Here is a 57,671-nt window from a genome sequence, read left to right on the forward strand (position 1 = left end):
CGGTGAAGACCCGGGCGGCGAGCAGCGTCACCGACCAGCCGAGCGCGGAGAGCAGCCCCGCGAACGCACCGTTCAGTTCATAGCAGAAGCCCCCTCTCCGTGCCCGCACGACCTTGTCGACGAGCCACTCCTCCTCGAGCACGATGTCCTCACCGAGATGGATGCTGAGGTTCTCGAACGGCACCCGGGTGAGGTGCCGTATCTGCAGCTCGCGCAGGGCTTCGGCATCGGCTCGTGCCGGCCGGGTGGCTCCGATCCGCTGGAGGTACGCGTCGGTCCGTGCGGTATCCATCCCCCAGTTATGACCCATCCGGCCTCCCCGCGCCATCGGCCCTCGGACCTCCGTCCGCGGACCGAGGAAGCGGTCGGACGCCGCCGGGCTCCGCGGACTCGTCCCAACGCCGCGCCGAGCCGGGACGCCGGGCCCGTCACGGCGATCGATCCGTCGGTATCGGTGCGCAGTACGGCCGCCCCGTGCTGCCGCAGCATGGCGAGGGTACGGGGCGACGGGTGACCGTACGGGTTGTCCGCCCCACAGGAGATCACCGCCAGGCGGGGGCGCACCCGGCTCAGCAACCGCGGGTCCTGGTAGGCGGAGCCGTGGTGGGCGACCTTGAGCACGTCGACGGGCGGCAGATCGGGGACCGCCGCCAACAGGCTCTGCTGTGCGGGCGGTTCGAGGTCACCGAGCAGCAGCAGGGTGAGTCCGGCCGTACGGACCAGCAGCGTGACGCTGGCGTCGTTCGCTCCTTCGGGGGCCGGGGCCGGGGCCTGAGCCGAGTCCGGGGCCGGAATCGAGGATCCGGGAAGAACTCCGGCGGGACGGGGCAACGGCCACAGAACCTGCCAGCGCAGCGGCCCCAGCTGCCGGTCGCCGGGTGCCGTACGGACCGTACGGACGCCCGCGGCCCGCGCCACGCGGCGGACGAACGCGGCCTGGTCGGGCGGATCCTCGAGCAGGGTGGTCTCGATCGCGCCCACCGAGCGGCCCCGGAGCACGCCGGGCAACCCGGCGACATGGTCGGCGTGAAAGTGCGTCAGCACGATCAGCGGGATCCTGGTGACGCCCAGGGTCCGCAGGCAGCGGTCGGCGAGCACGGGGTCGGGGCCGGCGTCCACCACGACGGCTGTGCCGTTGCCCGCCGGGAGGACGAGCGCATCGCCCTGCCCCACATCGCAGACCGCGAACCGCCAGCCGGGCGGCGGCCAGCCCGTCACCAGACGTGGCAACGGTGCCGGGCGAGTGATCGCCAGGACCAGCAACAGCGCGAACAGCCCGCACAGCCAGGGGTGGCGCATCAGCCGGGGCAGGGCCCACACCACGGTGCCGGTGACGGCAACGAGCAGCAGGCCCCCGGCCAAGCCCTCCGGCCAGTCCACCTCGGCTCCCGGGAGGGCCGCGCCGGCGCGGGCGACGCCCGCGACCCATTCCACGGGCCAGCCACCCAGCCACGCGATCCCGGCAGCGACGGGCTGCGCGACCGGGGCGGTCGCGAGCGCGGCGAATCCGAGCACCGTGGCCGGGGCCACCGCCGGCTCCGCCAGCAGATTGCACGGAATCGCGACCAGGCTGACGCGCGCGGCCAGCAGGACGACGACGGGAGCGCACACGGCCTGCGCGGCGGCGGCCGCGGCCAGGACTTCCGCGGCCCTGGCGGGCACCCGGCGGCGCTGGAGCGCCGAACTCCAGCGCGGGGCGATGGTGAGCAGCGCGGCTGTGGCCAGCACGGAGAGGAGGAAACCGTAGGACAGGGCGAGCCAGGGGTCGTACAGGACCAGCAGGAGAGCAGCGGCGCAGAGGGCGGGCAGCAGTGACCTGCGACGGCCGGTGGCGATCGCGAGCAGCGTGACCAGTCCGCAGGCGGCGGCCCGCAGCACACTCGGTTCGGGACGGCAGACGATGACGAAGCCGACGGTGAGCAGCCCCCCGAGCAGCGCGGTGGTGCGCAACGGAAGGCCCAGCCGGGGCGCGACGCCGCGACGCTCGGCCCGGACGGCCAGATGCGGTGGCCCGATGAGCAACGCGAGGACGATGGTGAGGTTGGCACCTGACACCGCGGTGAGGTGCACAAGATCCGTGGCGTGGAAGGCCTCGTCGAGGTCGGGCGGCATCCGGGAGGTGTCCCCGACCACCAGCGCCGGCAGCAGGGCTCGGGCGTCGGGCGACAGCCGGTCGGTGGCCTCTCTGAGGCCGGCCCGCAACTCCCCGGCCGCGCGTTGCAGGGCGGTGGGCGGCGCGATGACCCGCGGTGGTCCGCCACCGGAGACCCGGAGCACCACCGCGACGGGCCTGCCGCCGGACTCCGACGGCACCGTCGGCCGGGCCCGGACCAGCAGCCGGGTCGACGGCAGCAACCGGAGCCAGGGGGTCGGCTGCCCCTCCCGTCGGGCGACCGCGGGCGATGAAGGCGGCCGTCCGCGCTGCTGGACGATGACGAGCACCGGCGTCCGGGTCGCGGTGACCGCACCATGCGGCCCGGTCACCCGCTCGGCCTCCGCCTCCAGGACCACGGCCGCCGGGGCGTGCCCAGCGCCGACCACCCGGGGCCGGGTCAGGCGCGGGTCACCGGTCACCCGCACCTCGACGGTCACCGGCACCTGTCGCACCGCCGACTCCGGCAGCGGCCCGCGCCGCAGATCGGCTGCGTGCAGGGTGGCCGAGACCGCTGCCGCGGCCGCACAGAGCAGAGCAGCGGCGGCCATGAGCCCCACCCCGCGCACGAGACCTCCGACCGGCCGTGTGTCACGGCCCCCGACGGGGTGCGGAGTTCTGTCGGCGCGGACTGGGCCGGGAGGTCCGGCACCCCGGATGGTGCGGAGAATTCCGGCGCCGGTGGTCCTGCGCAGCACCAGCAGTATCACCGCCGCCACCAGGCACAGAGCCGCCCCGGTCATCGCCCAGGTCATGGGGGCATGGAGCGCCCAGGCCGCGGCAGCCCAGGCGGCGAGAGCCGGAGCCACGAGACGCAGGTCGAGGGGGCCTTCCCGGGCGAGGTCGGGGGTTTCCGGACGGTCGGGCGCGTTCGCGGGTGCCCCGGTGCTCGTCACGGCTGCACCAGTGGCCGGAGATCGGCGAATCTGCGATCACCGATGCCGTTGACCTCACGCAGTTGGTCGACGGACTGGAAGCCGCCGTTCTGCTCGCGGAACTGGAGGATGTGCTGCGCGAGGACCGGCCCCACTCCGGGCAGGGCATCGAGCTGGTCGGCCGTCGCCGTGCTCAGGCTGACGGGCCCCGCCGGAGGTGACCCGCCGGGCCCCGTGACCGGGCTCTCCCCGCCCGGACCCCCCGCACCCGCACCCGCTCCTGGCGGAGCCGGGCCGCCGACCACGATCAACTCGCCGTCGTTGAGCACGCGCGCCCGGTTCAGCGCCCCCGTATCGGTGCCCGGCCGTACTCCGCCCGCGGCCTCCAGCGCGTCCGCAACGCGCGAGCCGGCCGACAGGCGCTGGATGCCCGGCCTGCGGACCTTGCCCGTGACGTCCACCATGATGCGGCGCTCCGGTCCCTTCGGCGGCGCGGGCCCCGGTGCGCCGCTCGGCAGCGCACCGCTCCGCACCGAGGAGGAGGGGCCGGTCGCCGGTTCGGCGGCCGGCGCCCGGACCGTCTGCGGCTTCCCGGTCCAGTAGTGGTACGCGGCCACTCCCCCGGCAACGGCCAGGAGCACGGCCAGCGCCGCGAGCGCCCGCGGGCTGACCTCGCATCTCAACTGAACCCAGAGCGGCAGTCGTTCGCGGATGGCCGACCACCAGGGACGGTCCCGTCCCACGGCAGCTGCCCCACCCCGCGGACCGGAAGTGTTGAAGAGCTCCTCATGCGTGGCCTGTTGCGCTCCCGGCACCTGCGCCCGCGCTCCCGGCCGCGGTGTCCTCCGTGCCCCGACCTCCGCTTCCGGCACTCTGGTCCATCCCCTCCCTGTCTCCGATGCCTCCGAGGCATCCGAGGCCGTAGCTGACTTCACCGGCTCCGAGGCTTCCGAGGCCTCGGCGTCCGTCTCCGCCGCTGCCGCGGGCGGCGGTGACAACCGAGCCGGACGGCCGGACGCTCGACCGTCCAGCGTCTGTGCCGCAACGCCCCTCCCGGACATCCGCATGGCCGACTCCCGGACCGCACGCCTCAGCGGCCCCTCGACCGGCGACTCCGCACTCTCGGGACCACCCGTAAACCGGCCCCCGACCGACGACTTGTCCCTCAGCGAATCCACGACTGTCGACCGCCCGGTCAACGGCCTCCCTCCCGCAGCCCCGCCCTCCGGGGCCTCCGGCGCCCTCGGCCCGGCGGCGGGCGACCGCCTTCGGCCCGGCGGCAACCGGTCACGACCCGGTGGCCCCGCCGCGTGGCCCGACCGGGGTTCGGCAGCTGCCCTGGACGCATGGTCCGGACTGGATGGCTGGTCTGGACTGGACGGCTGATCCGGACTGGGTGGCTGACCCGGACCGGGTGGCTGACCCGGACCGGGTGGCTGACCCGGACCGGGTGGCTGACCCGGACCGGGTGGCTGACCCGGACTGTGTGGCTCGGCCTCATGCCCCGGCGGCGGCGGATCGCCGTGGTCCGGCAGCAGTCCCTGACCGGCGGCGCAGCCCTGCGCCCCGGATCCCTCGGACACCGGCCACCCCTCGGGGGCAGCTACCGCCCACCCGGTCTGAGCCGGTGCGGAGAAGAGCGCGGCTGCGCGCTCCCGTAACGCTGTCGCGTCGGCGACGGCGGCTTCCCGGCGCGTTTCGCGTCTCCGGCGAGCGGGCCGCAGGGGTGCGTCAACCGGCCCGCCGCCGACGTGAACAGTACGGCCACGATGGTTCATCGGACGGGCTCGACGGCGCCCGTGCCGCCGCCGGGATCGACGGTCGGAGCCACGCTCACGACCCGGACCCGTGGTTACGTTGCGTGATGAGAGGTGCATGCACCCGACGGTAGGCGCACGCCACGCATCGCACCGAAAAGCCCGAGAATCCGTGGACAACCAGCGAGTTGTGGAAAACTCCGCCACTCTTGCGAGCGATCTGAGTGCCGCGAGCCCCAACTCCACAGCACCACATGCTCAACTGTCAGTAGTCGCCCCGACGGGAACTGCAGCAGGGCTCAACCACCCACCCACATCCAGGAGCTCCCCATGCCCACTTCCTCACCGGCCCCCGACTCCAGGCCAACGCCCAGGCAGGGACCTGAGGATCCATGGCCATCCCACCGCCCACGACGAACGCCCCCGGCCTCGCCCCCGACCGTGCCCCGGAGCCCGGCCAGCCATCACCCGCCCCCGCTCACCCCCTGGGTGACAGCACCGCACCCAGCAAACCCGGCCCCGTGTGCGCCCCGATCACCGCGCCGACCTCGCTGACATGCAGCTCCGCCAGCCCCGGCACGCGCTGCCGCAGCCGCTCCGCCAGTTCCTCCGCCCGCGCCGACGCGTCGAGGTGATGCACGGCGATGTCCACCGGGCCGGCCCCGGCCCGCTCGACCACCAACTCCTCCAGCCGCGCGATCGCCTTCGAGGCCGTACGGACCTTCTCCAGCAGTTCGATGCGCCCGCCGTCCAGGTGCAGCAACGGCTTCACGGCGAGTGCCGAGCCCAGCAGCGCCTGCGCCGTGCCGATCCTGCCGCCGCGCCGCAGATAGTCGAGGGTGTCGACGTAGAAGTACGCGGACGTGGCCTCGGCGCGCTTCTCCGCCGCCGCCACCGCCTCGTCCAGCGTCCCGCCCGTCCCGACCGTCTCCGCCGCCGCCAGCGCGCAGAAGCCCAGCGCCATGGCCACCATGCCGGTGTCCACCACCCGGACCGGAACCGGAGCCTCCGAGGCCGCCAGCACCGCTGCGTCGTACGTCCCGGAGATCTCCGACGACAGGTGCAGCGAAACGATTCCGTCCGCGCCCGCTTCCGCGGCAGCCCGGTATGCATCGGCGAAGGTCGCGGGGCTGGGCCGGGACGTCGTCACCGAGGTGCGCCGCTGCAGCGCCTCGGCGACCGACCGGGCGGACACCTCGGTGCCCTCCTCCAGCGCCCGGTCACCGAGCACCACCGTCAGCGGCACCGCGGTGATGCCGTGCCGCTCCATCGCCTGCTGGGGCAGGTAGGCCGTTGAATCCGTGATGATCGCGACATGGCGGGACATGGATGGGAGGTTATCCGGGGGTGAGCCCTGCCGACAGCACGGGCCCGTCCTGTCGCCGTCCACGCGTCTCGCCGTCCGCAGGTCAGGTGGTGCTCTCCGGAGGTCAGGTGGTGCTCTCCGGCCTGCGGGCCTTCGTCCAGGGGTGGCCGGTCCGCAGTCGCGAATCCCGTGCGGTGATGGCCCTCGGCTCCGGCCCCGGGCGCGGGCCGGCGGCGCCGGCGTCGCCCGCCGCCCGACCACCGGCATCCGCGCGCTCGGACCCCTGGCCCCCGGCACCGCCCGCCTCCGGTCCACCGGAAGCACCCGACGCTCCGGACGCCACAACCCCGGACTCCGCAGGCCCGGACGTCGCAGCCCCGGACCTTGCAGCCCCGGACCTTGCAGCCCCGGACGTCGCAGCCCCGGACGTCGCAGCCCCCGGCTTCGCACCGCCGGACTCCCGAGCCCCGGGGGCGGTCCGCTGCGGCTCAGCGGAATCCGCCCCGGCGCCCGCGTACGCGCTCTCCGGTTCGCCGAAGCCCGCGCCCTCCGTCGTCGTCCAGTGCCGCAGCGCCCCGGACTCGACCTCGATCTCGCGCCCCAGGTCGTCCAGGTCCTCGCCCGCGAAGCGCCGCGCCCGGTCCCGCGCCGCCCACCGCAGCGAGTCCGCGTGCCGCACCACGCGCTCGGTGCGGTCCCGCAGCTCGGGCAGCCGCTCCATGACCTTGCTCCGGTCCGGTTCCCGCTCCAGCCGCCGGAGGTCGTCGTCCAGCTGATGCCCGTGTGCGCTCAGCCGCTTGAAGAGCGCCGCCGCCTCGGACAGCGACGCGTCCTCCGGCGAACCGGCCGCCAGCGCCTCCCGGGTGACCCGCAGCGAGGTGCGCAGGGACAGCCGCAGATCCGCGAGCTCCCCCACGGCACCCGGCTGCGTGTACTTCTTCGCCTTGAGTGTGGTGTCCTCGACGGCGCGGCGGGCCTGCTCCACGGTCCGGTCCACACTCCGCTTGGCGGCCCCCACCGCCTTCACCGCGGCATAGACGCCCAGCGCGACGAATGCCACGAAGAGCAGCGCCAGGACGAGGATCGCGGCTTCCATGGAAGCTCCTTCACGCAGACGGGCCTACCCCGGTCGTATCTCCACCGTAAACGGCCCGGGCCGGTCGGGGGTTCCTGCACGGCCCCCCAACCGGCCCGTAGAGGTTCACCCTCGGCCGAAAGGATCACCCCGGCCGGAGGCACACCGACCGGATCGTCCCGGACCCACGTCCCAGCAGCCTCCGGACACCCGTCCCAGCAGCCTCCGGGACCCGCGTCCCGACAGCCTCACGGACGGGCGTCCGCCGGCAGCGTCCCGGCCTCACGCCGGGACGATGTTCACCAGCTTCGGCACCCGGACGATGACCTTGCGGATGCCCGCGCCGCCGAGTGCGGACTGCACACCCGCGTCCGCCAGCGCCAGCTTCTCCAGCTCCTCGTCGGAGATCGACGGCGACACCTCCAGGCGTGCCTTGACCTTGCCCTTGATCTGCACGACGCAGGTCACGGTCTCGTCGACCACGTACGCCGGGTCCGCGACCGGGAAGGACTCGTGGACGACCGTGGCCCGGTGGCCCAGCCGGCGCCACAGCTCCTCCGCGATGTGCGGGGCCAGCGGGGCGGTCAGCAGCACCAGCCGCTCCGCGACCGACCGGGAGAGGGGGCCGCCCACCTTCGTCAGGTGGTTGTTCAGCTCGGTGACCTTGGCGATGGCGGTGTTGAAGCGCAGGTTCTCCATGTCCTGCGTGACCCCGTCGATCGCCTTGTGCAGGGCACGCAGCGTGGCCTCGTCCGGCTCCGCGTCGGTGACGGTGACCTCGCCGGTCTCCTCGTCCACGACGTTCCGCCACAGCCGCTGCAGCAGCCGGTACTGGCCGACCACGGCCCGGGTGTCCCAGGGCCGGGAGACGTCCAGCGGGCCCATCGCCATCTCGTACAGGCGCAGGGTGTCGGCACCGTACTCGACGCAGATCTCGTCCGGCGTGACGGCGTTCTTCAGGGACTTGCCCATCTTGCCCAGCAGCCGGGAGACCTGCTCGCCCTGGTAGTAGTAGCCGCCGTCGCGCTCCTCGACCTCCGCCGCGGGCACCGCGATGCCGCGGCTGTCCCGGTAGACGTAGGCCTGGATCATGCCCTGGTTGAACAGCTTGTGGAACGGCTCGAACGAGGAGATGTGCCCCAGGTCGAACAGCACCTTGTGCCAGAACCGCGCGTACAGCAGGTGCAGCACCGCGTGCTCGGCGCCGCCCACGTACAGGTCGACACCGCCCGCGGTCTGCCCCTCCCGCGGCCCCATCCAGTACTGCTCGACCTCGGGGTCGACGACCTGTGCGGCGTTGTGCGGGTCCAGGTAGCGCAGTTCGTACCAGCACGAGCCGGCCCAGTTGGGCATGGTGTTGGTCTCACGGCGGTACGTCTTCGGGCCGTCGCCCAGGTCCAGTTCGACGTTGACCCAGTCCTCGTTGCGGGACAGCGGGGTCTCCGGCGAGGTGTCCGCGTCGTCCGGGTCGAACGTCCGCGGGGAGTAGTCGTCGACCTCCGGCAGCTCGACCGGCAGCATCGACTCGGGCAGCGCGTGCGCCACACCGTCCGCGTCGTAGACGATGGGGAACGGCTCGCCCCAGTAGCGCTGGCGGCTGAACAGCCAGTCGCGCAGGCGGAAGTTGACCGTCCCCTCACCGATGCCGCGCTCGGCCAGCCACTCGGTGATCCGCGCCTTGGCGTCGACCACGCCCAGGCCGTCCAGCGAGACGGCGCCGGCGGCGGAGTTCACGATCTTCGCGTCGTAGGAGGCGAAGGCGTCGTCCCAGTCGGCGGGGTCGGTGCCGCGGTCGTCGCTCGGCTCGACGACACAGCGCATCGGCAGCTCGAAGGCGCGGGCGAACGCGAAGTCCCGGCTGTCGTGCGCCGGAACCGCCATGATCGCGCCGGTGCCGTAGCCCATCAGCACGTAGTCGGCGATGAACACCGGCACGCGCTCGCCGCTGGCCGGGTTCGTGGCGTACGCGCCGGTGAAGACGCCGGTCTTGTCCTTGGCCTCGGCCTGGCGCTCCACGTCCGACTTGGCCGCGGCCTGCTTGCGGTACTCGGCGACGGCCTCCGCCGGGGTGGCGTGCCCGCCGGTCCACACCTGGTGCGTGCCCTCCGGCCAGGCGGCCGGAACGATCGCGTCGACCAGGTCGTGCTCCGGCGCCAGCACCATGTAGGTGGCGCCGAACAGGGTGTCCTGACGGGTGGTGAAGACGGTGATCGCGTGGTCGTCTCCGACCGGGAAGTCGATCCGGGCACCCTCGGAACGGCCGATCCAGTTGCGCTGCTGCAGCTTGATCGCGTCGGGCCAGTCCAGCGCGTCCAGATCGTCCAGCAGCCGGTCCGCGTAGGCCGTGATGCGCATGTTCCACTGCCGCAGCTTGGCCTTGAACACGGGGAAGTTGCCGCGCTCGGAACGTCCGTCCGCGGTCACCTCCTCGTTGGCCAGGACGGTTCCCAGGCCGGGGCACCAGTTGACGGGCGCGTCGGACGCGTACGCCAGCCGGTACCCACCCAGTACGTCAGCGCGCTCCGCGGCGTTCAGCTCGGCCCACGGGCGGCCGTCCGGCGTCTGCCGCCGGCCGGAGGCGAACTGCTCGGCCAGGGTCTCGATCGGCCGGGCGCGCTTCGCCTCGTCGTCGTACCAGGAGTTGAAGATCTGCAGGAAGATCCACTGGGTCCAGCGGTAGTAGTCCGGGTCGATCGTGGCGAACGAGCGGCGCCGGTCGTGGCCCAGGCCCAGCCGGCGCAGCTGGGCCTTCATGTTCTCGATGTTGGCCTCGGTGCTCACCCTGGGGTGGGTGCCGGTCTGCACGGCGTACTGCTCGGCGGGCAGGCCGAAGGCGTCGAAGCCGAGGGTGTGCAGGACGTTGTGGCCGGTCATCCGGTTGAAGCGGGCGTAGACATCGGTGGCGATGTAGCCCAGGGGGTGGCCGACGTGCAGGCCCGCACCCGACGGGTACGGGAACATGTCCATGATGAACTTCTTCGGACGGTCGGCCGCCGCGGCGGACCCGGCCAGGTCACCGCTGGGGTTGGGCGTCGCGTAGGTGCCCTCGGCGTCCCAGAAGTCCTGCCAGCGTGCCTCGATGTCGGCGGCCATGGCCGCCGTGTAGCGGTGCGTCGCGGCCGTACCGGCCGCAGAATTCGTCTCGCTCATCGTCCTCAAAGCTCCATCGGTCGTCTCTGCTCGCGGATTCGCACCCTGTTGTTCCTGAAACAAAAAGGCCCCTCGCACAGGAGGGGACGCCGCGCCGATTCCGACCGGATTGTCCTCCGGCCGGGACTGATCAGCGCGGCCCGCCAAGCAGAAGGCGTACGGCACGCATGGCCTCAGAGTACCGCAGCGTCCGTGCAGGCCGCACGGAGCATCCGGCCCGCTCGCGCACAGCTACACCCGGAAGTAATCGGCGCAATTGACAATCGAGCAAATAACCAAACAGTCGGATGATCTTTGTTTTGGCGCTTAGCATGCGGGTCCGGGACCCCTCCCTCCGCACCACTGGAGTCGCCCGCATGCAACCTCATCGCACGATGCGAACCCCGTCCTCACGGACGAAGTCGTCAAGGACACCGTCGTCCCGGGCGCAGTCTCCACGGCCGTCACCGATCACCCCGAAGTCCCTGCCGCAGCCGGCGCTGTACGCCGTGCAGGTCGCGGTCGCCGGGGGCATCCTGGCGATCACCCTGCTCGCCGGCGAGGCGCTGCAGATGGCCATCGACTTCGCCAGCGGGGTCCTCACGCTGGTCTCGCTCAGCGCTGCCGTGATCTGGGGCCTGGTGGCCGCCGACCGCGTACTGCTGGAGGTCCGGCAACGGCTGCTCTCGCAGGCCATCCACCGCGGCCTCGCGGTCGCCTCGCTGGGCTTCCTGCTGATGCACATCACCGTCAAGGTCGCCGAGGCGCACGCCTCGCTGCTGGCCGCGCTGGTGCCGTTCAGCCTGGGCGTGCAGGGCTCCGGCGGGCTGATCGGCCTCGGCTCGCTCGCCGCGCACTGCATGGTGATCGCCGGCGCCACCGGCGCCGCCCGCAGCCGCCTGGCCTCCAACGGCCCCGCGGCGGCCCGCTGGCGCGCGCTGCACTCGCTGGCCTACCCGGCCTGGTTCGCCGCGCTGCTGCACGGATTGAACGCCGGGCGTCCGGCAGCCGTATGGGTGACCACGATGTATGCGCTCGCCCTCGCCGCCGTGGGTGCGGCGGTGTCCGTGCGGCTGCTCCCGCAGCCGCAGCGCCGCCGCATCGCGCGGCTGCTGATGTCGCTGACCAAGCCCGGACCGTCCGGACGCGCCGACCGTGACCAGGAGCCCATGGGGCCCCGGGACACCTCGGTGTCGCCGCTGCCGGGCGGCGGCGCCATGTCCGGCGCCGACCGGATGCCGGGCGCGGCACGCATGCCGGGCGGGCGGGCCGACACCTTCGCCGAGCAGCCTCCGCTGCGGCTCGACTCGACGCGTCCCACACCTGTCGCGGGCGGCCGGGGAGCCGGTATATCCGCGGCGTACCGGGCCGTGTCGTCCCCACCGCCGTCCCCCTTCGGAGCGCCCGCCGCACCGCAGGAGGCCCGGACGGAGATGCTGCCGCCGATGCCCTCGTACGAGGCGCCGACCGACATCCTTCCGCCGGTCCCCTCGGGCGATCCGCAGACCGGCGGCGTCCCGCCCGTTCCGCAGTACGACACCGGCACCCTTCCCCCCGTTCCGCAGTACGGCACAGGGAACCTTCCCCCGGTGCCGCAGTACGACACGGGAAACCTTCCCCCGGTGCCGCAGTACGACACGGGAAACCTTCCCCCGGTGCCGCAATACGACACCGGAAACATTCCGCCGGTACCGCAGTACGACACCGGCGGCATTCCACAGGTCCCCCAGTACGACACGGGAAACCTCCCTCCGGTGCCGCAATACGACACCGGAAACATTCCGCCGGTGCCCCAGTACGACACCGGCGGCATTCCACAGGTCCCCCAGTACGACACGGGGAATCTCCCCCCGGTGCCGCCGTACCAGGCACAGACCGGGAACGTCCCGCCGCTGCCGCAGTACGACACCGGGAACCTCCCGCCCGTACCCCAGTACGACACCGGAGGCATCCCTTCCGTACCGTCCTATGCGGCACCCACCGAGACGTTCCAGACCGTGTCGCCGTACGTCCCGGAGCAGCCCACCGGGTCCTCGGGCCGCTGGCCCGCCCCGTCCCCGCCGCCGCCCGGCGAGACCTTCGGGCGCCGCGCGGAGCCGGACCCGGCCGCCGGACAGTCCTATTCGCCCCCGCCGGGTGAACCCTGGCATCAACCCGCAGGAGAGCGGCCATGAACGCACCACTCCCCGACGTACCCGAAGTCCGGGTGGTCGGACTGCCGCAACTGACCGCGGGATTCGACCTGGTCCACCGGCTCGACCTCGGCATGCACCTGAAGGTGCACGGTGCCCTGGAGCCGATGGTCGGCGAGCGGCTGGCGGATCTGGCCGAGGCCGTGTCACTGAACGGCAGGGGCGGTGCGGGCTTCCCGTTCGCCAAGAAGCTGCGGGCCGTTGCCAAGAGCGCGATCCGACGGGGCGTCCGTCCCGTGGTCGTGGTCAACGGCAGCGAGGGGGAACCGGCCTGCCGCAAGGACACCGTGCTGCTCTGCCGCGCACCGCATCTCATCCTCGACGGCGCTCTGCTGGCCGCCGAGGCACTCGGAGCCCGGGTCCTGGCCATCGCCGTGACCCGGGACTCCACCGAGGCCTCCATGCGGGAGGCCATTGCCGAGCGCGGGCTGACCGACCGGCGCGGCAAGGGACTGCGGGTCCGCACGGTGCGGACCCCCGAGCGGATGGTCTCCGGTGAGGCCTCCTCGGTGATCAGCGCGGTCAACGGCGGCCCCTCGCTGCCTGCGGGCCGCAAGGTGCGCGCCGCGGACTCCGGTGTGGGCGGCGCCCCGACGCTGCTGTCCAACGCGGAAACGTTCGCCCAACTCGCCATGGCGGCACGGCTGGGACCGCAGCGGTACGCCAACATCGGCCTGTCCGACGAACCGGGCACCGTGATGCTGACGGTCTCCGGCTCGGTGGCGCGGCCGACCGTCCTGGAGGTGCCGGTCGGCACCCCGATGCGCTACGTCCTGGAGCTGTGCGGCGCGCCGCCGATGCCGCAGGCCGTGCTGACCGGTGGCTACCACGGCGACTGGATCGACGGCCTGACCGCGGTGGGCGCCATCATCTCCCGCAAGGCGCTGCGCACGGCCGGCGGTGCCCTGGGAGCGGGCGCGATCCTGCCGATCGGCCCCGAGACCTGCGCGCTCGGCGAGTCCCTGCGCATCGCCAACTGGCTGGCGGCCGAGACGGCCGGACAGTGCGGGCCCTGCAAGCTGGGTCTGCCGGCCGCCGCCGCGGGCCTCTCGGACGTGCTGGGCGGCGGCGGGCCGACCGCGCTGGAGGCCTTGAAGCAGGTCACCCAGGCGGTCAAGGGCCGGGGCGCGTGCAAGCACCCCGACGGCTCGGTCCGCTTCTTCCAGTCCACGCTGAACGCCTTCACCGACGACCTCGCCGCCCATGTGCTCAGCGGTGGCTGCGGGCGCCCCACCCAGGGTGTGCTGCCCCTGCCGAACCCGGGCTACGAGGACGAGGGCGTGCCCAGCGGCGAGAAGCTCGCGGTGGACTGGGTGCTGTGCGAGGGCCACGGCCTGTGCGCCGGGGTGGTGCCGGAGATGATCCGCATGGGTCCCGACGGCTACCCGGTGATCGCCGACATGACGGTTCCGATGCACCTGCGGGCCAACGCCCAGCGCGCCGTACGGCGGTGCCCGGAGCTCGCGCTCCGGCTGGAGCAGGCGCCCGCCCAGCAGGCGCCTCCCAGCCGCAAGGCGCTGCCCCGGGGCTGACCGCCACGGACGGCAACGGCGGGGCCGGGATCCGGGGGTACGCCCCCGGATCCCGGCCCCGGTCCGTTCCCCGCCTCGGGGGCTCCCGGTGCCCGAACAGGAGCTCCCGGCGCCCGGACACACGAAAGCGGGCCGTCCGATCGGACGGCCCGCTCTCTCTTCTGTGGAGCTAAGGAGAATTGAACTCCTGACCTCCTGCATGCCATGCAGGCGCTCTACCAACTGAGCTATAGCCCCTTGCGCTGCTCCGCCCGGTTCCCCCGGCGGCTCCGCCAACATTACACGGACCACCCGGTCTTCCGCCAAATCGATGACCAGTCATCTCGTCCGCCGCCGGCTCGCCGCGCCGTTCCGCCCGCCGGAGCGACGGCGGAGTGCGGGCGCGGGGCACCGTACGGGGTCCTGGCCCGGCCCGTACAGGGTCCTGGCCCGGCCCGTCCGGCGCTCCGGCCGGCCGTCCGGCGGCACCGGCGCGTTCCGGAGCGGTGCGCCCCGGAGTGCGGCAGGTCACAGCCGTCGCCGCACTGCCGGGACGCACGGCCCGGCCGGGGCGGTCGCGGTGAACTCCCCCGGCGGGGACGCCCGATGGCCCGTGCGGGCCGGCTCCGGACATCCGACGAGCGGGGCGGGCCGCTTCCGGGTGGCCGCCGTCGACGAGGGCCCTGCGCGGAGATCACCGGCTGAAGGCCGGTGGACGCGTTCGGCAGGTGCCGCCGCGGCCCGGGGAGACATCCGGCGGCCGAGCGGGCTCTGTGGCCCGCGTGATGGGGGCAGGGCTCCCGTGGGCGCGATACCCCCACCCCGGGGCCCGCCGGGCCGCCAGTGCGGCAGGAGCCCCGGGTGAAGGCCGTGGGAGCACCGCACCGCGGCCCGCGGTGGCCGGAGAGCGAAGCCCGGAGACCGGGGTGCGCGGCCCCGCGGCGGCCCGTGAGAGGGCTCAGGCGGTCGCGAAGGAGTAGAAGCGCTTGAGCGTGCAGTGCTCGTCGAGGAGCCGTCCGTAGATCGGCTCGCCCTCCAGCTCGCGGTAGGTCTCGATCGGGTCGCCTTTTATGATCAGCGCCCGCGCGCACTCCTCGCACCAGTACTGGTACTCGGAGTTGATCGGCTCCATGTCGCGCACGATCGGCGTTCCGCTACCGCACCAGTCGCACTTCCGCCTGTGTGCACCCATCAGTCAGCTCCAGCAGTGGCCGCAGGCTGTGCACACGTAGGAAATCCCTCCGTTGTCCCCGAGCACCTGCGCCACATGGGCGGAGCCGCACGCTGGACACTTGAGGAGGGCCGGACAGTACGTCGCCTGGTTCTCGTCGGGGGGACAGGTGAGACGGAGCGCGTATTCCGACTGCCGGTTGTCATCGAATGCCGCGGCAATGTCGAGAAGATCGTCGGCCTCCTCGAAACTGCTCGTCGGCATGCGCACTCCCTCCCCTTCCGGCCGTCCGATTCTGCCATGTGACAGCCCGGAGGTCAGCGGACCTTCCGGACCGGACGGGTCCGTTCGAGGTTCATTCCGCGGATCGCGACAGAGAAAGCCGCGCGGATCGCGATCAGAGAGGCTGCCCCGTTCGCGACAGAGAGACAGGACGCGGTCACCGGCCACAACGCGACGATCCCGCCTCCCCTGAGGGAGACGGGATCGGACGAAGCGTGGAGCTAAGGAGAATTGAACTCCTGACCTCCTGCATGCCATGCAGGCGCTCTACCAACTGAGCTATAGCCCCGCTGTTCTCATCGCTCCGGTGTTTTCACCGCTGCGCTGTGAACGAGAAGAAGCTTAACCGGTGACCTGGCCAGATGCGAAATCCGCCCCCGGCCTCCCGCCGGGGCGGCCCCGTGGCCGCGCCCGGAACGGGCGGCGGGCCGGTCAGTCGTCGTCGCCGAGGACCGGCTCGGGCAGCGTCCCGGCGTTGTGCTCCAACAGGCGCCAGCCGCGGGCTCCCTCGCCCAGCACGGACCAGCTGCAGTTGGAGAGGCCGCCCAGCGCCTCCCAGCTGTGCGGCTCCAGCCCGAGGAAGCGCCCGATGGTGGTGCGGATGGTGCCGCCGTGGCTGACGACGACGAGGGTGCCGCCGTCGGGCAGCTTGTCCACGGCGCGCTCCACCACCGGTGCCGCGCGCTCGGCGACCTCGGTCTCCAGCTCACCGCCGCCGCGCCGCACCGGCTCGCCGCGCTTCCAGGCGGCGTACTGCTCGCCGTACCGCTCGACGATCTCCTCGTGCGTGAGGCCCTGCCAGCTGCCCGCGTAGGTCTCGCGCAGGCCCGGGTCGTGCTCGACGTCGAGCTGGGTGATCGAGGCCAGCTCGCCGGCCGTGACCGCGGCCCGCCGCAGGTCGGACGCGATGATCGCGTCCGGCTGGAGGGCCGCCAGCAGCCGCGCGGAGCGGCGCGCCTGGGCGTGCCCCTCCTCGGTCAGCTCGATGTCGGTCGTTCCCTGGAAGCGTCGCTCCAGGTTCCAGGCCGTCTGGCCGTGCCGCCACAGGACGACCCTGCGGCCGCGGCCGCTTCCCGCGCCGTTCAGCTCAGCTCTCCGTCCAGCTCCTGCTCCGCGGCCTGGCGCTTCGCGTGCTCGTCGGCCTTGCCACGGGTCGCGACGGCGTCCTCGGGCAGGTCGAGCTCGGGGCAGTCCTTCCAGAGCCGCTCCAGCGCGTAGAAGACCCGCTCCTCGCTGTGCTGGACGTGGACGACGACATCCACGTAGTCCAGCAGCACCCAGCGTGCCTCCCGGTCGCCCTCGCGGCGCACCGGCTTGGTCTGGAGCTGCCGGTTCAGGCGCTCCTCGATCTCGTCGACGATGGCCTTGACCTGGCGGTCGCTGGGGGCCGAGGCCAGCAGGAAGGCATCGGTGATCGCCAGGACGTCGCTGACGTCGTACGCGATGATGTCGTGCGCGAGCTTGTCGGCAGCCGCCTGGGCGGCGACGTTGATCAGCTCGATGGAGCGGTCCGTGGCGGTCACAAGCCAAGCTTTCGATCGGGAAACGGGTACCCGTCCAGGGTCTCACGCCCCGCCCCCGGTCCCCGACCGGATTTGTTCCGTTCGGGGGCCGTGCGCCGGGCCGGTCAGCCGGCCCGGTAGTCCTGTCCGAGGACGACGGTGATGTCCGCGTTGGACGCGCCCCGGCCCTTGGCCACCGCGCCGGCCGGCAGGCCGAGCGTCTTGGCGACCTCCTTGGCCTTCCCGGCCTGTGCGGTGTCCGCGTAGGTGACCCGGGAGGCGGTCTGCGCCGCGCCCGCCGCGCCGCCGTCGACGAAGGTGTAGCCGCTGTTGACCAGGGTGACCTGGGCGCTGGAGACGGCCTTGCGGTCGCCGGTGGCGTTCCGGACGCTGATCCGCGGGGCGTCGTTCGGGTCGGCGTTCTTGACCGTGCCGCCCAGGACGTCCTTGACCACGCTGTCGGTGGCCTGCTCACTGAGCGTGCCGTCCGGGCGCACCGGCAGCAACGCCGTCCGGTACGCGCCGTTCTTCGCCTGCTCGGCGAGCTGCGCCAGGGAGGCACCCAGCTGGCCCTCGGTCAGGGACGGGTCCGGGATCTGGGCGAGGGAGCGCACGGTCGCGGTCGCGGCGTCCGGGTCGCTCGACATCTTCTTCAGCACGGCCTGCATGACCTGGCCGAAGCGGCGCAGCTGCCGGGTCTGCTGCTCGCCGGGCGCGAGGTGGGTGGCGTAGCCGACGGCTGCCTGGCCGGAGAGGGTCCGGGCCTTCCCGCGCTCGACCAGCGGGTCGTCGCCCCGCTTCGGCGCGGGCACGGTCGCGTCGGCGTCGACGGTGATCCCGCCGACCGATTCGACGAGGTTCTCCAGGTACGGCGTGTCCAGCCGCCAGCTGCCCTGGATGCTTGCGCCGAGGAGGGTGTCGAGGGCGGACCGGGTCGGTCCGGTGCCCTCGTCCGCGACGGACTTGCCCAGGGTGGTGCTGCCGCCGTCCTCGGTGCCGACCGCCAGGGAGTTCGGCAGCAGGACCGTGGTGCCCTTCCCGGTGGTCTCGTTGTCCACCAGCAGCGCGGTGGCGCCGGGCCCGCCCTTGGTGTCGCGCAGGTGCACGACGATCACGTCCCGCTTCTGGGCGCCGCCCGCCGCGGCGGCGCCGCCACCGGGTGCGGAGAGGCCGGGCACCTTGCCCGCGAACCAGAGGTACCCGGCTCCGCCCAGGAGGGCCAGGACGAGGACCACGACGAGCATGACCACCCGGTTGCGGCCCTTGCGCTTGCGCTCGTCACGCCGCTCGGTGCGGGTCTCGGCGAACTTCAGCCAGTCGATGACGTCGTCGGAATCCTCGTCCGGCTCCTCGATGAACGAGAACTGCTCGGTGCGGTACTCCGGCCCCTCGTCACCCGGCCGGCCGCCCTCCGGCATGCCGTCGTGCCGACCCTCGTCGTGCCGGCCCTCGTCGTACTGGGCCTCGTCGCGCGGGCCCGGCTGCCGCGGGACCTGCGGCTGCGACCGCGTCGGCTGGAGCGGGGGCGCCTGCGGTTCCGCGGCCTCCTGCCGCGGGGCCTCGGGCTCCGCGGGGGCGTAGGTCTGCGCGTAGCCGTCGTAGGACTGCTGCTGCGGGATCCACTGCCGGCCGTCGGTCTGCTGCGGGGGCTGCTGCACGGCCTGCGCCTGGGCGTAGGGGTCGTAGTACGGGCGGCCGTATTCGTCGTACTGCGGCTGCTGGTGCTGCTGCGGCTGCTGGGCGCCGTACGGGTCGTAGTACTGCTGGGCGTACGGGTCGTAAGGCTGCTGCTGTTGCGCCTGCTGCGCGTACGGGTCGTAGTACTGCTGCTGGTACGGGTCCTGGCCGCCCTCGGCCCCACCCTCGGCGTGGCTCCGCCCGGAGTGTGCGTCGTTCACCAGTGCCCCTTCCAGAGACGGACTAGCCGGCGTCCCGGTACAGCCCGCGCTTGTTGATGTACCGCACCACCCCGTCCGGCACCAAGTACCAGACCGGCTGCCGGGCCGCCACCCTCGCGCGGCAGTCCGTGGACGAGATGGCGAGCGCCGGGACCTCGATCAGCGAGACCCCGCCGTCCGGGAGCCCCGGGTCCGAGAGCACGTGGCCCGGCCGGGTCACACCGATGAAGTGCGCCAGCGAGAACAGCTCGTCAGCGTCCCGCCAGGTGAGGATCTGGGAGAGCGCGTCGGCGCCGGTGATGAAGAAGAGATCGCTGTCGGCGTTCTCCGTGTGCAGCTCGCGCAGGGTGTCGATGGTGTAGGTCTTGCCGGCCCGGTCGATGTCGATCCGGCTGACCGAGAACTGCGGGTTGGACGCGGTGGCGATCACCGTCATCAGGTAGCGGTCCTCGGCGGGGGAGACCGCCCGGTGGCTCTTCTGCCACGGCTGCCCGGTCGGCACGAACACCACTTCGTCGAGGTGGAACTGCGAAGCCACCTCGCTGGCGGCGACCAGGTGACCGTGGTGGATCGGGTCGAACGTCCCGCCCATCACGCCGAGTCGCCGCTTCACCGGACCGGTCACCGATCCTTCGTGCTCTCCCATGCGTGCAGAGCCTACTGTCCCGGTCCGGGAGCCGTCAGAGCCGTCCCCGGCTCAGCGGTCGCGGTTGAATCGCGTGGTGATCCACAGCAGGAGCAGCAGGACGAACAGCGCACCGCCACCCGTGAGGTAGGGGTTGAGGCTTTCGTGCTCGCTGCTGTGCTCGGCGCCCTCGGCGGCGAGGGTGACCAGGGCGTGGGCGGTGCTGGGGAGACTCATCGTCGGCAGGCCTATCCAGGTTGTCGTCGGGCAAGACGCTTGGCGGCAACATCGTAAGCGGGCCCAGCGGGCAACCCTACGCCGACTCCTCGCGTCCTACTGGTCCCGTCCGCCGTATCCCCTCAGCAGGAACCAGGCGAGCAGGGCCGCGCCCACCACGGAGACGACGATCAGGGTGCGCAGCAGCGCTCCCGGACCCGTCTGGTCCGCGGCCACCGCGAGCTGGGCAGTGAAGTCCGACATGTCTCCACCGTAGCCGCGACCCGGTCGCACGCCGCGGGCGGGGCGGGGCCGGACACCTCCGGCCGGACGGGATTTTCGAAACACGCCCTAGGCTGGGCCGTGGGGGACGGGCCGATGAAGGGCCGACAAGGGGGCTTCGATGACCGAGAACACCGAGCACGCACCGGGCCGTCACCGGCGGCGCTTCCCCGGGATCTCCTCCCGGGCGTACGAGCATCCCGCCGACCGCTCGGCGCTGGTGGCGCTGCGCAAGCTGAGCGGGTTCGACACCGTTTTCAAGACGCTCAGCGGGCTGCTGCCGGAGCGCAGCCTGCGGCTGCTGTTCCTGTCCGACTCGGTCCGGGTCGGCGAGCGGCAGTTCGCGCATCTGCACGCGATGCTGCTGGACGCCTGCTACATCCTGGACCTGGAGAAGGTCCCGCCGATGTACGTGACCCAGGATCCGCAGCCCACCGCCATGTGCATCGGCCTGGACGAGCCGGTCATCGTGGTCAGCACCGGCCTGGTCGAGCTCCTCGACGAGGAGGAGATGCGGGCGGTGATCGGCCACGAGGTGGGCCACGCGCTGTCCGGCCACGCCGTCTACCGGACGATCCTGCTCTTCCTCACCACCATCGCCGTGAAGGTGGCCTGGATCCCGCTGGGCAACGTCGCGGTGATGGGCCTGGTGGCGGCGCTGCGCGAGTGGTTCCGGAAGTCGGAGCTCTCGGCGGACCGGGCCGGCCTGCTGGTGGGCCAGGACCTCCAGGCGTCGATGCGCGGGCTGATGAAGATCGCGGGCGGGAACCATCTGCACGAGATGAACGTGGACGCGTTCCTGGAGCAGGCGGAGGAGTACGAGGCGGGCGGTGACCTGCGGGACTCCGTGCTGAAGATCCTGAACCTGCTGCCGCGCAGCCACCCGTTCACCACCGTGCGGGCGGCCGAGCTGAAGCGCTGGGCGGAGAGCCGGGACCACCAGCGGATCATGGACGGCCACTACCCGCGGCGCGACGAGGACCAGGACACCTCGGTCGGCGACTCCTTCAAGGAACACGCGAACCACTACGCCGAATCGGTGCGCACCAGCAAGGACCCGCTGATGGGCCTGGTCCGGGACCTCGCGGACGGCGCGGGCGACCTGGGCGGCAAGCTGCGGGACGCGTTCACCGGGGGCTCCGGCGGGCGGCCGGACGGCAAGCCCGGCCCCGACGGCACTCCGGGGGCCTCGTAGAGGCTGCCGGACGGCCGCGCTCCGGCCCCGTCACCGTCGGGAGGCCCGGCCTGCGTACGGGCATGCCCGGCCACCCGGCGCGGCTACGGCGTCGACACGGCCGCTCCAGCTCGGCTACGGCTTCGGCAGGGCGTCGGGCGCCAGCACGCCGCAGAGCGAGGCATGGGGCCGTCCCGCGTCGTACGGGTTCGTGCCGGCGGGGGCGTCGTTCCCGGCGCTCTGCCCGGCCAGCAGCGGCCGCAGCCGGTTCGCGGGGTCGGCGGCACACGTCAGGGGCCCTGCCTGGAGGCTGGTCTGGACGACCTCCAGGTGCTGGCTGCGCAGGTCCTCGCGGTCGAAGCGGAGGCGCACCTCGCGCCGCGCGGTGAACAGCGAGGCGTCGGCGGCCTGCTTGCCCTCCCGGGCGGACCGCAGGGCGTAGACGAAGGTGTGGTCGCCGGTGACCTCCAGCCGGTCCTGGCCGGTCTCGGTGACGGTGAGGCTGCCCTGGACACGCACCCCGGGGTCGGCCAGCGCCGCCGTGGCGGGGTCGAAGCGGACGAGCCAGCCGGTGGCGGCGTGCCGGCCGTCGTCGACCGGACGGTCCATGCTGCGGTCGAACTGGTCGAGCTGGCCGGGGTCGAGCAGCACGCGGACGGACCGCGTCGCCCCGCCGGTCAGCACGGCGGGGTCGATGGCGGACCGGACGATGTACTCCTTGGCCGTGTCCAGGGCGGCCATGACCTGCTGCTCGGAGAAGTGCTCGGTGCCCCGGGCAGCCGGCATGGTGACGCCCGCGGCCCCTGTGCGGTACTCCGCGGCGGGGCTGTGCCCGAGGAGCTCGGCCGGTGTCCCGCCCGGCACGGCGCCCTGCGGGGCGAGCGGGACCACGGAGATCCGCAGCGGCTCCACGGTCCGCGCCGAGGGGCTCTGGTAGGGGTGGCGTATCCCCATGTAGATGGCCGTGGCGAAGGCCAGCGCGATCACCACGACCAGGATCAGCGCCTGCCGGGACCCCCCGGCCCGGGACCAGGCGCGGCGGCTGCGTACGGCCGGTGAGTGGTCGTCCAGCCGCTCCCGGGCCGAGAACTCCTCCAGCCGGGCAGCACGGACGAACGACTCGTCGAAGACGACGGATCGGTACTCGTCCTCTCCACCTCCCGGAACGCCCTCGGGTGTCCCCTCAGGTGGCTCTCCAGGCCCGGCCATACCAACAGAGTAGGTCGGAAGGCGGTCGGGTAAACGCGCTGGTACGCGACAACTTCTGACGGGGGTTCACGGGTGCGTCAGTGGGCGCGCGGGACGGCCGAGGCGGTCGGCGCGGCGGTGCCCGCGGTGGCCGACGGCAGCCCTCCCGGCTGTTCCGGGAGCTGCCCCACCGAGGGGCCTTCCACCTCGCTCGTGGCGGGCGGCGGAGCCGGCTCCTGCCGGCTGCCCGCAGCTCCACGGTAAACCGCGGCGAAGGCCAGCGCGACCATGCCCATGCCCATCAGCACGGCCAGCAGCCAGGCCACGGGGCGGTGCCAGCGGGCCGGGCTGCGGTAGGGGCGCAGCGAGCCGCCGTAGCGGCCGTACGGCCCGTAGAGGTCGTCCTCCGGGTCACGCGGCAGGCCGTCGATGCCGTCCCGGTAGAAGTCCGGGTCGCCGTCGGGGCCGAAGTCGTCGTAGAAGTCCTCGTCGGCTCCTCCGGAGCCCGCGCGGGCGCGGGCGGCCTCGGCCTCGGCACGGGCCTGCGCGGCGGCGAGCATGCGCTCGGCGGCGGTGGGCTCGTGGATCCTGGCGGAGCGGACGAAGTCCTCGTCGAAGACCACGGAGGCGAACGCGTCGTCCGCCGCTCCGTGGCTGTGGCTGTCGGGCTCCTCGCCGTCCGGGAACGGCCTGCCCCCCACGTCGTCCGGCACCCGTCCAGAGTACGGCCGGCCCGCCCGTTTGGGCAGGGCGGAGCGGAAATCCGCAGCGGCCGGAACCGGCCTTCCGGGGGCGCGTCCCCCAGGCGCGGCACGGGTCGGACCGGTGTCCGGGGGACGGCGGCCGCCGTCCCCCGGACGGGTGCTCCGCGTCAGCGGGTGTGGCCGTCGCCGGTGACCACGTACTTGGTCGAGGTGAGCTCCGGCAACCCCATCGGGCCCCTGGCGTGCAGCTTCTGGGTGGAGATGCCGATCTCGGCACCGAAGCCGAACTGGCTGCCGTCGGTGAAGCGGGTGGAGGCGTTGACGGCCACCGTCGTCGAATCCACCAGTTGGGTGAACCGGCGGGCCGCGGCCTGGGACGTGGTGACGATCGCCTCGGTGTGGCCCGAGCTCCACAGCCGGATGTGGGCGACGGCCGCGTCCAGCGAGTCGACGACCGCGGCGGCGATGTCGTACGAGAGGTACTCGGTCTCCCAGTCCTCCATGGTCGCCGGGACCACGGTGGCCTTCGTCCCGGCCTGCTCGGCGAGCTCCACCACCCGCTCGTCGGCGTGCACGGTCACCCCGGCCTCGGCCAGCGCGTCCAGCGCACGCGGCAGGAACTCCGCGGCGATGTCCCGGTGGACGAGGAGGGTCTCGGCGGCGTTGCAGACGCTGGGCCGCTGCGCCTTGGAGTTGACCAGGATGTCGACCGCCATGTCGAGGTCGGTCTCCGCGTCGACGTAGACGTGGCAGTTGCCGGTGCCGGTCTCGATGACCGGCACCGTGGACTCCTCGACGACGGTGCGGATCAGGGAGGCGCCGCCGCGCGGGATCAGCACGTCGACCATGCCGCGGGCACGCATCAGCTCACGCACCGAGTCACGGCTCTCGCCGGGGACCAGCTGGACGGCGTCCGCGGGCAGCCCGGCGCCGCCGACGGCGTCGCGCAACACCCTGACCAGGGCCTGGTTCGAGGCGTACGCGGAGGAGGAGCCGCGGAGCAGGACCGCGTTGCCCGACTTCAGGCAGAGCGCCGCGGCGTCGACGGTGACGTTGGGGCGGGCCTCGTAGATGATCCCGACGACCCCGAGCGGCACCCGGACCTGGCGGAGGTCGATGCCGTTGGGGAGCGTGGAGCCGCGGACGACCTCGCCGACCGGGTCCGGGAGGGCCACCACGTGGCGGACGTCGCCGGCGATGGCCCGGACCCGCTCCGGGGTCAGGGTGAGCCGGTCGACGATGGCCTCACTGGTGCCGGCGGCGCGGGCCCGCTCGACGTCCTCGGCGTTGGCCTCGACGATCTCCTTCGTCCGCACCTCGAGGGCGTCGGCCATCGCCAGCAGCGCGTCGTCCTTGACCGAGCGTGGCAGCGGGGCCAGGTCGGCGGCGGCGGCGCGGGCCCGGTAGGCGGCGAGGACCACCGGGGACTTCGGGGTGGGATCGGCCAGGGGCGAGGGAAAGTCGCTGCTCATGCCGTCAGGGTACGGCCCGTTCCGTCCGGCGCCGCCACGGTTTCCGGCACCTGAGACAGCGCGTGACGGAGACTGCCCGTTCCTGACCGGAGGCGGTCCGCCGTGCACCGGACGGCGGCCCGGGGGCGCCCGGCTCCCCATGTCCCGGACCGGACCGCGGAGTTCGGCACCCCCAGGGGCCGGTGGGTCCGGGCGGCGGCAGCGCGCGGAGCGGGCCGGCGGGTCAGAACGGGTGCACCCCGACCGGCGCTGCCGGCGGCGGACCGTACCCCTCGGCCACCCGCTGGTGGTAGGTGTCGCGGTCGATGACCTCCAGGCCGACGATCTCCCACGGGGGCAGCTTGGCCGTCGACCGGTGCTCGCCCCAGAGGCGGAGCGCCACGGCCGCCGCGTCGTGCAGGTCCCGCGCCTCCTCCCAGTACCGGATCTCGGCGTGGTCGTTGGCGTAGCGGCTGGTCAGCAGGAACGGATGATCGTGGGCGAGCTTCTCCAGCGCCCGCCGGACGTCGCTCAGCGGCGCCTCGGCGCCCGAGACGCTGAGCGTGACGTGCCACAGCCGGGACGCGTCCCGGCCCTCGCACTCCGGGGTCCGCCCCGTCTCGGGGCCGCCCGCGGATCCCGGCCCGGCCGGCCGCTGCCCGGTACCGACGCTGGTCAGCGTCCGCTCCTCCCCCGCGGTCCGGCGGGTGGGGGTGCCGGCGCTCCCGGCCGCGGCTCGGACCGTGCCCCCGTCCCGGGGCAGCGCCCCTGGGCGCCCTCGTCTCACCGGTTCCCTCCTGACGTGCGTTCTCGCTCCTCCCCGCAGCCCCGACGGGCTGGGGGGTGCCCCCACGCGCGCGGGCGGAGCCGTGCGCGCTGTCGTCCCCGGGCACCGGTCACCGGCGGCGCCCCCGCATCAAAGTTGACCAGCCCGCGGGGTGGCTGGGGGCGGTTTTCCGGAAGGTCTCCGTGGAAAGGCTGGACTTTTGGCGTATCCGCGACACGGGGCGACAGACCGTGTCCGGTCAGTGGCCGAGCACCACGAGGTCGTCCCGGTGCACGACCTCCCGCTCGTACGCCGGGCCGAGCTCACGGGCGAGATCCCGGGTGGAGCGGCCCAGCAGCCGGGGGATCTCCTTGGCGTCGAAGCTGACCAGGCCGCGGGCGACCGCCCGCCCCCCGGCGTCCCGCAGCTCGACCGGGTCACCCGCGCTGAACTCGCCCTCGACGGCGGCGATTCCGGCGGGGAGCAGCGAGGCGTTGCCGTCGACCACGGCCCGTACCGCGCCCTCGTCCAGGGTGAGCGCGCCCCGCGGCGTCGAGGCGTGGGCCAGCCACAGCAGCCGGTCGGCGGAGCGGCGCCCGGTCCGGTGGAAGTACGTGCCGGTGGGCCGCCCGGCGACGGCGTCGGCGGCTTCCGAGGCGGAGGTGAGGACCACCGGGATGCCCGCGGCGGCGGCGATCCGGGCCGCCTCGACCTTGGTGACCATGCCGCCGGTGCCGACGCCGGCCTTGCCCGCGCTGCCGATCGAGACGCCCTCGATGTCCGCGGGCCCGGTGACCTCGCCGATCCGGGAGGTGCCGGGCGCGCTGGGGTCGCCGTCGTAGAGGCCGTCCACGTCCGAGAGGAGGACCAGCAGATCGGCGCGGACCAGGTGGGCGACGAGGGCCGCGAGCCGGTCGTTGTCGCCGAAGCGGATCTCGTCGGTGGCGACGGTGTCGTTCTCGTTGACCACCGGCAGCGCGCCCATCGCCAGGAGCTGGTCCAGCGTCCGGTAGGCGTTGCGGTAGTGGGCGCGGCGGCTGGTGTCGTCGGAGGTGAGCAGCACCTGGCCGACGCGGACGCCGTAGCGCGCGAAGGAGGCGGTGTAGCGGGCGACCAGCAGCCCCTGGCCGACGCTGGCGGCCGCCTGCTGCCGGGCCAGGTCGCGGGGGCGGCGCCGGAGGCCCAGCGGGGCGAGCCCGGCGGCGATGGCGCCGGAGGAGACCAGCACGATCTCCTTCTCGCCGCCGCTGCGCGCCTTGGCCAGCACGTCCACGAGTGCGTCGACCCGGTCCGCGTCGAGGCCGCCCGCCGCGGTGGTCAGGGAGGAGGAGCCCACCTTGACCACGACCCTGCGGGCCTTCGCGATCTCGTCCCGCACCGCTGCTGACCCTGCTGCCCGTGACACTGTGTTCCCCTGTCCCCCTGATCGACCGACGTTCCGCTGGCAATCTACGTCAGCCGGGCGGGCCGGTGCCCGGCCGTTCCGACCGGTGGGCGCCCGACTCCGGGCCCGCGCGGGCTGCGGGTGGCCGCCGGGGTGGCGGATGACACACTGCGCCACTTGGTTCACCGGCTTTGAGCCCATTCGCGGTGATAGCGGTCACGGCAGATTGTCATCGAGGCAGCGCGCATCATACGGTCAGTGGTCGACCTGAGCTGCTGCCGCCATGCTGCGGCACCGGCTCCCCCGGCGGGACCGCCCCCACGGCCCGCCCCTCTGTTCTGTCCGACCGCTTCCCTCGCCAGGAGCCCTGCCCGTGCCCTCTGCCGGACTCGCCCCCCGACGCGTCGTGCAGCTCACCGCACTGTCGGCGATGTTCGCGGCCTTCGCGGCCCAACTCGCCGGTGCGCTGCTGCCCAACGTGCCGACCTTCGCCGCCGCATCCGCGGCAGGCCTCGCACTCGACCTCTATCTGCAGCGCAAGCAGCCCGGTCTGCTCTCGCTGCTGGGCAAGATCCGGTTCGACGTCACCATCCGCCAGTTGCTGCGCGACATGCTGATCCTGGTGGGTCTGCTGCGCATCGAAGGCATCAACCCGCTGCACGAGCAGTCGCCGCTCACCATCGCGCTGCTCCTCTTCTACGGGCTGCACTTCGCCTGCCAGGCCGTCGCGGTCCTGGTGCGGCGCCGCCGCACGGTGCCCATCGTGACGCGGAACATCGACACCTCGGCGCTCGGCCTGACGGCCGCCCCGCCGCGGATCCTGTCCCGCCGCCCGGGCCACCGGCTGCTGAACTTCTCCGTCCCGGCCACCGCCGGTCTGCTGGTGACCGCCATCACCCGCGACGCGACCTGGGGCGGCATCGGCCTGGGCATCGCCCTCGCCCTCTCCCTGGGCGGCACCGTCTACCTCGGGACCTGGCTGCTGCCCGGCAAGCGCGCCGCGAACGACCAGAAGGTTCTGGAGTGGCTGAACGCCTGGCTGGCCGAGTACCAGCCGACGGTCGGCATGTACTTCTCCGGCGGCACCACCTCCGCCTACCAGGCCAACATGTGGCTCTCGACGCTGGCCGCACTGGACGGCAAGCCGCTCATCGTGCTCCGCGAGCGCTTCATGGTGCAGAAGATCGACGCCACGGACGTCCCGATCGTGTGCATCCCCAAGGTGGCGCAGCTGATGGCGCTGGAGCACTCCACGCTGAAGGTGCTGCTGCACCCGGCGAACTCCGGCAAGACCTCGCAGGTGCTGCGGATCCCGTCGATCAAGCACGCGTTCATCAACCACGGCGAGAGCGACAAGCTCTCCAGCTGCAACCCGTACGCCAAGGCCTACGACGAGGTGTGGGTGGCCGGTCCGGCCGCGCGCGAGCGCTACCAGCTCGCGGACATCGGCGTCGAGGACAAGGACGTCGTCGAGGTGGGCCGGCCGCAGCTGGCGCCGATCCGGCCGTACGCGGGCGGCCCGACGGGCCCGTACACCACCGTGCTCTACGCCCCCACCTGGGAGGGCTGGACGAACGACCCGGGCAACACCTCGGTGATCCTGGCCGGCGAGAACATCGTCCGTGAGCTGCTGGCCGACCCGAAGGTGCGGCTGCTCTACAAGCCGCACCCGATGACCGGCTCGGTCGACCCGCGCGCGGGCCGCGCCAACGACCGCATCAAGACGATGATCGCCGAGGCGAACGCCCGGCGCGGCGGCGACCGGCCGGGCCCGGAGGCCGCGGCGGCGCTGGAGCAGGCCACCGCCGAGCTGAACGCGCTCACCAGCACCAAGTTCGGGACCAGCGCCGACGAGGCGGAGCGCATGATGCTCCAGGGCTCCCCGGACACCGGCCGGGCCGCCGCGGTCGCCGCGGCGACCGCCGCCTGGGAGGCCGCGTACTGGGCGTCCTTCCCGGAGTGGGAGCACCAGATCGTCACCGGCCCCCGCCCGGCGATCTACAGCTGCTTCAACCAGGCGGACCTGCTCATCAGCGATGTGTCGAGCGTCGTCTCGGACTACCTGACCAGCGAGAAGCCGTACGCCGTCGCCAACACCAGCGGCCTGACGGAGGACGACTTCCGGGCCGGCTTCCCGACCGTGCGGGCCGCGGCCATCCTCGACCCCGAGGCGACCGGCGTCCCCGCCCTGCTGGAGGCCGTGCGCAACCCGGAGAAGGACACCCTGGCCACGGCTCGGGCGGAGCTCAAGGAGCACCTGCTCGGCCCGTCCGACCCGCCGTCGCTGGTCCGCTTCAACGGCGCCGCGCTGACGCTGGCCGCCAAGGCGGACGAGCGCCGGGCCCGGATGGCCGCCCGGCTGGCGTCCGAGATCCCCGCGCAGCGCGAGGACGTCTCGGAGGCCGAGGCGGCGATGTCCGAGGAGGAGCGGGAGCTGGAGCCCAACGGCAGCACGGACGACGCGATCAACGCCTGACGCCGCCCGTACGCGAGGGGCCCCGGGACGGTTGTCCCGGGGCCCTTTCCGTATCTCCGCTGATTGCGCACGATCGTTCCGCCGGGGCGGTGCCGGTTCCGCCCGGCCGTTCCGCCGCGTCGCCCACCTCATGGGCCGCGGCACACCCCTGACGGGCGGTCAGCCATGGCAGTCGCGCCCGTCCGGCACCGGGGCGGGTACGCTCGCCCGCTCCTCGGCGGAGAGCTCCCGCTGCCCGATGACCCGGCAGAGCTCGCTGCGCCACACCGCGGGATCCAGCCGGACCACCCGGTCGGCGGTGGCGTCCAGCAGGAGGGTCTTCCCGTCCTCGGAGAAATCCAGGAAGTCGTAGGTGTTGTCCGAGAAGTCGAACGACTCCACGTAGGCGCGGCTGCCGGCCCGGTAGATCCGCACCTTGCCCCCGTCGGCCACCAGGAACCGGTCGCTCCTCTCCAGGAAGCCCACGGCGAAGCCGCCGCCGCCGTCCTCTCCGACGGCGGGCAAGGGGCCGAGCACCTTCTGCCGCGACTCCAGCGACCACATCTCCGGGACCGAGCCGCGTCGCAGCAGCGCCAGGTAGCGGCCGTCCGGGTCCGAGAAGGCGCCCAGCGCACCCTTGCCCACGGTGAGGCGTTCCTCCTCGGCCTCCCGGCCGGTCCGCAGGTCGAGGACGTGGATCCGCGGATCCTCCGGCCGCACGACGAAGACCCGGCCCGGCCGGGCATGGCGCGTGACCGTGAAGTCCCAGTTCCCTTCCACGTCCCGGTCCCTGCTGTGCACCAGCCCCGCATCGAGGAGATCGACATCGGATGTCTTCTTCCCCGTCCTGGCGTCCCAGCTCTCCAGCCGGGTCCCCGACACGGTGACGAACCCCTTCCCCGACATGTCGAAGAAGTGGCGCACATCCGCGACCCGCCCCAGGGCGTCGGCCGGGGGCTTCGCCGGGTTGATCGTGGACACCACCTTCAGGGACGAGGTGTCGCGCAGGACGATTTTGTGCTCCCCCACTCGGTCGGCCACCAGCGCACCGTCCCGGCCGATGGTGAGGCGCTCGTCGGTGCGGGGGACGTGGGCGCCCGCGGGGCGGGCCCGCTCGGCGATCACCCGGCCGGACCCGGCCGCCGAGCGCAGCACGATCCGTGTCCCGTTCCGCACGATCTCGATCAACTTCCGGCCGTTACCGGTCAGTGTGGCCATGTCCACCGGGACCCGCCCCCTTCTGGCGAGTTCGGCGTAGTAGGCCGCGGCGTCCCGCCATCCGACGATCAGTAGGGCGCCGGACCGCTCGACGATGCGTCCGTCGCCGTTCGCCCACCATGGGGGCGCCTGGGTCTCGGAGAGGACGGTTCCGCGCCGCATGTCCACGAGTTTCAGCCCCTGGGTGGAGTCGTGGACGACACGGCGGCCCGTACGGTCCAGGGCGACGTTCCCGCAGGTGCTCTCCGCGGTGATCCGGCCGAGCTGCTTCCGGTCGGCGGTCCGCACGGTCCTGATCTCCGCGTCGATGCCCTTCCTCACCCGGCAGTAGGCCACGGTGCTTCCGTCCGCCGAAACCGACGTGTCCGCCGCGCGGGCCGCCAGTTCCTCGGACCGGCCCGAGCGCCGGTCCACGGTCACCAGCCGGTTGTGGTTGTACAGCTCGTCATCGTCCTCGATCCGCGCGCGGGCCACGAGGGTGTCGTCGTCCGGGCCGAACCACACATCGACAAAGGTCTCCCCCTTCGCCGGGGGAATGCGTCCGCCGAGGGAGCCCTTCGCGAGGTCCCACCACACGATGCGCCCGCGGGAGGCCGACGCCACGAAGCGTCCGTCGTCGGACATCGAGGCCAGGCGCTCGCGTTCGTCGAGGAGGACCGAACGGTTGGGGATGGGGCCCTTGGGCAGCACGTGCGCCGGACCGACCGTGCCGTGCTCCCCCGTCCGCACCTCGTGCCAGACCAGCGAGCCGTCGTTCGCCAGATAGCCGACGCGCCCGGCGTCGCGGGACATCACCGGCTCGACCGCGCTCCTCCGGGCGGGCAGCCGGACCCGCCGTATCCGCCCGTCGGACTCGCGCAGGAAGAGCGTCACCCGGCCGAGTTCCGAGACCACGAGGGTCGCCCGGCCGTCGGGACTCGCCGTGACCGCCTGCACCTTGCCCATGGTCCCGGAGAGCACGGTGTGTGCGCTCCGGTATTCGCCGTAGCGTCTCAGGAGCTCGTTCCGCGCCTCGCGGGTGGGCGCCGTGCGGTAGGCGGACATCGCCAGCAGGATCGACATCCCGGGGTCCTGGTCCACCGAGTCCGCGGAGATCCCGGCCAGCGAACGGGACTGCGACTGTGCCGCCTTCTCGTCACTGACCTGTCGCTGGTAGAGGAAGAGCGCCCCCAGCACCGTCGCGAAGGCCAGGACCCCTGCCACCAAGGTCCTGACGAAGTGCCTCCGGCGGTCCTGGTGCCGCAGGCGCTCACGGCCCTGCTCCAGGAACCCGCGCTCGGCCGCTCCGAGGTCCCCGCCCCGCTTCTGGGACCACGAGTCCGCCACCGCCAGGGCCTTGGTGCCGGGCAGCAGTTCGGGGTCCCGGCCGGAGGCCTCCCAGCGGGCCAGATCCAGCCGCAGGCTCTCCCGCCACGCCAGGAACTCCCGGTCCGCTTCGACCCATCCGGCCAGTCGCGGCCATCCGCTGATCAGCGCCTCGTGCGCGAGCTCGGCGGTCTCCTGCCCCTCGGTGCCGCGGCCGAGGACGAGCAGCCGCCCGGCCGCCAGCCGGCGCGCGATCCGCCACTCGGTACCGCCGAGCTCACCGCGGCTGACCTCACGTCGGGTGACCGCACCGGCGGAGGTCGTCGGGACGCGTACGAGCTGGGTGAACAGCCGCCGCATCGCCTCCTCCTCGGACGCGGCCACGCACTCCTGCCAGGCCTCCTCGGCCTGGTTGGCGAGCGCACCGCTGACCCCGCCCAGCTCCTCGTACGCCTGATGGGTGAGCAGGCCGCCCGACGGGTGCTCCCAGAGGCCCGCCAGCGCGAATCCGAGCAGCGGGAGGGTGCCGGGAGCGTCCCCGGCGTCGGCGAGAATCCGGTCGACGAGGCCGGGGGCGTAGTCCAGCGCCGGTATGCCCTCGAGCGGAGCGGTGACCACGTCCCGCAGCTGCCCGGCGGACATCGTGCAGAGCGCGTGGACCTCCTGGCTCACGGCAGGTCCGAGGACGGGGTGGTCCAGTGCGGCGGCCAGGAAGTCGGCGCGCAGGGTGAGCAGCAGTCGCAGTTCCTCGGGCGGGTCCTTCGCGAACAGCACGGATGCCCCGTCGTCGAAGAGTACGGAGGTCCCGTCGTCCCCCTCCTCCTCGGCCATCAGTTCCTCCGCCTGGTCGACGACCAGGAGCAGCCGGCGGGCCCCGGTGTGCCGCAGAACGTCGGCCACGGCTCCGGCGAGCCCGTGAGCGGCGAGCTCGTCCGTCAGCTCGCGGATCTCCCGCAGCCGCTGTGCGCCCGCCAACTCCGGCCGCAGCAGCGCCGTGAACTCGGCGGCCAGCGCGGACAGCAGCCGGTGGCTGCGGGTCGGGCGCAGCACGCACACCGCCCACCCGGCACTGCGGAGCACGGGCACCACTCCGGCCAGGGCCAGCGAGGACTTGCCGCAGCCGGATGGCCCGACGAGGGTGACCAGGGGTTTCTCACGGACCAGCGCGGCGAGCTCGGCGCTCTCGGCCGCCCGGCCGTGGAAGACGTCGGCATCGGATTCCCGGAAGGCCGACAGTCCACGGAAGGGTGACTCCGGCAGCACGAAGTCCCGCAGCACGGGAAGGGCGCTCACCAGGCCCCGGGTGGAGATCAGGTACCCGGCCCGCGGGCCCCTCGTCTCGGCGAGCGCGACCATGCCGACCACTGCGGACAGTTCGTCGTCCCAGACCGGACTGCCGCTGAAACCGCGGGAGATGGGGTACCCGTCGGGTTCGGCCGGCTCCGTCTGGAGCCAGCCCGCGGCCTGCCGGGCACGCAGCCGGCCGGCGTGCCACACGCCGTGGTCCCGCCCGTCGGGGAAGCCGAAGGCGCGCATCGGGTGCTGCCAGACGTCTCCGGCGTCCACCATGCGTACCGGCCGGGCACCGGGCAGCGGGGCGCGCAGACGCAGGACGGCGAGGTCACCCGCGCCGGACGGCTCCTCCGGCAGCCAGTGCTCGACGGTGGCGGTCACCGTCGAGCCGTTCCCCGGAAGGCCGGTCAAGGGCAGGTCCAGTTCCGCGACGGCGTCGGCGGGCGGTTCCTCGCCGTCACGCAGCCCCAGAGCGGTTCCGATCACATGGGCGCAGGTGACGGCGAGTTCCGCGGTGATGAGGAAGCCGACGCCCACGGGCCGCCCGGCGGGGTCCCTGATCCTGAGTACGGCTGCTTCGAGCGCCTCCGGGCCGGCTCCGAGCCCCACCGCGCCCACCTCCCCCGTGAGTCGGTCCTCGGCGCGATTATTCCGGCCCGGAGGCCTCGGGGGCAGAGCGATTCCAAGTCAGGGATACGGAGAAGTTGGCCGCGGTGGCCGTGCTGGCGATCACCACATCGGCCTCCGCGGACAGCGAGATCCCGAACTGCACGGTGATCTCGTCGGGAGCGTCGACCGCCCCGCGGAAGGTGTTCACGAAGTTCGTCGCGACCGGGCGCACGGTGCCGAGCATGTCATCGAACGACCGGCTGGCGCGGGCCGCCGTCTGACGGCCGCTCCTGCCCACCCGGACGAGCCCTTCGTCGAGTTCGCGGACCTCCACCCTGACCAGCTCGGGGTCCTCGCCGTCCCCGGCGCCCTCACCGATCGGCACATCGACCACGTACACGGGCCCCACCGTTCCCCTCCGTCGCAGCACTGCGGCTCTCCGGAGATCGTAGGGAACGTCCCCGGAAAGCCGCAGCGATCGCGGAAAGAGGAGCCTCAGAACGGGTTGAAGTCGTCGAACTCCTGCTGGGCCTCGTCCCGTTCGGCGTCCCGGTCCCGGCGGCGCTGGGCGGCCGGGCGCGGGGCCTCGAACCGGTGGTCCTCACCGCGCCGGCCGAGCATCTCGGCACCGGCGGCCAGCGTCGGCTCCCAGTCGAAGACGACCGCGTTGTCCTCGGGGCCGATGGCGACGCCGTCGCCCGCCCGGGCGCCGGCCTTGAGGAGCTCCTCCTCGACACCGAGCCGGTTGAGCCGGTCGGCGAGGTAGCCCACGGCCTCGTCGTTGTTGAAGTCGGTCTGGTGCACCCAGCGTTCGGGCTTCTCGCCGCGCACGCGGAAGAACGCCTCGCCCTCGGCCGTCACCGTGAAGCCCGCGTCGTCCACGGCCTTGGGGCGGATGACGATCCGGGTCGCCTCCTCCTTCGGCTTGGCGGCGCGCGCCTCGGCGACGATCCCGGCGAGCGCGAACGACAGCTCCTTGAGGCCGGTGCGGGAGACCGCGGACACCTCGAAGACCTGGTAGCCGCGCGCCTCCAGATCCGGGCGGATCATGTCGGCGAGCTCCTGGCCGTCGGGAATGTCGACCTTGTTGAGGACGACCAGCCGCGGCCGGTCGTCCAGGCCGCCGTACTGCGCCAGCTCCGCCTCGATCACATCGAGGTCCGAGGCCGGGTCGCGGTGCGACTCCAGGGTGGCGCAGTCCAGGACGTGCACCAGCACCGTGCAGCGCTCGACGTGCCGCAGGAACTCCAGCCCCAGGCCCTTGCCCTGGCTGGCGCCGGGGATCAGCCCGGGGACGTCGGCGATGGTGTAGACGGTCGAACCGGCCGTCACCACACCGAGGTTGGGGACCAGGGTGGTGAACGGGTAGTCGGCGATCTTCGGCTTGGCGGCCGAGAGCACCGAGATCAGCGAGGACTTGCCGGCGCTCGGGTAGCCGACCAGCGCGACGTCCGCGACGGTCTTGAGCTCCAGGACCACGTCCCCGGTGTGGCCGGGCTCGCCCAGCAGCGCGAAGCCGGGGGCCTTGCGGCGGGCGGAGGCGAGCGCGGCGTTGCCGAGACCGCCGCGGCCGCCCTGGGCGGCGACGTACGTGGTGCCCTGGCCGACCAGGTCGGCGAGGACGTTGCCCTGCTTGTCGAGGACGACCGTGCCGTCCGGGACCGGCAGGACGAGGTCGCTGCCGTCCTTGCCGGAGCGGTTGTCGCCTTCGCCGGGCTTGCCGTTGGTGGCCTTGCGGTGCGGGGAGTGGTGGTAGTCGAGGAGCGTGGTGACCGACTGGTCGACGACCAGGATCACATCGCCGCCCCGGCCGCCGTTGCCGCCGTCCGGACCGCCGAGCGGCTTGAACTTCTCGCGGTGCACGGAGGCGCAGCCGTGGCCTCCGTTACCCGCGGCGACATGCAGCTCGACGCGGTCCACGAAGGTGGTCATACGGATGCCTCCTGCTGTGCTGACGGACTTGCTTCTTCTGCTGCAACAGACCGAGGGCGGACCCTCTTCCCCGCATGAGGCTGCGGGGAAGGGCGGTCCGCCCTCGGAAAGGTGCTGTGTCGTACCGGGTGCCGTCGGGCCCGCCGGGGTACTACCCGGGGCTCCGACCGCGTGCGCTGAACGAGGTCAGCGACGGGCTGAGATGATCAGCCGACCGGAACGATGTTCACGACCTTGCGACCACGGCTGGTGCCGAACTCGACCGCACCGGCGGCGAGGGCGAACAGCGTGTCGTCGCCACCGCGGCCGACGCCGGTGCCCGGGTGGAAGTGGGTGCCGCGCTGGCGGACCAGGATCTCACCGGCGTTGACGACCTGACCGCCGAAGCGCTTCACGCCGAGCCGCTGAGCATTGGAATCGCGACCGTTCCGAGTGGACGATGCGCCCTTCTTGTGTGCCATCTCTCCTCAGTCCCTTACTTCGCAGCCGTGGGGATGCCGGTGATCTTCAGCGCCGTGTACTGCTGGCGGTGGCCCTGGCGCCGACGGTAGCCGGTCTTGTTCTTGTACCGAAGGATGTCGATCTTCGCACCCTTGTGGTGGTCCACGATCTCGGCCTGGACCTTGATGCCGGCCAGCACCCACGGGTCGCTGGTCACGGTGTCACCGTCGACAACGAGCAGGGTCGAGAGCTCGACCGTGTCGCCCACGTTGCTCGTGGAAATCTTGTCAACCTCAACGATGTCGCCGACAGCAACCTTGTGCTGGCGACCACCGCTGCGCACGATTGCGTACACGCGGATCTCACTCTCTCGCTCGAAACGGGACCCTTGATGCCAGCCGCTCCCACGGGCCGGAGGCCCGCGATATCCGGAAGGACGAGCGGCCTCTCCCGGCGGACCGGGAGGGAGTTGCTCAGGGGTTGGCGCACAGAGACGCCGACGGTCAAGGTTACGGAACCCCGACCGGGGGGTCAAACCGAGTCCCCGCAGCCGCGGGGAGGCTCCGGTGGCCCCGCCGGAGCGGGACCACCGGACGCCGTGACTAGGCCTCGTCGGCCGGGGCGGACGCCGCGGTCTGCTCGGCCGCCGCCTTCTTCGTCGTCTTCTTGGCCGTGGACTTCTTGGCCGTCGTCTTCTTCGCCGCGGTCTTCTTGGCGGTGGTCTTCTTCGCCGCCGTCTTCTTCGCCGCGGCCTTCTTGGCCGTCCGCTTCTTCGCCGGAGCGGGCGCCTCGGCCTCGTCGGCCGGGGCGTCGGCGGCCGGAGCCGCCACGGACCCGTCCTCCGCGGCCGGGACGGCCACCTCGGCGTGCTCCGCGGGGGCGGACTCGGCCGTCTGCTCCGCCACGCCGGACGGGACGACCACGACGCCTGCGTCGTCGGCGGCCTTCGGCGAACCGGCCGGAGCCGTCGCCTTACGGGTCGCCCGACGGCGGGTCCGGGCCGGAGCGGCCGGCTCCGGTGCGGGGGCCTCGGCGGCAGCCGGGGCCTCGGTCACGGCCGGTGCGGCCTCCGGCAGCGGCGCGGCCTCCGCGGGCTTCGCCGGAGCGACGACCACGGCCTCCTCCGCTGCCTTCGGCGGGCCCGCGGGAGCGGACACCTTGCGGGTCGCCCGGCGGCGGGTCCGGCCCCGGCCCGCCGAGGCCTCGGCCTCGGCGACGCTGCTGAACAGCTCCTCGTCCGCCGCGAACGCCGGCTCCGGAAGCTTCCGGGGCTCCGCGACCTCCGCGGCGACCTCGGTCGCGCTCTCCACGGCCTGCGGCTCCTCCGCCACGGCCGGCTCGTGCACGTGCTCGGCGACCGCCTCGGGCTGCTGACCGCCGCCCTTGCCCTTCTTCTTGCGCTTGCCGCCGCCACCGCCGCCGGCGGCCGTCGGCTGCTCGACGTGGACGATGACGCCGCGCCCGTTGCAGTGGACGCAGGTCTCGGAGAAGGACTCCAGCAGGCCCTGGCCCACCCGCTTGCGGGTCATCTGGACCAGGCCGAGCGAGGTGACCTCGGCGACCTGGTGCTTCGTCCGGTCCCGGCCCAGGCACTCCAGCAGGCGGCGGAGCACCAGGTCCCGGTTGGACTCCAGCACCATGTCGATGAAGTCGATCACGATGATGCCGCCGAGGTCGCGCAGCCGGAGCTGGCGCACGATCTCCTCGGCCGCCTCCAGGTTGTTCCTGGTGACCGTCTCCTCGAGGTTGCCGCCCTGACCGGTGAACTTGCCGGTGTTGACGTCGACCACGATCATCGCCTCGGTCCGGTCGATCACCAGCGAGCCGCCGCTCGGCAGCCAGACCTTGCGGTCGAGCGCCTTCATCAGCTGCTCGTCGATCCGGTAGGTGGCGAAGACGTCGACCTCGGAGGTCCACTTCTGCAGCCGGTCGCTGAGGTCCGGCGCCACGTGCGAGACGTAGCCGTGGATGGTCTCCCAAGCGCTGTCCCCGCTGACGATGACCTTGGAGAAGTCCTCGTTGAAGATGTCGCGGACGACCCGGACGGTCATGTCCGGCTCACCGTAGAGAAGGGCCGGAGCATTGGCGCCCTTCGCCTTCTTCTGGATCTCCTCCCACTGCGCCTGGAGCCGCTCGACGTCGCGGCGCAGCTCCTCCTCGCTGGCGCCCTCCGCGGCGGTCCGGACGATGACGCCCGCATCCTCGGGGACGATCTTCTTGAGGATCTGCTTCAGCCGTGCGCGCTCGGTGTCGGGCAGCTTGCGGCTGATGCCGGTCATCGAGCCCTCGGGCACGTAGACCAGGTACCGGCCGGGCAGGGAGACCTGGCTGGTGAGCCGGGCGCCCTTGTGACCGATCGGGTCCTTGGTGACCTGCACGAGGACGGACTGGCCGGACTTCAGCGCGGTCTCGATCCGGCGCGGGCCGTTGGACATGCCCAGCGCCTCGAAGTTGACCTCGCCGGCGTACAGGACGGCGTTGCGGCCCTTGCCGATGTCGACGAAGGCGGCCTCCATCGACGGCAGCACGTTCTGGACCTTGCCCAGGTAGACGTTGCCGACGTAGCTGGTGGCCTGCTCCTTGTTGACGAAGTGCTCGACGAGGACGTTGTCCTCCAGCACACCGATCTGGGTGCGGTCGCCCTGCTGACGCACGACCATGACCCGCTCGACGGCCTCCCGGCGCGCCAGGAACTCGGCCTCGGTGATGATCGGCACCCGGCGGCGGCCCTGCTCGCGGCCTTCGCGGCGGCGCTGCTTCTTGGCCTCCAGACGGGTCGAGCCCTTGATGGACTGCACCTCGTCGGAGGGCTCGGGCTTGGCCCGCGGCTCACGGATCTTGACGACCGTGCGCTCCGGGTCGTCCTCGGCGCTCTCGCCACCGCCTCCGTCGCCGTCCCCGCTGCGCCGGCGGCGACGACGGCGACGACGGCTGCTGCTGGAGCCACCGCCGGCACCGGACTCGTCCTCGTCCTCGGCCTGCTCGGGCTCCTCGGCGGTGCGGTCCTCGGCCTCGTCCGAGTCCTCGGTGGACTCGCCGGACTCCTCGGCGCCGTCCGCGGCCTCGCCGCGACGGCGACGACGGCCACCGCGACGGCGGCGGCGGGCCGGGCGGTCGCCCGACTCGTCCTCGCTGTCGCCCCGGTCCTCGGCCTCGGCCTCGGTCCCGGCCTCGGCGGCGGTGTCCGTGGCGGTGTCGGTGGTCTCCTGCTCCGGGGCCTCGGCCGGTGCCGCCTCGGCAGCGGCGCGACGACGGCGGCGGCGCGAACCGGAAGCGGGCTGCTCCTCGGGCTCCTCGGCGCGCTCGCGCTCGGCGGCAGCGGCCGCGGCGGCGCTCTCCGGGGTCTGGAACATCGGCTCGGTGAACACCGGCGCCTGGAAGACGGCGGTCGGCGGGCGCACCGCACGGCGGCGGCCCCGCGGCGCGGCGTCCTGCTGCTCCTCGGCGGCCACGGCCTCGTCGGTCCCGGCCTGCGCCGCCTGCTCCGCCTTGGCGGCCTTCTCGGCCTTGGCGGCCCTGCCGCTCTTCGCGCGCTTCTCGGCCTTCTCCGGCTTGCCGGCCTCTTCCTGCTTGGCGTCCGCCTGCGCGGCGTCGGCCTGCGGCTCGACGGCCGGGGCGTCCGCGGCGCGGGTGGCCCGGCGCCGGGTGCGCCGCTGGGGGGCGTCGATCGCGTCGGCGACGGTGACCGGCTCGGCCTCCGCAGCGGGGGCCTCGGTCGACGGCGCCTCGGCGGGTGCCTCGGACTTGCGGGCCGAACGGCGGCGGCCACGTCCCCGGGGCGCCTCGTCGCCGGACTCACCGGTCTCACCGGACCGGTCGGACGTCACGGCTGCCTCGGGGGCACCGGACGCGGCGGGCTCCTCGGCGCGGTCACCGCTGCCGGGGGTCTCCGCGGCGGCCTCGCCGGTCGGCGCGGACACCTTGCGGGTCGCCCGGCGGCGGGTACGGGTACGCGGCGCGTCCTCGGCCGGGGTCTCCTCCGCCGATTCGGCGGCGGGCTCGGCGGCGGACGCGGTCACGACGGCCGGAGCGGGCTCCCCCGCGGCGGCGCTCGGAGCGTCGTCGGCCACGACCGGCGCACCGGCCGGAGCGGTCACCTTGCGGGTGGCGCGGCGGCGGGTACGGGCCGGCTGGGGCTCCGCCGCCGGGGCCGGGGCCTCGGCGGGAACGTCCTGGTCAACGGCGGCCGCGGCGGCCGGGCTCTCGGCGATGATCTCGACCGGCTCGGCGGCGGGCGGCGCACCGGCCGGAGCCGTCGCCTTGCGGGTGGCGCGGCGGCGGGTGCGAACCGGCTGCGGCTCCGGGGCCGGGGCCTCGACGGCCTCCTCGGTCTCCTCCTCGGAAGCGTTCTCCGGGGTGGCGGGGAGGATGGTCACGGCCTCGTCCGTGTCCGGGGTCCCGGCGGCCGCGGCCTCCGGTGCTCCGGACGGTATGGCCGACGCCGTGGCGTCGGTGGTCGCCCCGGCCGGCGGACCCGCCGGCCGGGATGCCGCGCGGCGGCGCCGCGGCGGCAGGTTGTCACTGGGGCTGTTGTTGTCTGAGCTGTCCCCGGCGGCGCTGTTGCGCGCCGCCTCCGTGGGCTCCATCGGCTCGAGCATGCGGGCGGTTCTCCCGTCACGCTCCCGGGCGCCGCGCCTGACTCCGGCCGCGGCCCACGTGATGAGCGTGGTGCCGCCGTCCGGGGCGCGGGCGCCACACGGGAGCTGTCGTCTCGCTCGCCGGGGCCGGAGGGCCCGACACCGGCGAAAGTCTGCTTTCTCGGTGCGTCTGCCGGACCCGGGTGGCTCCCGGTGCATCGGCGGCGCTTCGACGAGCCCCCAGTCCTCCGCCTGCAGGATGCGCGGCTCGCGCGCCCTGCCGACGGACGACCTACGCGGAACCTCCCGGCGCCGTCGCGGTCAGCCCGGCGGCCGTGGGTGGGGCGGCCATGACTGCCTCGCGGTCGGGCGCGAGCGGGTCGGTCACCGTGCCGCTCTCCTCATCGAGCAGCCCCTGCGCCAGCCTGGTCACCGCAGCGGGGACCGGCGGCGCCAGGTCGGCCGTGGCGCGGAGACCGGACAGGACGTCGTCGGGTCGTACGGCAGGTGTCGCATGCCGAACAACCAGCCGCAGTATCGCACAGGCGCCGACCTGCGGCCTATCAGCCGGTCCCGCGGATGCCTCGAGGCGTGCGACCGCGCCGCGCGCGTCGAAGGTCCGCAACCCGTTTTTCGTGCGGCGCTCGACCTCGACGGTCTCCTCGGCGAGGAAGGCCGCCACGGCGCGCTCGGCCTCCTCCAGGGGCACCCCGTCGAGCCGGAGCTCCCAGACCGAGGCCTGCAGCCGGTCGGCGAGCCCGGAGGTCCGGGCCTCCACCGCGTCGATGATGTCGAGGCCGGACGGCATCGACTCGTCGAGGAGCTGCCGCAGCGTCTCCGGGTCCCGCACCTCGGTGAGCGCGATCTCCAGGTAGTCGGCCTCGCTGCCCGTGCCGGTGGGTGCGGCATTGGCGTACGACACCTTGGGGTGCGGGGTGAACCCCGCCGAGTACGCCATGGGCACCTCGGCGCGGCGCAGCGCCCGCTCGAAAGCGCGCTGGAAGTCGCGGTGGCTGGTGAACCGGAGGCGGCCGCGCTTGGTGTAGCGCAGTCGGATGCGCTGCACCGCGGGTGCGGGCGGGGGGCCTTCGGGCTGTCGCTTGCCCAGTGTCCTTCAGTCCTTCGTGAGTGCTGTCGTACTGCCCACCAAGAGTACGTCCCGGGAGGGCCGCCGGTTCCCGCCGGCCGTCCCGGGCAGGCGCCGGGTGGCCGGGCCGGGTGCGGGGCACGTGGCGGGCGGCACGGGGGCAGCAGGTGGTGGTCCGCACCCGCCGTGGGCCGGTCCGGACCACCATCGGGTGACGGTGGCCGGACCGGCCCACGGTGCCGGGTGCGCCGCGGGTGCATCCGCGGCCGGTGCGCTACTTGACGACGGTCAGCGGCAGCAGCTTCTTGCCGGTGGGGCCGATCTGGATGCTGGTGTCCATCTGCGGGCAGACGCCGCAGTCGAAGCACGGGGTCCAGCGGCAGTCCTCGACCTCGGTCTCGTCGAGCGAGTCCTGCCAGTCCTCCCAGAGCCAGTCCTTGTCGAGGCCCGAGTCGAGGTGGTCCCAGGGCAGGACCTCCTCGTAGGTGCGCTCCCGGGTGGTGTACCAGTCGACGTCGACGCCCTGGGCGGGCAGCGTCTTCTCGGCGCACCGCATCCACAGGTCGTACGAGAAGTGCTCGCGCCAGCCGTCGAACCGGCCGCCCGACTCGTACACCTCGCGGATCACCGCGCCCACGCGCCGGTCGCCGCGGGAGAGCAGGCCCTCGACGATGCCGGGCTTGCCGTCGTGGTAGCGGAAGCCGATGGAGCGCCCGTACTTCTTGTCGCCGCGGATCTTGTCGCGCAGCTTCTCCAGGCGCGCGTCGGTGTCCTCGGCGGACAGCTGCGGGGCCCACTGGAACGGGGTATGCGGCTTGGGCACGAACCCGCCGATGGAGACGGTGCAGCGGATGTCGTTCTTGCCGGAGACCTCACGGCCCTTGGCGATGACGTTGACCGCCATGTCGCCGATCTGGAGCACGTCCTCGTCGGTCTCGGTGGGCAGGCCGCACATGAAGTACAGCTTCACCTGACGCCAGCCGTTGCCGTACGCGGTCGAGACCGTCCGGATCAGGTCCTCCTCCGAGACCATCTTGTTGATGACCTTGCGGATGCGCTCGGAGCCGCCCTCGGGGGCGAAGGTGAGACCGGACCGGCGGCCGTTCCGGGTGAGTTCGTTGGCCAGGTCGATGTTGAACGCGTCGACCCGGGTGGACGGGAGGGACAGGCCGATCTTGTCCTCCTCGTAGCGGTCCGCGAGACCCTTGGCGACATCGCCGATCTCGGTGTGGTCCGCGGAGGAGAGGGAGAGCAGGCCGACCTCTTCGAAGCCGGTGGCCTTGAGCCCCTTGTCGACCATCTCGCCGATGCCGGTGATGCTGCGCTCCCGCACCGGCCGGGTGATCATTCCGGCCTGGCAGAAGCGGCAGCCGCGGGTGCAGCCGCGGAAGATCTCCACCGACATCCGCTCGTGCACGGTCTCGGCGAGCGGCACCAGCGGCTGCTTCGGGTACGGCCACTCGTCCAGGTCCATGACGGTGTGCTTGGAGACCCGCCACGGCACGCCGGAGCGGTTCGGCACGACCCGGCCGATCCGGCCGTCGGCCAGGTACTCGACGTCGTAGAACCGCGGCACGTAGACGCCGCCGGTCTTCGACAGGCGCAGCAGCAGCTCGTCGCGGCCGCCGGGGCGGCCCTCGCTCTTCCACGCCCGGATGATCTCGGTGATCTCCAGGACGGCCTGCTCGCCGTCGCCGATGACCGCGCAGTCGATGAAGTCGGCGATCGGCTCCGGGTTGAACGCCGCGTGGCCGCCGGCGAGCACCACCGGGTGGTCCTCGGTACGGTCCTCGGCCGCCATCGGGATGCCGGAGAGCTCCAGCGCGGTGAGCAGGTTGGTGTAGCCGAGCTCGGTGGAGAAGGACACACCGAGCACGTCGAAGGCGCCCACCGGACGGTGCGAATCGACCGTGAACTGCGGGACGTCGTGCTTCCGCATGAGCTCTTCGAGGTCCGGCCAGACGCTGTAGGTGCGCTCGGCGAGGACGCCCTCGCGCTCGTTGAGGACCTCGTAGAGGATCATGACGCCCTGGTTGGGCAGCCCGACCTCGTAGGCGTCCGGATACATCAGCGCCCATCGCACATCGCAGGATTCCCACGGCTTGACCGTGGAATTCAGCTCGCCGCCGACGTACTGGATCGGCTTCTGGACGTGCGGGAGAAGCGCTTCCAGGCGGGGGAAGACCGACTCGACAGGCATTCTCAGCGTTCTCTCGTGAGCGGGCACAGGTGACCCTCAAGGGTAACGTGCCCGACAGGTCACGCCGACGGGTGAAGCCGGCCCCGGCCGGGCGGCCGGTCACCGCCGCCGCGGACGGGATCGGGCACCCCCGCTCCCGTCACCCCCGCAGCGCCGTCCGGTCCTTCTTCCGCGAGGCTTCCTTCCAGGCCCGGGGCAGTTCGTGCTCGCGGGCGGCGGCCCGCATCTCCTCGTGCCCGTAGAGGACCCCGAAGGTGAAGGCGCTCTCCCCCGCGGCCTGGGCCTGGAGGGCGAGGTCCCGGAGCGCGGCGCGGGCGACGACGCTGTCCTGGTGGTCCCCCAGCACGTCCTGCAGGGTCTTCATGTGCCGGACGAACCGTTTCGCCGGCTTCCCGATGGCCGGCTCGGCGGTCTCCGCGGCGTAGCGGGTGCGCTTGGCGGCCTTGCGCGCCTCGTGCATGGCCACGTCCCGCTCGTGGCCCTCCGGGGTGTCCAGGGCCGTCGCCATCCGGCGGGAGAGCCGCCGGGCCTCCCGCAGCACGGCTCCGGGCAGCACCTCCATCGGCGGGCGGCCGGCGTCGGGCAGCAGCGGCGGGTCGGCGACGAGCCGGTCGAGGGTGGTGAGCAGGTCGAGATAGCGGCGGCTGTCCAGTACGCCGATCACCTGGTGGCGCGAGCCGCTGCGCCGGGCGTTCGACCAGGTGCGGAGCCGGCCGCGGACGGGGCCGACGAGCAGGGTGTGCGGCAGTTCGGCCAGCCGCTCGTGGAGGCGTTCGGTGAGCACCTCGCGGTCCCGGTCGACGCCGAGTTCGGCCGCGAGCCACTTCAGCTCGTCACCGACGGGGTCGGTGACCTCCCGGTCGAGGACGGTGCGGAACGACCGGAAGGCGCTGCGCAGCCGGCGGGTGGCGACGCGCATCCGGTGGACGGAGTCGGGCCGGTCCCGGCGGACGGCCGGGTCCAGCTCGACGATCGCGGTGACCTGGGTGCGCAGATAGCGCAGCAGGTGGTCGCCGGCGGTGGGCCGCTCGGGGGGCTCGGTCCTCCGGCCGGGCTTCGGCTTCTTCTTGCCCTTCCTGCCCTTCTTGCTGGGCTTCTCCGCCTGCCCCGCCTTCTCTGCCGTCTCCGTCTTCCCGCTCCTGCGGGCCGTGTCCTCCCCGTCGGCCGACCCCGCCTCCGCCGGCCCCGCCCCGGCCCCGGTGGCCCCGTCGGCCTCCCCCGCGGCGCCCGGAGCGGTCTCCGCGAGGGCCCGCGCCAGCTTGGACGGACCGGCCGCACGGCGCGCCCCGGCCGCCAGGAGCACCTGCTCGACGGTGTCGAGGACATCCGGGCCGGTCCCCTCGCGCAGCTCCGCCTCGATCTCGGTCCACCGGGCGGTGCCCGACCCGCCGGCGAGCCGTTCGGCGGTGACCGCGTCGACGCACACCTCGGCGAGCACCGCGCCGTCCGCGCCGACGAGGTGCCGCAGGTCCCGGTCGGTGCGCAGCCGGACGACGGGGACGAGCGGGGCGTCGCGGACCCGGGAGCGGACGAGCGCCGCCAGGTACCGCGGCACGTCCTCGGAGAGCGGGGCGCGGATCTCCTCGCGGGTGTCGGGGGCGACGGGCAGCTTGAGGTGCCAGCCCTCGTCGTCGCCCCCGGTGCGGCGGCGCAGCGTGATGCCGTCCGCGGCGAGCCGCTCACCGGGGGTGTCGTAGTAGACGGCGTCCAGGCCGGTGACACCCCGGTCGGCCACGGACGCGACCCCGGGGACGCCCGTGAGGTCCGGCAGCCCGCCGGCCTCGGGTGTCTCGTACTTGCGCTCGATCTCCCGTACCTGGTCGGCCATGACCTGTATCTACCCGCGGCACACCGATTCGATCGGTGTTCCGGCCGCCCGGGGCCGCGGACCGGGTGCCCGCCGCCTCAGGCGGCCACCCGTCGCTGCACCTTGATGGACTCCAGCAGCCCGACCGCGATCCAGACGGCGAACATGGAGGTGCCTCCGTAGGAGACGAACGGCAGTGGCAGACCGGCGACCGGCATGATGCCGAGGGTCATCCCGATGTTCTCGAACGCCTGGAAGGCGAACCAGGCGGTGATCCCGGCGGCGACGACCGTGCCGTACAGCTCGGTGGTCTCGCGGGCGATGCGGCAGGCGCGCCAGAGGATGACCCCCAGCAGCACCAGGATCAGACCGGCGCCGAGGAAGCCCAGCTCCTCACCGGCGACGGTGAAGATGAAGTCGGTCTGCTGCTCGGGCACGAACTGGCCGGTGGTCTGGTGACCGTTGAACAGGCCGGTGCCGCTGAGCCCGCCGGAGCCGATCGCGATCCGCGCCTGGTTGGTGTTGTACCCGACCCCGGCCGGGTCGAGTTCGGGGTTGGCGAACGCGGCGAACCGGTTGATCTGGTAGTCGTCCAGCAGCCCGAACTGCCAGACGGCGATCGCTCCGGCCGCGCCGGTGCCGATGAGTCCGAGCACCCAGCGGTTGGAGGCGCCGGAGGCGAGCAGCACGCCCAGGACGATCATCACGATCACCATGACCGAGCCGAGGTCCGGCATCAGCATGATGATCCCGACGGGCAGCGCGGCCAGCCCGAGGGCCTGGACGACGGTGCGGTGGTCGGGGTGCACCCGGTCGCCCGCGTCCACCCGTGTCGCCAGCAGCATCGCCATCCCGAGGATGATCGTGATCTTGGCGAACTCGGAGGGCTGGAGGGAGAAGCCGCCCCCGATCTGGATCCACGCGTGCGAGCCGTTGATGGTCGAGCCGAGCGGGGTGAGGACGGCGGCGGTGAGCAGGATGGAGAGGCCGTACAGCACGGGCACCGCGCCGCGCAGGGTGCGGTGGCCGAGCCAGATCGTGCCGATCATGAGGGCCAGCCCGATCCCGGTGTTCAGGACGTGCCGGAACAGGAAGTAGTACGGGTCGCCCTGGTTGAGCTCGGTGCGGTTGCGGGTCGCCGACCAGACGAGCAGCGAGCCGAGGGCCGACAGGGCCAGGGCCGAGCCGAGCAGTATCCAGTCGACCCGGCGCACCAGCGAGTCGCGTGCGGTGAGCTTGCCCCAGGTGCCCCGGTCGGGGGTGTACCGGCTGATGGAGAAGCTGGACGATCCGGCCATCAGCCCCGCCGCCTCTCCACGGCCGCCGCCTGCTCCATGGTGTCGGAGTCGCTCGGCTCTTCCGGCTTGTACGGCTTGACGGGCTGGGACTCGATCGAACCGTCCTTCTCGATCTTCGGCAGCTTCTTCTGCGGCTCGGGGAGCAGGGCGCGCTTCTTGTCGATGCCGCCCTTCGCGTCGATCCCGTACAGCGCGTTGTAGATGTTGCGCACCGCGGGACCGGAGGCGCCGGAGCCGGTACCACCCTGCGAGATCGTCATGACGATCGAGTAGTCCTTGGTGTAGGTCGCGAACCAGGACGTGGTCTGCTTGCCGTAGACCTCCGCCGTACCGGTCTTGGCGTGCATCGGGATCTCGTCCTGCGGCCAGCCGCCGAACCGCCAGGCGGCGGTACCGCGGGTGGCGACACCGGCGAGGGCGTCGTCCATCTGGCTCATGGTCTTCTTCGTCACCGGCAGCTTGCCGTGCGCGGTGGGCTCGATCTCGTCGACGTGCTTGCCGTCGGGGCTGACGACCGCCTTGCCCACGCTGGGGTTGTAGAGCGTGCCGCCGTTGCTGATCGCGGAGTAGATGGACGCCATCTGGATGGGGGTGACGAGGGTGTCGCCCTGTCCGATGGAGTAGTTCACCGCGTCATAGGCGTGCAGCTTCATGCCCTCCAGGCAGCCCTCGCGGGCGAGCAGGGTCTGGAAGTCCTTCTTGCCCGGCCACGCCTTGGCCTGCTTGCACCAGCTGTCCTTGTTGGCCTTCCAGAACGCCTTCTTCCAGTGGCGGTCGGGGACGCGTCCGCGGACCTCGTTCGGCAGGTCGATCCCGGTCTCCTTGCCGAGGCCGAACTGGTGGGCCGTCTTGAAGAACCAGTCCTTGGAGTTCTTGTCCGGCTTGAGCCCGCCGTCCTTCTTCCACTGCTGGTGGGCCAGGGCGTAGAAGACCGTGTCGCAGGAGACCTCCAGGGCGCGGCCCAGTCCGATCGCGCCGTGGCTCTGCGACTCGAAGTTCTTGAAGACCTGTCCGCCGATGCTGTACGAGCTGCCGCAGTTGTAGCCGCCGTTGAAGTCGTACCCGGCGTTCACCGCGGCGGCGGTGGAGACCACCTTGAAGATCGACCCGGGGGCGGCCTGCCCCTGGATGGCCCGGTTGAGCAGCGGGTAGTTCGACTTCTTGCTGGTCATCCGGCTGTAGTCCTTGCCGGAGATGCCGCCCACCCAGGCGTTGGGGTCGTAGTCCGGGTTGGAGGCCATCGCCACAACCCGGCCGGTCTTGGCCTCCATCACCACGACCGCGCCCGCGTCCGCCTCGTAGTGGCGGTTGGTGTTGCGGTCCATCTGCTTCCGGGCCTCCTTCATGGCCCCGTCCAGCTCCTTCTCCGCCACGCCCTGCACCCGGGAGTCGATGCTGGTCACCACGCTGGACCCGGCGACGGACTTGTCGCTGCGGTCCTGCCCGATGACCCGGCCCAGGTTGTCCACCTCGTACCGGGTGACACCGGCCTTGCCGCGCAGGTACTTGTCGTAGCTGCGCTCCAGGCCGGAGCGGCCGATCTGGTCCGAGCGCAGTAGCGGCGAGCGGCTGTTCTTGGCCTCCGCGATCTCGTCGTCGGTGACGGGCGAGAGGTAGCCGAGCACCTGGGAGGTCCGGGACTTGGCCGGTGCGGGGTAGCGGCGGACGGCGGTGGGCTCGGCGGTGATGCCGGGGAAGTCCTCGGCCCGCTCCCGGATCTGCAGCGCCTGCTGGGTGGTGGCCTCGTCGGTGACCGGGATGGGCTGGTACGGCGAGCCGTTCCAGCAGGGCTGCGGGGTCTTGGCGTCGCAGAGCCGGACCTTCTCCCGCACCTCCTCCGGCTTCATCCCCAGGACTCCGGCGAGCCGGTCGAGGACGGCCTTGCCGTCGTCGTCCATCTTCAGCAGATCGGTGCGGCTCGCGGAGACGACGAGCCGCGTCTCGTTGTCGGCCAGCGGCACGCCGCGGGCGTCCAGGATGGCGCCGCGGGTCGCGGGCTGCACGACCTGCTGGACGTGGTTGCTGGCGGCCTCGTGGGCGTACTCGTCACCGTTGCGGATCTGGAGGTACCAGAGCCGGCCGCCCAGGGTGAGCAGCAGCGAGAACACCAGGATCTGCAGGGCGACCAGGCGGATCGTGACCCGGGGAGTACGTCCGGTGGCGGGGATGTTGGTCATAGCGCGAAGCGCTTCCCTTGACGGTGGCGGGGGGTGACGGGCGGGCGGACGGCGGAGGTCCGGCGGGCGGCTCCGGCCCGGTTCATAGCCGCTTGACCCCCTTCAGGCGTCCCGCGCCGCTCCGGGAGGACCCGCCGAGCAGACCGCCGCGCCGCCCGCCGCGGAGCCGGCCGGGGGAGCTGGTGCGGCCGCCGCCCTTGCGGGGCTTCAGCAGACTGCCGGTGGTCGCGAAGCCGCGGAGGGCGTTGTCGGCCCCGCCGGTGCCGCTGGAGGACTCGGCCATCGGGTCGTTGTCCGCGCGCCGGGCCAGGGCCATGACGCCCGGCACCACGAAGGGCGCGAGCAGCAGGTCGTAGACGGTGGCGGTGAGGACCAGTCCGACGAGACCGACCTGACGGGCCGCGGTGTCACCGACGAGGGCGCCCACCCCCGCGTACATCAGGGTGGTGCCGACGGCCGCGCCCACGACGACCAGCAGCGGGCCGACCGCCGAGCGGAGCCGTCCGGTCTCGGGCTTCGCCAGGCCGGCCAGGTAGCCGACGACCGCCAGGACGAGCGCGTAGCGGCCCACCGCGTGGTCGGCCGGGGGCGCGAGGTCCGACAGCAGGCCCGCGCCGAAGCCGACGAGAGCACCGCCCACGTGGCCGTAGACGAGGGCGAGCGCGAGGACGACGAGCAGCATCAGGTCGGGGACCGCGCCCGGCAGTTGGAGCCGGGCGAGGATGCTCACCTGGACGACGAGCGCGACGACCACCAGCGTGGTCGAGAGCAGGATCCGGTTGAGACGCATGGGGGGTCAGCTCCTGGTGGGGCTCGCGGCGGCCGGTGTCCGGAGGTAGGCGGCGGGACTCGCCCCCTCTTCGGGGGGTGAGTCGCCGTCGGCCGGCCCGTCCGGCTCCTCCGCGGCGTCGGCGTCCCCGCCGGTGTCACCGCGGGTGTCCTCCCCGCGGGTGCCCCCGTCGGCCGGCTCGCTGCCTTCCTCGGACGGGCCCTCGGACCCGTCGGCCGACGGCGTGGCCGTGACGGTCACCGTGGGCGTCGGCTTCGGCTTCACCGCCGGCGGCAGCACCGCGTCCCGCGGGTCCTTGCGCGGCGGCTGGACGACGACCCCGACGATGTCGAGCTTGGTGAATCCGACGTACGGGCGGACCTGGAGGGTCCGGGTCAGACCGCCGTTCGCGGGGTCGACGCGGACGACCTCGCCGACCGGCACCCCGGGGACGAACGGCTTGTCGGCACGCGAGCCGAAGGTGACCAGCCGGTCCCCCTTCTCCACCCGGGCCTTGCCGTTGAGCAGCTGCACCTGGAGCGGGCGGTCGCCCTGCCCGGTGGCGAAGCCCAGCTCGGCGGAGTTCTCCATCCGGGTGCCGACGGTGAAGTCGGGGTCGTTGGCGAGCAGCACGGTCGCGGTGGACGGGCCGACCGTGGTGATCCGGCCGACCAGCCCGTCGCCGTTGAGCACGGTCATGTCGCGGACGAGGCCGTCCTTGCGGCCGGCGTCGATGGTGACGGTCCAGGAGAAGCCCTGGGCCGCTCCTATGGCGATGACCTCCGCGCCCTTGATGCCGTAGCGGCCGGCGCCCGCCGTCTTCAGCATCTTGTCGAGTTCCGCGGCCCGGCCCCGGGTGCGGACGTCGCTGCCCAGCTTGGCCTTGAGCGCGGCGTTCTCGTGTTCGAGTCTGCTGATCCGGTCGTGCCGCTCACCCGAGTCGCGGACGGCGCCGATGGCGTTGCCGATGGGGTTCACCGCCGAGGCCACGCCGTTCTCCACGGGCCCGAAGGCCGACGCGGCGGCCTGCCGGGCGCTGTCGAGCGGCGAGTCCTCCCCGCCGCGGATGTCCACCGTGATCAGTGCGAACGCGATGGCGATCAGCAGCACCAGGAGCAACCGGCTCTCTCGTGTGTCCCTCACGTGCGGCGGCCGTGCCTTCCTCGTGGGACCGGTCGGCTGCGGGCCCGGCCGGTCGGGAGTGTCATACCTGAAAGCGAACAGGCGGTGGGTCGAATGCCGTTGTTCTGTTGTGGAGACGATCCGCCGCCGGGGAACGGGCCGCCGCGCGGGCGTCGGTCACCCGCGCGGCGGCATCCGTCCCAACGTCATCTGCGCGGCTGAGCGTCCAGGACCTGCTGCAGCGCCTCGAACTCCTCGACACACTTGCCGGAGCCGAGCGCGACCGAGTCCAGCGGGTCCTCGGCGATGTGGATCGGCATCCCCGTCTCCCGGCGCAGCCGCTCGTCGAGGCCGCGCAGCAGCGCGCCGCCGCCGGTGAGCACGATGCCCCGGTCCATCACGTCGCCGGAGAGCTCCGGCGGGCACTTGTCGAGCGTCGTCTTGACCGCGTCGACGATCGAGTTGACCGGCTCCTCCATGGCCTTGCGGACCTCGCTGGCGGAGATGACGACCGTCTTCGGCAGACCGCTGACCAGGTCGCGGCCGCGGATCTCGGTGTGCTCGTCCTCCTCCAGATCGAAGGCGGAGCCGATGGTCATCTTGATGTTCTCGGCGGTGCGCTCACCGAGGAGGAGGCTGTACTCCTTCTTGATGTGCTGGATGATCGCGTTGTCCAGCTCGTCACCGGCGACCCGGATGGACTGGGCCGTCACGATGCCGCCGAGGGAGATGACCGCGACCTCGGTGGTACCGCCGCCGATGTCCACCACCATGTTGCCGGTGGCCTCGTGGACCGGGAGGCCCGAGCCGATCGCGGCGGCCATCGGCTCCTCGATGATGTGCACCTGGCGGGCACCCGCCTGGGTGGACGCCTCGATGACGGCACGGCGCTCGACACCCGTGATGCCGGACGGCACACAGACCACGACGCGGGGGCGCGCGAGATAGCGACGCTTGTGGATCTTCAGGATGAAATAGCGGAGCATCCGCTCGGTGATCTCGAAGTCGGCGATGACGCCGTCCTTGAGCGGCCGTACGGCGACGATGTTGCCGGGGGTGCGGCCGATCATCTTCTTTGCTTCGGCACCGACCGCCAGGATGCCGCCCGTATTGGTGTTGATGGCGACGACGGATGGCTCGTTGAGGACGATCCCGCGACCCCTGACGTACACCAGCGTGTTGGCGGTCCCGAGGTCGACAGCCATGTCACGGCCGATGAACGACATATTGTTCCCCATGAGGATACGTCTGGCCTTCCCAGCTGGAACGATAATGACTTGTAGGTCGGCAGGGCGGGCGCTGTGGGCGTGGAGGTTTACATCGTAGTCACGCTCGCGGGAACGCGCCGCTAGGGTTACTCCGCCATTGTCAGCGGAACGCGCGCCTACCCCCGTATTGGTGACGTCGTGTCGGAGTGACAGGTTCCCTCAATCATCTCGCATATGCCAAGGGGCGACCGAATAAAATCGATCGCCCCAGGTCACAAGCGGATTACGGCTAACGGGCCGTCAGGCGACACCGGGGAAGAAAATCTTCATCTCACGCTCTGCGGACTCCTCGGAGTCCGAGGCATGGATCAGATTCTCCCGGACAATGGTGCCGAAATCACCCCGGATACTGCCGGGTGCCGCGGCAATCGGGTCGGTCGGCCCCGCCAGGGTCCGGACACCCTCGATGACACGCTCGCCCTCGACGACCATCACCACGACCGGGCCGGAGGACATGAACTCCATCAGCGGCTCGTAGAACGGCTTGCCGACGTGCTCGCCGTAGTGCTGCTCCAGCACCCCGCGGTCCAGGTCACGCAGCTCCAGCGCACTGATCGTCCAGCCGGCCTTCCGCTCGATCCGGCCGATGACCTCGCCGATCAGACCGCGTCGTACGGCATCGGGCTTGAGAAGGACGAGCGTACGCTGGCTCACGGTGCGGACTCCTTAGCTGTGTTCTCCGGGCGCGGTGACAGATGCGGCCGACGCCGCGCGGCCCGGGCCCCCGCAACAAATGTGCGGATGCGAAGAGGCTACATGGGTGATCGGCCGGCCCGTCACGCGACGCCCTCCCCCGCTTCCGCCGCCTGGGCGGCGAACCGGGCCTTCGCCTCGTCGATCTTCCGGCCGAAGTGGACCGAGGTCCACCACAGTGCAGCAAAGCATGCGCCGAGGAAGAACATCGCCGGGACGACGAATCCGGCCGCGATCAGACCGATCTGCAGCGCCCAGCCGACCGGCACCGCCCCGGGCCGGGACAGCATGCCGCACAGCAGCACACAGAGCAGCATGGCGACACCGCTGACCGTCCAGACGGTGGCGGGCGACAGGTCCGTCATCTGCATGGCGACCAGACCGGCGAAGCCGATCACGAAGAACTCGCCGATCAGCGTGGAGGCGCAGAGGGTCCGCATCTCATCCCTTTCCGAGCAGCAGCCGGGCCTCGCCGACCGTGATCACCGAACCGGTCACCAGCACGCCCGCGCCGGAGAATTCGCTCTCCTCCTCGGCCAGCGTGACCGCGGCCTCCAGGGCGTCGTCGAGCCGCGGCTCGACCTGCACCCGCTCCTGGCCGAACACCTCGACCGCGAGCGCCGCGAGCTCGTCCACGTCCATGCCCCGGTGGCTGGAGTTCCGGGTGATGACGACCTCGGCGAGGATCGGTTCGAAGGCCTCCAGGAAACCCTTCACGTCCTTGTCGCCGCTCATGCCGATCACTCCGATGAGCCGGCTGAAACCGAACGCCTCGGTGACGGCCTCCGAAGCGGCGCGCGCGCCCGGCGGGTTGTGCGCGGCGTCCAGGATGACCGGCGGGCTCTTCCGGACGACCTCCAGGCGGCCCGGGGAGACCACCGAGGCGAAGGCGGAGCGGACCGTCTCCGGGTCGAGCGTCCGGGCGTGCTGCGAGCCGATGCCGAAGAACGCCTCGACCGCGGCCAGCGCCACCGCGGCGTTGTGTGCCATGTGGGCGCCGTGCAGCGGCAGGAAGATGTCCGGGTACTCGCCGCCGAGGCCGCGCAGGGTCAGCAGCTGCCCGCCGACCGCGACCTCCCGGGTGGTGACGCCGAACTCCATGCCCTCCCGGGCGACGGTGGCGTCCACCTCCACCGCGCGCTTGAGCATCACCTGGGCCGCGTCCACCGGCTGCTGGGCCAGGACGACGGTGGCGTCCTGCTTGACGATGCCCGCCTTCTCCCCGGCGATCTCGCCCGGGGTGGTGCCCAGCCGGTCGGTGTGGTCGAGCCCGATCGGGGTCACCACGGCCACCTGGCCGTCGATCACATTGGTGGCGTCCCAGGTGCCGCCCATGCCGACCTCGACGACCGCCACGTCCACCGGGGCGTCCGCGAACGCCGCGTAGGCCATGCCGGTGAGCACCTCGAAGAAGGACAGCCGGTGCTCCTGCGCGGCGTCGACCATCTCGACGTACGGCTGGATGTCCCGGTACGTCTCGATGAACCGCTCGGCGTCGATCGGGGCGCCGTCCAGGCTGATCCGCTCGGTCACCGACTGCACGTGCGGGCTGGTGTAGCGGCCGGTGCGCAGCTCGAAGGCGGTCAGCAGGGCCTCGATCATGCGGGCCGTGCTGGTCTTGCCGTTGGTGCCGGTGATGTGGATCGAGGGGTAGGCCCGCTGCGGCTCGCCGAGGACGTCCATCAGCGCCTCGACGCGCACCAGCGACGGGTCGAGCTTGGTCTCCGGCCAGCGGCCGGCCAGCTCGTTCTCCACCTCCCGCAGCTGCCGGTCGGTCTCCGGGTCCGTCGGGCGGGCCGGGATGCCGTCCCCCTGCGGCGGCCCGGCCTGGGTGCGCAGGGTACGGCTGCCGGCCTCGATCACCGCCAGGTCGGGATCGCGGTCGGTCTCCGCGTCGACGATCTCGTCGAAGGAGTCGGGGGCGTCGGCGTCGTCGTGCTGGGGGCGCTCACTCACGCCCCCAGTCTACGGAGCCCCGGTGGGCGGCTTCGCCGCCCCCGGACATGCGCGCGGGCCCCGGGGCGGTCACTCCGCCCAGGGGCCCGCGGCCACTGCTCCCGACTGCCGGGACGGCCCGGTCTCAGCCCGGTCTCAGCCCTGCGGAAGCCCGTCCAGCTGGGCGGAGATCCGCTCGATGTCCGCCTCGGCGGTCTCCCGGCGCTTGCGGATCTTCTCCACGACGTTGTCCGGGGCCTTGCCGAGGAACGCCTCGTTCCCGAGTTTCGCCGTGGTCTGCGCCAGCTCCTTCTGGGCCGCCGCCAGGTCCTTGGCGAGCCGCTTGCGCTCGGCCGCCACATCGATCGCGCCGGAGAGGTCGAGGGCGACCGTGGCACCGGCGACCGGGAGGGTGGCGGTGGCGGTGAAGCCCTCGCCCTCCGGCTGGAGGCGCAGCAGCTGACGGATCGCGTCCTCGTGGGCGGCGAGCGCCGTGCCGGTCAGGTCCAGCCGGGCCGGGACCTTCTGGCCGGGCTGGAGACCCTGGTCGGCGCGGAACCGCCGGACCTCGGTGACCACCTGCTGGACGGTCTCGATCTCCCGCTCGGCGTCCCGGTCGCGGAAGCCGCTGTCGGTCGGCCAGTCGGCGATGACCAGCGACTCCTGGCCGGTGAGCGTGGTCCACAGCTGCTCGGTGACGAACGGGACCACCGGGTGCAGCAGCCGCAGCGTGACGTCCAGCACCTCCCCGAGGACCCGGCGGGAGGCCTCGGCCTCCGGACCGCCCTTGGCGAAGGTGGTCTTGGACAGCTCGACGTACCAGTCGAAGACCTCGTCCCAGGCGAAGTGGAACAGGGTGTCGCTGAGCTTGGCGAACTGGTAGTCCTCGTAGTACCCGTTCACCTCGCTGACCACGGTGTTCAGCCGGGACAGGATCCAGCGGTCCTCGGGCCGGAGCCGCTCGGCCGACGGCAGCTCGCCCTCGACGGTGGCGCCGTTCATCAGCGCGAAGCGGGTGGCGTTCCAGATCTTGTTGGCGAAGTTCCGGGACGCCTGGACCCAGTCCTCGCCGATCGGCACGTCGACCCCGGGGTTGGCGCCGCGGGCCAGGGTGAAGCGGACCGCGTCCGAGCCGTAGGAGTCCATCCAGTCCAGCGGGTTGACCGCGTTGCCGAAGGACTTGGACATCTTCTTGCCGAACTGGTCGCGGACCATGCCGTGCAGGGCGATGGTGTGGAACGGCGGGGTGCCGTCCATCGCGTACAGGCCGAACATCATCATCCGGGCGACCCAGAAGAAGAGGATGTCGTAGCCGGTGACCAGGACGGAGTTCGGATAGAACTTCTCCAGGCTCTCCGTCCGCTCCGGCCAGCCGAGCGTGGAGAACGGCCACAGGCCGGAGGAGAACCAGGTGTCCAGCACATCGCTGTCCTGCGTCCAGCCCTCGCCGCTCGGCGGCTCCTCGTCCGGTCCGACGCAGACGACCTCGCCGTCCGGGCCGTACCAGACCGGAATCCGGTGGCCCCACCACAGCTGACGCGAGATGCACCAGTCGTGCAGGTTGTCGACCCAGCCGAAGTAGCGGGACTCCATCTCCTTGGGGTGGATGGCGACCCGGCCGTCGCGGACGGCGTCGCCGGCGGCCTGCGCCAGCGGGCCGGTCCTGACCCACCACTGCATGGACAGCCGCGGCTCGATGGTGGTCTTGCAGCGCGAGCAGTGCCCGACGGAGTGGGTGTAGGGGCGCTTCTCGGCCACGATGCGGCCGTCGGCGCGCAGCGCGGCGACGATCGCCGACCGGGCCTCGAAGCGGTCCAGCCCCTGGAACGGGCCGTGGGCGGTGATGACCCCGCGCTCGTCGAGGACGGCGAGGTTGGGCAGGTCGTGCCGGCGGCCGATCTCGAAGTCGTTCGGGTCGTGGGCGGGCGTCACCTTGACGGCGCCGGTGCCGAACTCCGGGTCGACGTGCTCGTCCGCGACGACCGGGATGCGGCGGCCGGTGAGCGGCAGCTCGATCTCGGTGCCGACGAGGTGCCGGTACCGCTCGTCCTCCGGGTGGACCGCGACGGCGGTGTCACCGAGCATCGTCTCGGCGCGGGTGGTCGCCACGACGATCTCCGAATCACCGGAGCCGTACCGGATCGAGACGAGCTCGCCGTCGTCGTCCTGGTACTCCACCTCGATGTCCGAGATGGCGGTGAGGCAGCGCGGGCACCAGTTGATGATGCGCTCGGCGCGGTAGATCAGCCCGTCGTCGTAGAGCCGCTTGAAGATGGTCTGGACGGCCTGCGAGAGGCCCTCGTCCATGGTGAAGCGCTCGCGGGACCAGGCGACGCCGTCGCCGAGGCGCTTCATCTGGCCGGAGATCTGGCCGCCGGACTCGGCCTTCCACTTCCAGACGCGCTCGACGAACGCCTCACGGCCCAGGTCGTGGCGGGACTTGCCCTCCTTGGCGAGCTCGCGCTCCACGACGTTCTGGGTGGCGATGCCCGCGTGGTCCATGCCGGGCTGCCAGAGGACCTCGTACCCCTGCATCCGCTTCCGGCGGGTGAGGGCGTCGATCAGCGTGTGCTCGAAGGCATGGCCCAGGTGGAGGGAACCGGTGACGTTCGGCGGCGGGATGACGATCGTGTACGGCTCTTTGTCGCTCTTCGCGTCCGCCTCGAAGTAGCCCCGCTCCACCCAGCGCTCGTACAGCTGCCCCTCTACGTCGGCCGGTGCGTACTGGGTCGGCAGATCACTGGGCTCGCTGTGGGCCCCGTCGTGGGGGCGCAGGGTGTTCTCGGTCACGGCTGAAGTCTACGGGCCCCCCAAGGCCTGTTACTAACCCGTTGCCGCCCCGGGG

At 72.6% G+C, this 57,671-nt stretch carries 41 protein-coding genes and 2 tRNA genes (1 of these 43 running past the window's edge); 4 read left to right on the forward strand and 39 right to left on the reverse strand.

Annotation, left to right across the window (positions count from 1 at the left end; genetic code table 11):
• The 6 genes from ACFYYR_RS02095 to leuS all read right to left on the reverse strand — a co-directional run.
• Positions 1-184: the start of an arylamine N-acetyltransferase gene (locus tag ACFYYR_RS02095; RefSeq protein WP_388845879.1), read on the reverse strand. Its footprint begins 500 nt before the window's first position; only the first 184 of its 684 coding nucleotides appear in the window; it begins with the start codon at positions 182-184; its stop codon lies off the left edge, out of view.
• Positions 73-3,048, reverse strand: coding sequence for a ComEC/Rec2 family competence protein (locus ACFYYR_RS02100; protein WP_388845882.1), 2,976 nt, complete (start codon positions 3,046-3,048; stop codon positions 73-75). Before ACFYYR_RS02100 ends, ACFYYR_RS02095 begins: the two co-directional genes overlap by 112 nt.
• Positions 3,045-3,770 carry a helix-hairpin-helix domain-containing protein gene (locus ACFYYR_RS02105; protein ID WP_388845885.1) on the reverse strand — a complete coding sequence of 242 codons (726 nt, stop codon included), beginning with the start codon at positions 3,768-3,770 and terminating at the stop codon, positions 3,045-3,047. Before ACFYYR_RS02105 ends, ACFYYR_RS02100 begins: the two co-directional genes overlap by 4 nt.
• Before the next feature lie 1,492 nt (positions 3,771-5,262).
• Entirely contained in the window at positions 5,263-6,111 is an 849-nt protein-coding gene (locus tag ACFYYR_RS02110; RefSeq protein WP_388845888.1) for a DegV family protein, read from the reverse strand.
• Positions 6,112-6,214: 103 nt separating this feature from the next.
• Positions 6,215-7,186, reverse strand: a complete 972-nt coding sequence (locus tag ACFYYR_RS02115; RefSeq protein WP_388845891.1) for a hypothetical protein — start codon at positions 7,184-7,186, stop codon at positions 6,215-6,217.
• A gap of 261 nt (positions 7,187-7,447) precedes the next feature.
• On the reverse strand, positions 7,448-10,315 hold the full coding sequence (gene leuS / locus ACFYYR_RS02120; RefSeq protein ID WP_388845894.1) for a leucine--tRNA ligase: 2,868 nt from the start codon (positions 10,313-10,315) through the stop codon (positions 7,448-7,450).
• A gap of 374 nt (positions 10,316-10,689) precedes the next feature.
• Here leuS and ACFYYR_RS02125 point away from each other — a divergent pair, with 374 nt between their 5' ends.
• Positions 10,690-12,468: a hypothetical protein gene (locus ACFYYR_RS02125; RefSeq protein WP_388845897.1), complete on the forward strand. Its 1,779-nt coding sequence runs from the start codon at positions 10,690-10,692 to the stop codon at positions 12,466-12,468.
• Positions 12,465-14,018 carry an NADH-ubiquinone oxidoreductase-F iron-sulfur binding region domain-containing protein gene (locus ACFYYR_RS02130; RefSeq protein WP_388845900.1) on the forward strand — a complete coding sequence of 518 codons (1,554 nt, stop codon included), beginning with the start codon at positions 12,465-12,467 and terminating at the stop codon, positions 14,016-14,018. Before ACFYYR_RS02125 ends, ACFYYR_RS02130 begins: the two co-directional genes overlap by 4 nt.
• Positions 14,019-14,182: 164 nt before the next feature.
• Here the strand turns inward: ACFYYR_RS02130 and ACFYYR_RS02135 are convergent.
• The 10 genes from ACFYYR_RS02135 to ACFYYR_RS02180 form a co-directional block, all read right to left on the reverse strand.
• Positions 14,183-14,255 (reverse strand) — tRNA-Ala (locus ACFYYR_RS02135).
• Between the two features lie 700 nt (positions 14,256-14,955).
• Complete coding sequence (locus ACFYYR_RS02140; protein ID WP_351512021.1) at positions 14,956-15,189, reverse strand: hypothetical protein; 234 nt, start codon at positions 15,187-15,189, stop codon at positions 14,956-14,958.
• A 3-nt stretch (positions 15,190-15,192) separates the two neighbouring features.
• Positions 15,193-15,432: a hypothetical protein gene (locus ACFYYR_RS02145; RefSeq protein ID WP_388845903.1), complete on the reverse strand. Its 240-nt coding sequence runs from the start codon at positions 15,430-15,432 to the stop codon at positions 15,193-15,195.
• A 234-nt stretch (positions 15,433-15,666) separates the two neighbouring features.
• Positions 15,667-15,739, reverse strand: a tRNA-Ala gene (locus tag ACFYYR_RS02150).
• Positions 15,740-15,882: 143 nt separating this feature from the next.
• Positions 15,883-16,536, reverse strand: coding sequence for a histidine phosphatase family protein (locus tag ACFYYR_RS02155; protein ID WP_388846423.1), 654 nt, complete (start codon positions 16,534-16,536; stop codon positions 15,883-15,885).
• Positions 16,533-16,973 (reverse strand): ribosome silencing factor, encoded by a 441-nt coding sequence (gene rsfS, locus ACFYYR_RS02160; protein WP_388845905.1) that lies wholly within the window; start codon positions 16,971-16,973, stop codon positions 16,533-16,535. Before rsfS ends, ACFYYR_RS02155 begins: the two co-directional genes overlap by 4 nt.
• Before the next feature lie 104 nt (positions 16,974-17,077).
• Entirely contained in the window at positions 17,078-18,850 is a 1,773-nt protein-coding gene (locus ACFYYR_RS02165) for a LytR C-terminal domain-containing protein (RefSeq protein WP_388845907.1), read from the reverse strand.
• Positions 18,851-18,872: 22 nt separating this feature from the next.
• Complete coding sequence (gene nadD / locus ACFYYR_RS02170; RefSeq protein WP_388845909.1) at positions 18,873-19,496, reverse strand: nicotinate-nucleotide adenylyltransferase; 624 nt, start codon at positions 19,494-19,496, stop codon at positions 18,873-18,875.
• 51 nt (positions 19,497-19,547) lie between these two features.
• Positions 19,548-19,712, reverse strand: coding sequence for a hypothetical protein (locus ACFYYR_RS02175; protein ID WP_388845911.1), 165 nt, complete (start codon positions 19,710-19,712; stop codon positions 19,548-19,550).
• A 96-nt stretch (positions 19,713-19,808) separates the two neighbouring features.
• Positions 19,809-19,955, reverse strand: a complete 147-nt coding sequence (locus tag ACFYYR_RS02180; RefSeq protein ID WP_388845913.1) for a hypothetical protein — start codon at positions 19,953-19,955, stop codon at positions 19,809-19,811.
• A gap of 139 nt (positions 19,956-20,094) precedes the next feature.
• On the opposite strand from ACFYYR_RS02180, the gene ACFYYR_RS02185 reads away from it, so the two are divergent.
• Positions 20,095-21,168 carry a M48 family metallopeptidase gene (locus ACFYYR_RS02185; RefSeq protein WP_388845916.1) on the forward strand — a complete coding sequence of 358 codons (1,074 nt, stop codon included), beginning with the start codon at positions 20,095-20,097 and terminating at the stop codon, positions 21,166-21,168.
• A 114-nt stretch (positions 21,169-21,282) separates the two neighbouring features.
• Here the strand turns inward: ACFYYR_RS02185 and ACFYYR_RS02190 are convergent, their stop codons facing one another.
• The 5 genes from ACFYYR_RS02190 to proB all read right to left on the reverse strand — a co-directional run bounded on the left by ACFYYR_RS02190 (position 21,283) and on the right by proB (position 26,601).
• The gene (locus ACFYYR_RS02190; RefSeq protein WP_388845919.1) at positions 21,283-22,356 is read right to left on the reverse strand and encodes a hypothetical protein; all 1,074 of its coding nucleotides are present in this window, start codon (positions 22,354-22,356) and stop codon (positions 21,283-21,285) included.
• 77 nt (positions 22,357-22,433) lie between these two features.
• The gene (locus tag ACFYYR_RS02195) at positions 22,434-23,048 is read right to left on the reverse strand and encodes a hypothetical protein (protein WP_388845922.1); all 615 of its coding nucleotides are present in this window, start codon (positions 23,046-23,048) and stop codon (positions 22,434-22,436) included.
• A 158-nt stretch (positions 23,049-23,206) separates the two neighbouring features.
• Positions 23,207-24,511 carry a glutamate-5-semialdehyde dehydrogenase gene (locus tag ACFYYR_RS02200; RefSeq protein ID WP_388845924.1) on the reverse strand — a complete coding sequence of 435 codons (1,305 nt, stop codon included), beginning with the start codon at positions 24,509-24,511 and terminating at the stop codon, positions 23,207-23,209.
• 223 nt (positions 24,512-24,734) lie between these two features.
• On the reverse strand, positions 24,735-25,277 hold the full coding sequence (locus ACFYYR_RS02205) for a hypothetical protein (protein WP_388845927.1): 543 nt from the start codon (positions 25,275-25,277) through the stop codon (positions 24,735-24,737).
• Positions 25,278-25,515: 238 nt separating this feature from the next.
• Positions 25,516-26,601 carry a glutamate 5-kinase gene (proB, locus tag ACFYYR_RS02210; RefSeq protein WP_388846425.1) on the reverse strand — a complete coding sequence of 362 codons (1,086 nt, stop codon included), beginning with the start codon at positions 26,599-26,601 and terminating at the stop codon, positions 25,516-25,518.
• Between the two features lie 412 nt (positions 26,602-27,013).
• Between proB and ACFYYR_RS02215 the strand changes: the two genes are divergently transcribed.
• Positions 27,014-29,116 carry a hypothetical protein gene (locus ACFYYR_RS02215; RefSeq protein ID WP_388845929.1) on the forward strand — a complete coding sequence of 701 codons (2,103 nt, stop codon included), beginning with the start codon at positions 27,014-27,016 and terminating at the stop codon, positions 29,114-29,116.
• 159 nt (positions 29,117-29,275) lie between these two features.
• Here the strand turns inward: ACFYYR_RS02215 and ACFYYR_RS02220 are convergent, their stop codons facing one another.
• The 18 genes from ACFYYR_RS02220 to ACFYYR_RS02305 form a co-directional block, all read right to left on the reverse strand.
• The gene (locus tag ACFYYR_RS02220) at positions 29,276-33,520 is read right to left on the reverse strand and encodes a trypsin-like peptidase domain-containing protein (RefSeq protein ID WP_388845931.1); all 4,245 of its coding nucleotides are present in this window, start codon (positions 33,518-33,520) and stop codon (positions 29,276-29,278) included.
• A gap of 37 nt (positions 33,521-33,557) precedes the next feature.
• Complete coding sequence (locus ACFYYR_RS02225) at positions 33,558-33,920, reverse strand: CU044_2847 family protein (RefSeq protein WP_388845933.1); 363 nt, start codon at positions 33,918-33,920, stop codon at positions 33,558-33,560.
• 95 nt (positions 33,921-34,015) lie between these two features.
• The gene (obgE, locus tag ACFYYR_RS02230) at positions 34,016-35,452 is read right to left on the reverse strand and encodes a GTPase ObgE (protein WP_388845935.1); all 1,437 of its coding nucleotides are present in this window, start codon (positions 35,450-35,452) and stop codon (positions 34,016-34,018) included.
• 206 nt (positions 35,453-35,658) lie between these two features.
• Positions 35,659-35,913 (reverse strand): 50S ribosomal protein L27, encoded by a 255-nt coding sequence (gene rpmA / locus ACFYYR_RS02235; protein ID WP_388845938.1) that lies wholly within the window; start codon positions 35,911-35,913, stop codon positions 35,659-35,661.
• Between the two features lie 14 nt (positions 35,914-35,927).
• Entirely contained in the window at positions 35,928-36,248 is a 321-nt protein-coding gene (gene rplU / locus ACFYYR_RS02240; protein WP_351512048.1) for a 50S ribosomal protein L21, read from the reverse strand.
• A 247-nt stretch (positions 36,249-36,495) separates the two neighbouring features.
• Positions 36,496-40,491: an Rne/Rng family ribonuclease gene (locus ACFYYR_RS02245; RefSeq protein WP_388845940.1), complete on the reverse strand. Its 3,996-nt coding sequence runs from the start codon at positions 40,489-40,491 to the stop codon at positions 36,496-36,498.
• 271 nt (positions 40,492-40,762) lie between these two features.
• Complete coding sequence (locus ACFYYR_RS02250; protein WP_388845943.1) at positions 40,763-41,536, reverse strand: TIGR03936 family radical SAM-associated protein; 774 nt, start codon at positions 41,534-41,536, stop codon at positions 40,763-40,765.
• Between the two features lie 295 nt (positions 41,537-41,831).
• Positions 41,832-43,757, reverse strand: coding sequence for a TIGR03960 family B12-binding radical SAM protein (locus tag ACFYYR_RS02255; protein WP_388845946.1), 1,926 nt, complete (start codon positions 43,755-43,757; stop codon positions 41,832-41,834).
• A 139-nt stretch (positions 43,758-43,896) separates the two neighbouring features.
• Complete coding sequence (locus ACFYYR_RS02260) at positions 43,897-45,585, reverse strand: CHAD domain-containing protein (RefSeq protein ID WP_388845949.1); 1,689 nt, start codon at positions 45,583-45,585, stop codon at positions 43,897-43,899.
• A gap of 77 nt (positions 45,586-45,662) precedes the next feature.
• A complete protein-coding gene (gene rodA, locus ACFYYR_RS02265) occupies positions 45,663-46,862 on the reverse strand; it encodes a rod shape-determining protein RodA (protein ID WP_388845952.1) in 1,200 nt (399 codons plus the stop codon).
• A complete protein-coding gene (gene mrdA, locus ACFYYR_RS02270; protein ID WP_388845955.1) occupies positions 46,862-49,039 on the reverse strand; it encodes a penicillin-binding protein 2 in 2,178 nt (725 codons plus the stop codon). Before mrdA ends, rodA begins: the two co-directional genes overlap by 1 nt.
• Positions 49,040-49,121: 82 nt before the next feature.
• The gene (gene mreD / locus ACFYYR_RS02275; RefSeq protein ID WP_351512061.1) at positions 49,122-49,829 is read right to left on the reverse strand and encodes a rod shape-determining protein MreD; all 708 of its coding nucleotides are present in this window, start codon (positions 49,827-49,829) and stop codon (positions 49,122-49,124) included.
• Between the two features lie 6 nt (positions 49,830-49,835).
• Positions 49,836-50,951 carry a rod shape-determining protein MreC gene (gene mreC, locus ACFYYR_RS02280; protein ID WP_388845958.1) on the reverse strand — a complete coding sequence of 372 codons (1,116 nt, stop codon included), beginning with the start codon at positions 50,949-50,951 and terminating at the stop codon, positions 49,836-49,838.
• Between the two features lie 185 nt (positions 50,952-51,136).
• On the reverse strand, positions 51,137-52,156 hold the full coding sequence (locus ACFYYR_RS02285) for a rod shape-determining protein (protein ID WP_351512064.1): 1,020 nt from the start codon (positions 52,154-52,156) through the stop codon (positions 51,137-51,139).
• Between the two features lie 282 nt (positions 52,157-52,438).
• A complete protein-coding gene (gene ndk, locus ACFYYR_RS02290) occupies positions 52,439-52,852 on the reverse strand; it encodes a nucleoside-diphosphate kinase (protein WP_388845961.1) in 414 nt (137 codons plus the stop codon).
• 122 nt (positions 52,853-52,974) lie between these two features.
• Entirely contained in the window at positions 52,975-53,331 is a 357-nt protein-coding gene (locus ACFYYR_RS02295; RefSeq protein ID WP_388845963.1) for a DUF4233 domain-containing protein, read from the reverse strand.
• Between the two features lies 1 nt (position 53,332).
• Entirely contained in the window at positions 53,333-54,847 is a 1,515-nt protein-coding gene (locus tag ACFYYR_RS02300) for a bifunctional folylpolyglutamate synthase/dihydrofolate synthase (RefSeq protein ID WP_388845966.1), read from the reverse strand.
• Between the two features lie 135 nt (positions 54,848-54,982).
• Positions 54,983-57,616, reverse strand: a complete 2,634-nt coding sequence (locus tag ACFYYR_RS02305) for a valine--tRNA ligase (RefSeq protein WP_388845969.1) — start codon at positions 57,614-57,616, stop codon at positions 54,983-54,985.
• Positions 57,617-57,671 lie beyond the last annotated feature (55 nt).

It is taken from the genome of Streptomyces sp. NPDC001922 (genome assembly GCF_042891165.1).
Classification (GTDB): domain Bacteria; phylum Actinomycetota; class Actinomycetes; order Streptomycetales; family Streptomycetaceae; genus Streptomyces.

Excerpts from the sequence above, each read along its gene's own strand:
- ACFYYR_RS02255 (WP_388845946.1), bottom strand. The coding sequence starts at position 43,757 with ATGCCTGTCGAGTCGGTCTTCCCCCGCCTGGAAGCGCTTCTCCCGCAC.
- ACFYYR_RS02295 (WP_388845963.1), bottom strand. The coding sequence starts at position 53,331 with ATGCGGACCCTCTGCGCCTCCACGCTGATCGGCGAGTTCTTCGTGATC.
- mrdA (WP_388845955.1), bottom strand. The coding sequence starts at position 49,039 with ATGACCAACATCCCCGCCACCGGACGTACTCCCCGGGTCACGATCCGC.
- ACFYYR_RS02260 (WP_388845949.1), bottom strand. The coding sequence starts at position 45,585 with ATGGCCGACCAGGTACGGGAGATCGAGCGCAAGTACGAGACACCCGAG.
- ACFYYR_RS02190 (WP_388845919.1), bottom strand. The coding sequence starts at position 22,356 with ATGGCCGGGCCTGGAGAGCCACCTGAGGGGACACCCGAGGGCGTTCCG.
- ACFYYR_RS02115 (WP_388845891.1), bottom strand. The coding sequence starts at position 7,186 with ATGGAAGCCGCGATCCTCGTCCTGGCGCTGCTCTTCGTGGCATTCGTC.
- ACFYYR_RS02130 (WP_388845900.1), top strand. The coding sequence starts at position 12,465 with ATGAACGCACCACTCCCCGACGTACCCGAAGTCCGGGTGGTCGGACTG.
- leuS (WP_388845894.1), bottom strand. The coding sequence starts at position 10,315 with ATGAGCGAGACGAATTCTGCGGCCGGTACGGCCGCGACGCACCGCTAC.
- rodA (WP_388845952.1), bottom strand. The coding sequence starts at position 46,862 with ATGGCCGGATCGTCCAGCTTCTCCATCAGCCGGTACACCCCCGACCGG.
- ACFYYR_RS02180 (WP_388845913.1), bottom strand. The coding sequence starts at position 19,955 with ATGTCGGACTTCACTGCCCAGCTCGCGGTGGCCGCGGACCAGACGGGT.
- ACFYYR_RS02145 (WP_388845903.1), bottom strand. The coding sequence starts at position 15,432 with ATGCCGACGAGCAGTTTCGAGGAGGCCGACGATCTTCTCGACATTGCC.
- ACFYYR_RS02110 (WP_388845888.1), bottom strand. The coding sequence starts at position 6,111 with ATGTCCCGCCATGTCGCGATCATCACGGATTCAACGGCCTACCTGCCC.
- obgE (WP_388845935.1), bottom strand. The coding sequence starts at position 35,452 with ATGACCACCTTCGTGGACCGCGTCGAGCTGCATGTCGCCGCGGGTAAC.
- ACFYYR_RS02285 (WP_351512064.1), bottom strand. The coding sequence starts at position 52,156 with ATGTCGTTCATCGGCCGTGACATGGCTGTCGACCTCGGGACCGCCAAC.
- ACFYYR_RS02200 (WP_388845924.1), bottom strand. The coding sequence starts at position 24,511 with ATGAGCAGCGACTTTCCCTCGCCCCTGGCCGATCCCACCCCGAAGTCC.
- ACFYYR_RS02185 (WP_388845916.1), top strand. The coding sequence starts at position 20,095 with ATGACCGAGAACACCGAGCACGCACCGGGCCGTCACCGGCGGCGCTTC.
- ACFYYR_RS02140 (WP_351512021.1), bottom strand. The coding sequence starts at position 15,189 with ATGGGTGCACACAGGCGGAAGTGCGACTGGTGCGGTAGCGGAACGCCG.
- ACFYYR_RS02175 (WP_388845911.1), bottom strand. The coding sequence starts at position 19,712 with ATGAGTCTCCCCAGCACCGCCCACGCCCTGGTCACCCTCGCCGCCGAG.
- nadD (WP_388845909.1), bottom strand. The coding sequence starts at position 19,496 with ATGGGAGAGCACGAAGGATCGGTGACCGGTCCGGTGAAGCGGCGACTC.
- ACFYYR_RS02125 (WP_388845897.1), top strand. The coding sequence starts at position 10,690 with ATGCGAACCCCGTCCTCACGGACGAAGTCGTCAAGGACACCGTCGTCC.
- rpmA (WP_388845938.1), bottom strand. The coding sequence starts at position 35,913 with ATGGCACACAAGAAGGGCGCATCGTCCACTCGGAACGGTCGCGATTCC.
- mreD (WP_351512061.1), bottom strand. The coding sequence starts at position 49,829 with ATGCGTCTCAACCGGATCCTGCTCTCGACCACGCTGGTGGTCGTCGCG.
- ACFYYR_RS02245 (WP_388845940.1), bottom strand. The coding sequence starts at position 40,491 with ATGCTCGAGCCGATGGAGCCCACGGAGGCGGCGCGCAACAGCGCCGCC.